Source organism: Myxococcus virescens (assembly GCF_900101905.1).
GTDB classification, from domain to species: domain Bacteria; phylum Myxococcota; class Myxococcia; order Myxococcales; family Myxococcaceae; genus Myxococcus; species Myxococcus virescens.
The window spans coordinates 114692-171402 of the sequence record NZ_FNAJ01000011.1 but is presented as its reverse complement, the minus strand read 5'-3'; the positions used below and the strand labels follow the sequence as shown (position 1 = coordinate 171402).

Here is a 56711-nt window from a genome sequence, read left to right as displayed (position 1 = left end):
AGCTCCTGGCTGGGTCAAGCCAGTAAAAAACAGGGAAGATTTCCCGGGGAACCCAACATGCAAGCAAGCTGCTGATTCCCGCCGCCAGAGGTTGGATTCCGAGGAGAAACCGACCTTGAACCAGGCCCATTGAGGAACAACGTGACGCGGAGGAAAAAGTCGCATTCGCGTCTGGATTTCCCGTCAACGCGACGTGTCATCCGGCTGCGTTCCATGCCTGGGATTCCGCATCCCGCGCCTGGGACGCGGAAGTCCCGACATCAGTCCTTCCGGAGCGCCTGAAGCGGGTCCATCCGGATCGCCCGCCGGGCCGGAATCCAGCAGGCGAGCAACGCCACGGCCGCCAGCAGCGCGACCACGGCCCCGAACGTCCACGGATCCCGCGCGCTGACGCCGTGAAGCTGGCTTGCGAGCACCTGGGACAGGACCCACGCCGCCCCAAGTCCCACCCCGAGGCCCACGGCCGTCATGCCCGCGCCCTGGCCCAGGACGAGCCGAAGCACGTCCGCGGGCCGGGCACCGAGCGCCATCCGGACGCCCAGCTCCCGCGTGCGCTGGACGACCCGGAGCGAGATGACCCCGTAGAGGCCGTAGGCGGCGAGCAGGACGGCAAGGACCGCAAAACCGCCAAGCAGCCCCAGGACGAGCCTGCGCATCGCCAGGGATTGCGAGATGACCTGCTCCAGGGTGAGCGCCCGGTAGACGGGCACGGTGCCATCCACGCGGCGGATGGCCTCCCGGATGGCAGGCAGCAGCGTCTCTGGCTGCACCGAGGTGCGAGTGACCAGGACGAGCCCGTCATCGCCCCAGGGCCTGCCATGAGGGACGTGGAACTCGGCGAGCGGTTCGCGCTCCAGTCCCGCCTGGCGGACATCGCCCACGACGCCGACGATGGTGTACGGCGTCGCCCCGATGCGCAGCCGCTGCCCCAGGGCACCTCCAGCGGGAAAGTGCCGGCGGGCCAGGGTTTCGTTGACGATGACCACGCCGGGCTGGTCCGGCGCGGCGTCCAGGGACGTGAAATCGCGCCCCTGGCGCAGGGGGATGCCCATGGCGGCGAAGTAGCCCGGGCTGGTGGCGCGGCGCTCGGCGCGAGGTTCGTCGCCGGGCTCCGGCAGAGGAGCTCCTTCGACCTGATACCGAGCGTTGTTCCAGGCCCGTTGGATGGGGAGCACGGACGTCATGCCCGCCGCAGTGACGCCCGGGAGCGCGCGAACCGCCTCCAACACCGGCTCCAAGAGCCGTCCCGGCAGCTCAGCATCCAGGCCGCCGTCCTTGAAGAACCGGTCGTCTGGGATGGACAGGTGCAGCGTGAGGACCTGCCCGGGGGCAAATCCGGTGGAAGTCCCCAGCAGGTGCAGGAAGCCGCGCCCGAGCAGGCCCGCGCCGACGAGCAGCACCAGCGATAGGGCGATCTCCACAACCACCAGCGAGGCCCCCAAGCGACGGCCGAAGCCCGGCACCGTGCTGCCATCGCCCGCGGCGGCGAGCCCACCACGGACCTCCAGCCGGGAGACCTGGAGGGCTGGGAGCAGCCCGAAGGCCAGGCCGCTGACGCTGGTGATTCCGAGGAGGAACAGGAAGGCCGTGCCGTCCAACGCGATGTCCTGACGCCGGGGCAGGCTCTCCGGCGCCAGGGCCAGCAGCGCGTCCAGGCCCCAGCGCGCCAGCAAGGCCGCCAGCATGCCGCCCAGGAACGCCAGCAGGAGGCTTTCGACCAGGAGCTGCTGGACGACCCGGGCCCGGCCAGCGCCCAGGGCCAGACGAACGGCCAGTTCGCGCCGCCGGGTGCCCGCGCGGGCCAGCAACAGATTCGCGACGTTCGTACACGCAATGAGGAGCACCAGGGCGACGGCCCCCAGCAGAACCTGGAGCGGCGCCCGCCAGGACTGGGTCTGGCTTTCATCGAGCGGAATGACCCGGGCGCTCCGGTCCCGGTGGGATTCCGCCTGGGCCGCCGCGGAGTTCGCGGCGACTTGCTTCAACTCGGCCTCGGCGGAGGCCAGCGAAACGCCTGGCGCCAACCGAGCCCGGAGGGTCAGCACCGTGGACCGGGTCCGAGCGGCGGCGTCCGGCGGAGCCACCAGGGGCAGCCACACGTCGGTGGACGCATCGAAAGACGCGGGCATCACGCCAATGACGGTGTGGGCCAGGCCATCCAGGCTCACGGAACGGCCGAGGACGGCTGGATCGGCGCCAAAACGGGCGCGCCAGAGGCGCTCGCTGAGGACCGCGACCGGGGCCTGGCCGGGCAGGTCCTCATCGAGCGCGAAAGTCCGGCCCAGCAAGGGCGGCACGCCATGAACCGTGAAGAAGTCAGCCGTTCCGCGAAGGGCCTGGAGGCGTTCAGGCGCATCCTGGGCCTGGAGGGTGACGCCGCCGACTGTGAATGCTGCCATGTGTTCGAAGGCCGGGCTGTGCTGGCGCCAGGCCCAGAACGTGGGCCAGGACACCGGGCCGCCATAGCCCTGGGGGCGCAGCTCGACGAGGCTGACCAGCCGCTCGGGTTCCGCGTACGGCAGCGGCCGGAGGAGGACCCCGTGAACCACGCTGAAGATGACGGCGTTGGCGCCAATGCCCAGCGCCAGGCACAGCACGGCGGCGGCGACGAAGCCGGGTGAGCGGCGGAAGGTGCGGAGCGCGAAGCGAACATCCGCGGCGAGCGAATCGAAGAAGGTCATGGCGGGGCGTCGGGAGTGGAGATCCTGCCGGATTCGACTGCAATCGACGGACCCGAAACCGGCCCGGACGGCCCAGAAACCAGGGCGGGGAACGGCCTGAATCGACCCCCAGGTTTCGCGCCCGCTTAGTTTACATAACGCATGTTATCGGACCTTCTTTCAGAGGGAGAGGTCACGTCCTGGACGGTCATCCGCGAGCCCATTGCCGCCAACCCACGGCCCGGCTGGCTGCCCGGCACTCGGTGCTTTCCGGCGTCCATCCAGGCGCATACCGTGGCCGCCGCATGCGTCTTCTTCGATTCGGACTCGTCGCCGCCACCTGCTGTGGCGCTCTCGTCCTCTCGGGCTGCCCGGACAAGCCGGCCGCCACCCCGGACTCAGGGGTCGCCGAGGTACCCCAGGTCCCCGCGACGCCGCCGCCGACCCGGTTCTCACTCAGCTACCAGGCGCCGCCCAGCGCCCCCGCCGTGGCACCCGCCAATGACGCGGGCGTGGCCGAGGACGCTGGAATCGCCGCCGCGAGCCTCACGGAGATCGCTCCGGCCCCCGACGACGCCGCCATCATCGAGCCCACGTCGCTCCTGGAGCTCCGGACGTCCAGCCCGCTCAAGAACTACCGGGTCCGCCTGTTCGACGAAGCCGACCGGGCCATGGTGTCCGATGACGACGTCGAGGAATCCGAAACCGGCCTCATCTACCGAATCCAGCTGCCGCAGCCGCTCAAGTCCGGCTTCAAGTACACCCTGGTCGTGGATGCCCAGACCGGCACCGCGTTCACCGACGGCCTGGGCCGTGACGTCGACGAGTTCCGCCAGACCCTTCAAATCGCTGGCGAAAAGGAAAAGCCAGCCCCTCCGCCCAAGCCCACCGGCAAGAAGAAACGCCGTTGAGGCTGGGCGACCCGGGACTGGCTTTGAATCAGCGATCCGCGACCGGCGGCAGCCCCAGCGAGCTCTTCAGCTCCCGCAGCTTGGCCTGGATGAGCTGCATGTTCTGGGGCCCCATGCGCAACAGATGCTTCTGCGCGGGGCTCAGGTCCTCGAACTCCGGCGCCGCATAGGCATACAGCGCGCCTTCGGAAACGACTTCCACCGGGCCTTCCTGCACGGGCACCTTGAGCAGATGCTGGATGGCCGCGCTCAAGGCGCTGCTGAAAGTCTGTCCCGGCGGCGCAATCTCCGCGTGGGCCTGGTCAATCAGCGGCTTCAGCTCACGGTACACGCTGGCCGCGGACTGCGTGTCAATGGAGCCAATCACGCGAGCCACGGTGTCGTAGCGTGCGTAGCTGGCCGGATCGATGACCGTGGTGCCGTCCACCTGGGTCACCTGGAACGCCCCCGTGGGCGCCAGGAAACCGAGCACCGTGCGCGGGCTCGAACCCTCCGCGATGTTGTTCACCGCGGCCGTGAAGCGACGAACCAGGTCTTTTTCGCCCATCCACCGCGCGAGCTCGGGGTCAGGCGAAAGCTGGCTCGCCAGGCTGCGGACCTCGGCGTCCCGTTCTGGCAGCGACGTTTCCGGCATCGTCGGGGGCGCCGCGGCCGTCTCGCCAGCGGGCTCCATCGGAATCTCGGGCACCTCCGCGGGCAGTGACTCCTGACGCCGCAGACCGAAATACGACGCCACCAACGCCAGGCCGACCAGGCCCAGGACGACGGCCAACGTCTTGCCCTTGGAGCTCTGAGCGGATTCGGGAACCTCGGCCGGCGTCGGATTCGTCGGGTCGTTCATTCATTCCTCCGTAGGTGGACCCTTCAACCTACAAACGCCTCCCCAGGTCATTCCACCAGACGGCTACACTTCACACGCGCAGGTGTTCACCGTCCGGTACTCGCGAACGCACGGCTGCTGCCAGGACGGTGAACCGGGCACAGTCACCCTGCCCGCTCAGCCGCCCTGCTCCATGGCCCGGACGCGAGCAAGGGTCTGCAGATCGCGCTCGGTCGGCCCCAACTCCAGGATGATGCGGCTCACGTCGTAAAGCACGTCGCCACGCTCGAAGACTGGCAGCCGGGGAACATCCTGGTTCAAGTCGTCGGCGCCGCGGTTGTACGCCACGTCCATCAGCGTCCGGAGCTGGAAGGCGTCGTACAGGTTGTACTCGACGAGGAACCGGAGGGCCTCCACGTCGCCGCGGCGCTGGTACGCGCGCCACAGCAGCACCGCGTCGTAGCCATTCACGCCCTTCATGTGCGGCGGACGCTCGGCGCCAATCTTCCCTTCGATTTCCTTCAGGCCGCCGCCCATGCCCAGGCGCCGTGTCACGAACCGCAAGTCGATGTGCGCATCCGGCACCGGAAATCGCGCGGGGCCGAAGTAGTCACGCAAGACGGGCACGTCGAAGCACGAGCCGTTGAACGTCACCCACAGCCGCCGGGCCGCCATGGCCTCCGGCAGCGCGTCCATGTTCCGGCCCTGGATGAAGACGTGAAGGCCCTTCGAATCGAACAGGCTCACCACCGTGGGCGCCTGGGCCTCCCGGCCGTCCGTCTCGATATCGAAATAGACGGCGTCGTCCTGAAACTCCGGGTACAGCCGCCAGTGCTCCCGGCTCGGCAGCAGCTCCGCGAGCTTGCGCAAGTCCCGGCGGGCCAGCGCATCCTTCGCCTCGGCGATGCGCGCCCGGGCCACGTCGTCGGACTTCCGGTTGAGCGCCACCCCCTGGCCGGCTTCCGGAAAGTCATCCCAGGTGCGAATGCCGCGGGACCACAGGTCCTTCTCCCGCCAGGGACCCACACTGGGGATGTGCTGGAACGTCCGCTGCAGCATCAATCGAGCGCGCCCAACCTTCCCGCCACCAGGTCGTCCAGGAGCGGGATGTCCGCCTCGCAGAACGGCAGTGACTGCATCTGCGCCGGCGTGTGGAACGCCAGCGCGTGGGCGCCCAGGGGCCGGGGCTCGCCCGAGACAATCCGGGCCAGGAACAACACCAACTCCACCGTCAGGTCCGGATAGGAATGCTGGCCCTCCCAGAGCCGCCGCCCCACGGCGAGCTCCACGTCCAGTTCCTCGCGGCACTCACGGGCCAGCGCGGCCTCGTCCGTCTCCCCGGCCTCCACCTTGCCGCCGGGGAACTCCCACAGCAAGGCGCGGCTCCCACCGGGGAGCCGCTGCTGCACCAGGAACTGGCGTCCATCCTCCGGCCGCGGAATCAGCGCCGCCACCACGCGGACCGTCCTGCGAGCCGGAGCCGTCACCCGTCAATCCCGTTCATGTTCAGGGAGTACAGGTAGCCGTTGTTCGACAGCACGAACAGCTGCCTGCCCGCCGCGAAAGGCGGCGCGGTGATGCCGCTCCCGGGGTTCCACGACACGCGCGAGCGCCCCGTATTGGGCTCCAGGAACAGCAGCGAACTGGACGTGGGCACGAGCAGCATTCCCTGGGCGAACACCGGAGCGAAGGCTGCCCGTTCCCCCAGGGGATGCGACCAGAGGAGCCGCCCTGTCTCCGCCAGGTAGGCATCCACGCGGCCGTCACCCGCGGCGAAGAGCACCTGGCCGCTGACCAGCAGCGACGTCATGCCGGCCACGGCGGTGTTCCACACCAGGTCTCCCGACTCCGCCTCGAGCGCGAAGATGCCGCTCTTGTACGAAGCGACGTAGAGCTGCCCGCTGGCGTCCATCACCGGGCTGCTGTCCACGTCCAGGAACTCGGAGCCGGCGCCGGACAGCGAGCGCTCCCAGGTGACGCCGCCGTCGTCGACGCTGAGCGCCACCACGAAGCCGTCAGAGAAGCCGATGTAGGCCACGCCTTCGCGCACCAGGGGCCGCGAAGCGCCGCGAACGGTGAAGCCGGTGGGCGGATCCCGGCGGTACTGCCAGGCCCACTGCCCATCCGCGATCTTCACCGCGAAGAGCGTGTCGCTCTCCGAGGCCACGAGCACCAGGCCGTTCGACACCACGGGCACCGTGGCCAGGGCCTCACCCGCGACGTACTTCCACTTCTCCTCGCCCGAGGCCGCGTCCAGCGCGTACAGCACGCCGTCCCCGCCCGGAACATAGGCCACGCCGTCCACCACCCGGGCCCCGGCGTTGAAGCGGCTGCCCGCCTTGTACTTCCACTTCACCTGGCCGTCGGGACCCACGCCGCGGGCGAACCCGTCCCGCGTGAGCGCGACGGTCGTCCGGCTGACGGCGTCATAGGCAGGCGTCGCCGTCTCACGCGGCCCGTACTCCAGCGTCTGCGGGGGCGCGAGCGCCGCCCACCAGTTGACGGAGAAGTACTCCAGCGGCGTGTTCGACGGCGGCCGGGGCAGCTCCGGATTGCCGTAGTACTGCACGCCACTGCAGCCGCCCAGAAGCCCTGCCGCCACAGCGCCACCCAGCCAACGCTTCCAGCTCACGAGCCGCATCGTCATGGCGAGTGTTTCTACCCCGCGTCCGGAACGGGTGCAGCCGCCGGAGCCTCCGGGGCAGGAACCTTCACACCTTCGGACGCCAGCACCGCCAGGCGCTCACCGGCCTGACGCGCCGCCGCCGTGTTCGGCTGCGCCGTGGTCAGCTTCGACAGCACCTGGGCCGCCTCTTCCTTCTTGCCCAGGAGGATGAGCATCCGGGCCTTGTGGTAGTCGCCCATGCCCACCAGGAACGGGCCACCCGCGGCGCCCATCTGCTCGAAGGCCTTGATGGCGTCCTCGTACTTGCCGTCCGCCTCGAGCGCGTAGCCCTGGCCCTCGAAGGCCTCCGCGCGGAGCGGATCGTTCTGGGCCGCGCCCTTGAGGTACTCGCCGAAGGCCGTCTGCGCCGCGGCGTAGTTGCCCAACCGGAACTGCGCCTTGCCCTCGGCCAGGGCGGCCGTCACCGCGGCCGGGGTGCCGCCGTGCTGCTGGCGGAACTCACCCAGCGACTTCACCACGGCCTCGTCGCGCTCCTTCACCGACTTGAAGGGGGGCTCCGTGTCACCGGGCTGCGCGGGCTCCACGCCCTCCACGGGCCGGTCGAGCACGGTCAGCGCCTGTCCCAGCGCCTGGGAGGCCTTCTCCTCGCCGCGCTTGGACACTTCGCTGGCGATGGCCACGCCCACGCCGCCCAGGATGAGCACGCCCGCGGCGAGTCCGATGATCTTCTGGCGCTGCGCAAGCCAGTCGCTCGCCTCGGTGCCCACCTTCTGGAAGGAGTCCGGCTGGCTGAGCTCTTTCTGGCGAATCTTCTCGGTCTTGGTGGTTCCGGCCACGTCTGGAAACCTCTTTTAAAGAGCGGCGCACTGTATGGAGCGCGCGCCGCGAGTGTCAACGCACTGACGCCTCAGCGCTTCCCCTGGCGTTGAGGCCGCTTGCGGGCCTCGCGCTTGGCCTGCCCGGGCCGGCCCTTGAAGATGAGCCGGATGGGCACGCGCAGGTCGAACGTCTTGCGCAGCTGGTTGGTGATGTACCGCTTGTACATGTCCGGAACGCCGTCCGGATGGTTCACGGTGATGGTGAAGGTCGGCGGCGCCGCGGCCACCTGGGCGATGTAGTACATGCGCAGCGGCTTGCCCCGGACGATGGGCGCCGGGTGGTTGTCCACCATGTGGTCCAGCAGCCGGTTGAGCTGCGGGGTGGGCGCCCGGAAGCGGAACTGGTCGGCGAGCTCCGTCGCCACGTCCACGACCTTCTCCACCTTGGAGCCCGTCAGCGCGGAGGTGAAGAGGATGGGCGCGTAGCCCACGAACTTGAGTGAGTGCTTGAGTGACTCGCGGTAGGTCTCCTGTCGGCGCTGGTCCGCGCCCACCAGGTCCCACTTGTTCACCACGATGACCAGGGCGCGGCCCCGCTCCTCGGCCAGGCCCGCCAGCTTGGCGTCCTGGTCCACCGCCGGCTCCGTGGCGTCCATCAGCAGCACCGCCACGTCGCTGCGCTCCATCACCTTGAGCGCGGCCACGACGGAGAACTGCTCCACGCGCTGGGCAATGGACTTCTTGCGCCGGATGCCCGCCGTGTCGGTGAGCAGCAGCTTGCGGTCCTTGTACGTGAGCTCGGAGTCCACCGGATCCCGCGTGGTCCCCGCCACGTCACTGGCCACCACCCGCTTCTCCTTCAGGATGGCGTTGACCAGGGTGCTCTTGCCCACGTTGGGCCGGCCGATGATGGCCAGGCGGATGATGCCGTCGTCGGGCGGTGCCTCCGCGTCCTCGCCCTCTTCCTTGGGCGGCAGCCTGGCGACGACCGAGTCGAACAGCTCCTGCATGCCCAGGCCGTGCTCGGCGGACAGGGCCTGCACGTCGCCCAGGCCCAGGCGGTAGAACTCACCGGCCAGCGCCTGCATCTGCCCGGACGTGTTGTCCAGCTTGTTGGCGGCCAGCACCACCGGCTTGCCGCTCTTGCGCAGGTAGTTGGCCACGGCCTCGTCCGCGGCGGTGAGGCCCGCCCGGGCGTCGGTGACGAAGACGATGACGTCACACTCGTCCACGGCCAGCTGCGCCTGCTCCCGCACCTGCTGGAGGAGCTGGTCCTCGTCACCGGGCACGAAGCCGCCGGTGTCGATGAAGGTGAACTGGCGGCCTTCCCACTCCGCGTCCGCGTAGTGGCGATCCCGCGTCACGCCGGGCTCGTCCTGCACCAGCGCGATGCGCCGGCCCACGAGCCGATTGAACAGCGTGCTCTTGCCCACGTTGGGGCGTCCGACAATTGCGACCAGGGGCTTCATTTCAGTCGTATCCCAGCTTCTTGAGGCCTTCGGGGCGCTCGCTCCAACGCGGCTCCACGCGGACGCGCAGGTCCAGGTACACATGCGCGCCCAGCAACCGCTGCACGGACTTGCGCGCGTCGGTGCCAATCGTCTTCAGCATCTGCCCCTGCTTGCCGATGATGATGGCCTTCTGGCTGTCGCGCTCCACGAAGATGGACGCGGCGATGCGGATGAGCCCGCCCAGTTGGTTCGGCGGCGTGCCCGGCCGGGGCTCGCGCTCGGATTCGTCGAAGATGTCCACCACCACGGCCGTGGAGTACGGAATCTCCTGGCGGCAGTGCCGCAGCACCTGCTCGCGGATGTACTCGGCCACCAGCGCGCGCTCCTGCTGGTCGGTGAGCATGTCCTCGTCGAAGACGTTCTCGCCTTCCGGCAGGTGCCCCAGGACGGTGTGGAACAGCCGCTCCACGCCGTCCTTCTCCCGGGCGGAGATGGGGACCACCTCCGCGAAGGGGAACTCCTGGCGGTACAGGTCGATGAGCGGCAGGAGCTGCGCCTTGGGGACGCTGTCGATCTTGTTGATGACCAGGAAGGTCGGCTTGCCGATCTTCTGCAGCCGGTCGAGGATGGCGCGGTTGCCCGGGCTCACCTCGGGCTTCTCGCTCGCCGGCGGCTCGATGAGGAAGAGGACCAGGTCCACCTCCTCCGCCGCCTGGAGCGCCACCTCGACCATGTAGCGGTTCAGCTCGCCCTTGGCCTGGTGGATGCCCGGCGTGTCGATGAACGCCACCTGCCCTTCCGGACGGGTGACGACGCCGAGGATGCGGTTGCGCGTCGTCTGGGGCTTGGGGGAGACGATGGCGATTTTTTCGCCCGTCAGTGCATTGAGCAGCGTGCTCTTGCCCACGTTGGGGCGCCCGATGAGGGCGGCGAAGCCGCTGCGGTGTGTCTTGGGGGGGGCCATTGCTTCGGAGGTGATCTGGGACGCCGCGTACCGCGGAGGCCCGAAAAGGGAACGTCTGGACAGCGCCTATCACAACCCACCGCCCGCCCGGCCAGGCCAGGACGGGCGGCGAGCGGACAGGCTACGGCTGGGTCGTCGAAATGGTCAGCTTGTTGATGACCACGGGCTGGCGGGGGCGGTCATCCCCGTCGCGCGGCACGCCGGCGATCTTCTCCACCACGTCGTAGCCGCTGAGCACCTCACCGAAGATGGTGTGCTTGTTGTTGAGGTAGGTCGGCTTGGACGTGGTGATGAAGAACTGGCTGCCGTTGGTGTTGGGACGGCCGATGTTCGCCGTGGCCAGCAGACCCACTTTGTCGAAGGTCCGGCCGCTCTGGTACTCGTCGTCCACGTTGAAGCCCGGGCCGCCGCGGCCGGTGCCCGTGGGGTCACCGCCCTGAATCATGAAGCCCGGAATCACGCGGTGGAAGATGATGCCGTCGTAGTACGGGCGCTGCGTCTTCTCACCCGTCTTCGGGTCCTGGAAGGGCAGCTCGCCCGTCGCCAGGCCCACGAAGCTGCTCACCGTCTTCGGCGCATCCTTCGCGAACAACTTCACCACGATCTGCCCCTGCGTGGTGTCGAAGGTGGCGTAAAGGTCATTGCCCGCGCGGGCCTCGTCCAACATTCCCATGCTACCCTCCCGTGTGGGGGCTCGTCCGAGGACGAACCCGGTCATGTGTCACGGCCTTGGTGAAACCGTCTTCGCGCCCGCGTCCTTCTGGGGCGCCGCTCCCTTGCTCGCCGCGGGGGCCGTCACGCCCGCGGGAGCCTTGTCGCCCAGCACCACGCGGGTGAGCACCACCGCGGTGCGCGGGCGGTCCCGGTTGTCCCGAGGCAGGTTGCTGATCTTCTCCACCACGTCATAGCCGCTGAGCACCTCACCGAAGATGGTGTGCTTGCCGGCGAGGTGCCCGGGCGTGGAGGTGGTGATGAAGAACTGGCTGCCGTTGGTGTTCGGCCCCGCGTTGGCCATGGCCAGCAGGCCCACCTTGTCGAACGTGCGGCCGCTCTGGAACTCGTCCGCGAAGCGGTAGCCCGGATCGCCGAAGCCCGTGCCCGTGGGGTCACCGCCCTGAATCATGAAGCCCGGAATCACGCGGTGGAACACCGTGCCGTCATACAGCGGCTTCTTCGACATCTTCTCCGTCTTCGGGTCCCGCCATGCCTTCTCACCGGCGGCCAGGCCCACGAAGTTGGCCACCGTCTTGGGCGCGTCCTTGGCGAAGAGCCGGACGACGATGGTGCCCTCGCTCGTCTGGAGCGTGGCGTAGAGGTCCTTGCCGGCCGCGGCCTTCCGGGTCCACTTGCCGGAGTCAGCGGCGAGGACGGAGCCCGCCAGCAGGCAGGTCACCAGCGCGAGCGTCTTTCGGAGGGAGGCGGGGGGCATGTCGGCGCGGCACCTTACGCGCCGCCCCCTGCCCCATCCAAGGGGTTTCACGCCGGGGTGTCGTGTCGTGGCGTTCCGGGCGGGGGAGAGGTGGGACACGCGGCGTCTTCCCGCAGCTTCTCCAGCGTCGCCTGCGCGGCGGACTGCTCCGCCTCCTTCTTGCTCCGGCCGGTGGCCCGGGCGAAGGCCGTCTCCCCCAGCATCAGCTCCACCTCGAACACCTTGGAGTGTTCCGGACCGGACTCCGAGACGACGCGGTAGCGAGGCTGGAGCTTGAGCCGCTCGTGGGCCATCTCCTGGAGCAGCGTCTTGTAGTCGAGCCGCCCCTGGCCGCTGGAGACCTCGTCCAGCAGGTCCGCGAAATACCGGTCCACCAGCGCCACCGCGGCGTCCAGGCCGCTGGTGAGGAACACCGCGGCGAAGACGGCCTCCAGCGCGTCCGCCAGGACGGAGTTCTTCTCCCGGCCGCCGGACATGAGCTCGCCCCGCCCCAACAGCAGCAGGTCGCCCAGCGGGATGGTCCGGGCCACGCGGGCCAGACCGTCCTCGTTGACGACGCGGGCGCGCATCTTCGTCAGGTCGCCTTCGGGGAGTCCCGGGCAGCGCGCCATCAACCGGTGGCTGACGGCCAGGTTGACCACCGAGTCACCCAGGAACTCCAGGCGCTGGTTGTCCTTCAGCTCCTTGTCCCGCGTCTCGTTGACGTACGTCTTGTGCGTCAGGGCCTCCAGCGCCGTCTCCATCCGGGAGAAGCTCAACCCCAACCGCGACTCCAACAACTGCACCCGCTCGGACGGGCTCATCTTGTCCGCACCACTCAAACGCATCACTCCTGAGGTGCGTCCGGGCCCACCAGCCTCACGGCCGCGGGAGGGACCTTCAACAGGTCCGCCACCATCCGCACGATGCCTGGGAACTCATCCAGCTCGAACCGTCCCGCCCACTCCTTGCCCTGCGGACCCGCCAGCAGCCCCCGGAAGGTGCGGCCCGCCACCCTGGCGGCGGCGAAGCGGTATGGGCGGCCCTCCACCTGCAACTGCGCCAGCAGCTCCAGGCTGCTGCGGGGAGGCAATAGCGCCTCCGCGCCGAACTTCTCCACGATGTCGGAGAAGCGAACCAGCCCGGCGCCCACCGGCGCGGCCTGCGGACGGGCCGCCGGCTCGCCAAAGAGCGCGACCAGGTAGCCCGTCAGCGCCGCCCGCTCGCGGAACTCCGACAGCTCCAGCGTGTGGCCGCCGCCGGTGGCCAGGTCTTCCTTCCCCCGGGCCACACGGGCCACGCGGAAGTTGCCCAGCCGGTCCGACACCAGCGTGACGGCCAGCTCACCGTCCACCACCTCCGTGGACAGCTCCAGCGTCTCCGGCTCCACGCGCGGCGTCAGCCCCAACACCTGGAGCTCCGCGGAGCGGCGCTGGACGTGGAAGATGTGCTCGTTGAATGCGTCCGCGAGCAGCGCCTCGATGTCGGCGACGTCGCTGAGCGCGCCCACCAGGATGGGGGCCAGCCCCACCACGGCGGGCGGCGCGATGGGGATGAGACGGTCCCCCATCACCTGGAAGGTCACCTCGGGGATGAAGGCCCGGGTGACGGGATTGACCAGCGGGGACGACTCAAGGTCCAGCACCGCCTCGGTGCCGGCCGCGTCCTCCCGCAACTGCAGCCCGAGACCTTCCAGCCGCGCGGTGTCCATCAAGCCCCTTTGAAGGTTTCCCGGGCGATGATTGTACGCTGGATCTCGCTGGTTCCCTCGCCGATCTCACACAGCTTGGCGTCACGCAGGTAGCGCTCGACCGGGAACTCGCGGGTGTAACCGTACCCACCGTGGATCTGCACGGCCTTGTTGCAAGCCCGCATGGCGGCCTCGGAGGCGAACAGCTTCCCCATGGAGGCCTCGCGCGAGTACGGCTTGCCTTCGTCGGCCAGCTTCGCGGCGCGGTGGACCAGGAGCCGGGCGGCGTCCAGCTCCGTCTTCATGTCCGCCATCATCCAGCGCAGTCCCTGGAACTCGCTGATGGGCTGGCCAAACGCGGTGCGCTCGCGCGAGTAGCCAATGGACTCCTCCAGGGCGCCCCGGCCCAGGCCCACCGCCAGCGCGCCGATGGTGATGCGGCCGCGGTCCAGGATCTTCATCGTGTCGATGAAGCCGTGGTCCAGCTCCCCCACGCGCGCCGAGTCCGGCACCTCCACGTTCTCCAGGACGAGCTCGGCCGTGTCCGACGAGCGCATGCCCAGCTTCCCGTGGATGGCGCGCTGGCTGAAGCCCGGCAGGCCCTTCTCCAGCAGGAAGGCGGTGATGCCCTTCTGCCGCTTCTGCGGCGAGGTGACGGCCAGCACCACGAACACGTCACCCACCGTGCCCTGGGTGATGAACATCTTGGCGCCGTTGAGCACCCAGCCGTCGCCCTTGCGCACGGCCGTGGTCTTCATGCTCGACGCGTCCGAGCCGGACCCCGGCTCCGTCAGGCCCCACGCGCCCAGGTACTCACCCGTGGCCAGCTTGGGCAGGTACTTCTGGCGCTGCGCGTCCGAACCGAAGACGCGCAGGTGGCTGGTGCCCAGGCCGTTGTGGCTGGCCACCGTCAGCGCCAGCGAGCCGTCGTAGCGGGCGATCTCCTCCACCGCCACCGCCACGGCGAGCGAGTCCATGGCCGCTCCGCCGAACTCCTCGGCGACGAGCATGCCCATCACCCCGAGCTGCCCCAGCTCCCGGACGACTTCCATGGGGAACTTCTCGTCCTTGTCCCACTCACGGGCATACGGCTTCACCCGCCGTTCGCAGAAGTCACGGATGGAGGACTGGAGGGCGCGATGGCTTTCTGGAAGGTCAAAATCCATGGTGTCAGCAGGATCTATAGCAGACGGCCCAAGCGCAGCCCGGGCCTTGGAGGTGGGGTAACGCTACCTACTCAAACCGGATAGACACCGTGTTTCTTTTCCGCACGGGGCTGATGCCGCTGGGAGTAGACGCCGTAGCGCTGGGTGAGCTCTTGACGCAGCCGGTCACCCGGGACGATGTCGTCGATGACCAGCTCGCTGGCCAGCTTGTAGATGTCCACGTCCTGCTTGTACTCGTCGCGCAGCTTCTGGACGTAGGCGGGCCGCTCGGCCTCCGGCAGCTCCTGGATCTTGTTGTAGTAGACGGCGTTCACCGCCGCCTCCGGGCCCATGACGGCGATCATCGCTCCGGGCAGCGCGATGGTGGCGTCCGGGGCGAAGCCGGGGCCGCTCATGGCGTAGAGGCCGGCGCCGTAGGCCTTGCGGACCACCACGCAGATGCGCGGCACGCTGGCCTCGGACACGGCGGAGATCATCTTCGCGCCGGCGCGGATGATGCCCGCGCGCTCCACCTTGGTGCCGATCATGAAGCCCGGCACGTCCGCCAGATAGAGCAACGGGATGTTGAAGGCATCACACAGCCAGATGAAGCGGGCCGCCTTGTCCGCGCTGTCCACGAACAGCACGCCGCCCTTGTACTTGGGCTGGTTGGCGACGATGCCCACCGGGCGGCCGTCGATGCGGGCCAGGCCCGTGACGAGCTCCTGAGCGAAGAGCTTCTTCACCTCGAACCAGCTCCCCTCGTCGATGAGCTCGTTGATGAGCTCATGCATGTTGAAGGGCTTGTTCTGGTCGACGGGGACGATCTCCTCCACCTTCTTGCCGCCGGCCTTGGGGGCCTTGGGCTCGGCGCGCGGCGGCGCCTGGGAGAAGTTCTCCGGGAAGTAGCCGATGTACTTCTTTGCCGCCTCGATGGCCTCCTGCTCCGTCTTCACCAGCACGTCGCCGACGCCGGAGATGGAGCAGTGCATCTTCGCGCCACCCATCTCCTCCAGGGTGACCTTCTCGCCAATGACCATCTCCGCCATGCGCGGGCTGCCCAGGTACATGGAGGCATTGCCTTCCACCATGATGACCAGGTCGCAGAACGCGGGGATGTACGCGCCACCGGCGGCGGACGGGCCGAAGAGCAGGCACACCTGCGGCACGAAGCCGGACATGTGCACCTCGTTGTAGAAGATGCGGCCGGCGCCGCGGCGCCCGGGGAACATCTCCACCTGGTCGGTGATGCGGGCACCGGCGGAGTCCACCAGGTAGAACAGCGGGCAGCGCAGGTCGCGGGCCGTCTCCTGGATGCGGAGGATCTTCTCCACCGTGCGGGCGCCCCAGCTCCCGGCCTTCACCGTGGAGTCGTTGGCCATGATGGCCACGGTGCGCCCGGCCACCTTGCCCACGCCGATGACGACACCATCCGAGGGCAGGTCCGGGTCCAGGTTGTTGGCGAGCTTCGCGTCCTCCACGAAGGAGCCCTCATCCACCAGCAGGCGGATGCGCTCGCGGGCGAAGAGCTTGCCCGCCTCCGCGTTCTTCGCGTGGTACTTCTGCGCGCCACCCTTCTCCACCTGGGCGATCTTCTCCAGCAGTCTCGAGTCTTGGGACATGGCCCGTGGCACATAGCAGAAAGGGCTACGGCTGGCTGCCTTCTCGCTGGGGAACCGGCGCGGCCTGACAGGCAGACGACGCACCGCGCAGAACGGCCCCCGCAGGGGATGCCGCTCCAGGCTCCCCTGCCTACCTTGGTGCTCAACGGGGGCGTGCTCGCGATGGATGCGCACCCGGCAACCATTGGGCCCAGGAGGGACGCATGTTCGCAGCGAAGAAAGGCAAGTGGATGGCCAAGGGAATCGCCCGGAGCGAGCTGTACCGCAAGTGGCTGGCCCATAAGCTCATCAATGACCTGCCGCGCGTGGCGCGGAACCGCTGGGATGACTTCGAGCCGGATGACGTGCTGCGGCATGTCGGATTGACCACCTACAAGCCGGCGCGCGCGGGCCTGGGCGGCCTGGGCATCTTCCTCCTCGGCGTGGCCGCGGGTGGCGTGGCCGCCCTGCTGCTGGCCCCGAAGACGGGCACCGAGCTGCGGACCACCGTCAAGGACAAGGCCACGGCCTACATGAACAAACAGAACGTCAACATGGGCCAGGAGCGCACCGCGAACGCCTGACCGGCGCGCGCGGCTTTCGCGCCATGTGACGTGACGCACTTCGGGGACGGGGCACCGGTGGGTACCGGGCCTTCCGTCCCCGATTTCGTCCGTGCGGGCTAGCGGCCCTTGTAGACGGGCGCGCGCTTCTCCGCGAAGGCGCGCAGGCCCTCCAGGCGGTCTTCCGTCTTGAGAATCTCCTCGTACTTGCGCAGCTCCAGCGCCAGCGCATCGTCCAGCTCCAGGCCCGTGCCCTCGTCGATGGCGTGCTTGGCCGTGGCCACGGCGATGGGCGCGTTCTCCACCACCGACTCCGCCAGCCCGTACGCCACGGCCAGCAGGTGGCCCTCCGGCGCCAATCGGTTCGCCAGGCCCACGCTGAAGGCCTCGGCGGCGTTGATGCGGCGGGCGGTGAGGATGAGGTCCTTCGCGCGGCCCGGTCCCACCAGGCGCGCCAGGCGCTGTGTGCCTCCGCCGCCGGGAATGATGCCCAGCTTCACCTCGGTGAGCCCCAGCTCCGCGGCCGGGGCGGCCACGCGCAAGTCACACGCGAGCGCCAGCTCCGTGCCACCGCCCAGGGCCGCGCCGTTGATGGCGGCGATGAAGACGCAGTCGCTCTTCTCGATCGCGCGGAAGGTGCGGCGCAGCCCGTCCAGGAAGGCGCGGACCTCGTCCTCGGCCATGGTGGCGCGCTCCTTCAGGTCGGCGCCGGCGCAGAAGGCCTTGTCGCCCGCGCCGGTGATGATGACGGCGCGCACGTCACGGCTGGAAGACACGCGGGTCACCAGCTCGCCCAGCTCCTTCAACATGGCGCGGCTGATGGCATTGCGGCGGCTCTCGCCGTCGATGGTCCAGATTTCGATGGGACCGCGTGCGTCGACCTTGAATTCCGGCATGTTCGCTCCCCTTTTCCCGGCCTGGCAGGCGGGCTGCGCTGGGCGGCGGCAGAGTGCGGCCATAAGCCGGGTCTGGCAAGGCGGAAACGGTTAGCATGGGGGACATGGCCACGCCTCTGCGCTCCATCTCGCACCGACTCTCCCGGTGGGCCCCCTGGCTGCCCGCCATCGCCTACGTGGCGCTCCTGCTTCCGCTCGAAGCCTTGGGACGCGGAGGTGGCGGCGAGCACTACTCCCGCCCCTCGTCCGGCAACGGCGGTGGCCGCGGCGGCGGCGACGGGGACGGCGTCGCGCTCTGGGTCGTCTACCAGCTCTTCAGCCTGGTCTTCCGCTACCCCAAGGTCATGCTGCCGCTGCTCTGCATTGGCGGCATCGTGTACTGGCTGTACCGCCGCAACCTGCACCCGGACGCCACCACCCGGAAGGCCCTGGAGCAGCGCGAGGCGTATCAGCGCACCCAGGTGTCCCAGCGTGACGTGCAGGGCTGGGTGAACGCGCTGAAGCTGAAGGACCCCGCCTTCGAGCTGGAGCCGATGCTCGACAAGACGAAGTGGCTGTTCATGGAGCTGCAGCAGGCGTGGTTCCTCCGGGACATGACGCCGGTGCGGCCCTTCCTGTCGGACGCCACCTTCCAGCGCTTCGGCGTGCAACTGGAGCTCATGCGCGCGCAGGGCGTGCGGGACGCCATCACCGACTTCGAGGTGCTGGACCTCCAGCTCATCGGCCTGGACCAGAGCCAGTGGTTCGACAGCATCCACGTCCGTGTCCATGCGCGGATGCGGGACACCGACGTGCCCGTGTCCTTCAGCGACGCGCAGGCCACCGAGGCCGCGCGCAAGGTCCCCAGCGAGGCCTTCACGGAGGTCTGGACCTTCGTGCGCAAGCCGGGGGCGCAGACGCGCATCGGCGCGGACCTGTTCCAGGGCAAGTGCCCCAACTGCGGCGCGCCGTTCAACGGTGGCGCGGCCAACAGCTGCGAGTTCTGCGGCGCGGTGGTGAACTCGGGTAACTACGACTGGACGCTGTCCGAAATCACCCAGGGCATCGAGCACGCGCCGTACCACAAGACGGTGGACGGACTGATGCAGGCACGCGAGTCGGACCCGGCGCTCAACCTGGAGATGCTGGAGGACCGCGCGTCGCTGCTGTTCTGGAAGTGGATTGACGCGCAGAGCCGCGGCGACACGAAGCCGCTGGCCAAGGTGGCCCGGACGGACACCGTGCAACGGCTGGAGACGGAGCTGGAGGGCCTGCGCCGCCAGGGGGTCCGCCGCGTGTTCCTGGAGTGCGCCGTGGGCTCCGCGGACGTGCGCGCGTTCCAGGTGGACCCGCAGGGCCAGGACGTGGCGCACGTGGAGATTCGCTGGAGCGCGCGCATGGGCGTGGGGCCCGCCAGCGAGCGGCCCCGCTCCCTGCCCACCGTGCCCCAGCGCTACATCTTCACGCTGACGCGCAAGCACGGCGCGCAGACGAACACCGCCAACGGCATGTCCACGAACCGGTGCCCGCAATGCAACGCGCCGCTGACGAACAGCGCCGCCACGGACTGCGACTACTGCGGCACGCCGCTGGCCACCGGTGAGCGGGACTGGGTGCTCGCGGCGGCGCGCACGTTCGAGGCGTGGAACGCGGACGAGGACGCGCGGTTTCGGGCCCTCCCCCCACGCCGGGCCGCGCCGCAACAGCGCATGGGTGACCAGGGCCACACGCCGCGGCCCGAGGACGCGGTGATGGACGTCCAGGAGCGGCAGCGCCTGCTGTACATGATGGCCGCCATCGCCGCCGCCGACGGCGAGGTGACGTCCGCGGAGCGCAAGCTGCTGAAGCTGTGCTCGGAGCGCTGGGGCGTGGTGTGGGACAACGTGGAGCTGGCGCTGAGCATGGGGCCACAGCTCTTCGACCGCCTCGTGGAGAAGGGCAGCCCCGAAGCGGAGGTGTTCCTGCGCAACATCGTGGAGATGGCGCTGGTGGACGGCCGCATCGACCGCAAGGAGCGGCGGATGCTGGTGAGCGCAGCCGCCCACCTCGGGCTTCAGGACCGGCTGGAGTCCATGCTCGACGGACGCTGAGGCGAAGGGACGGGCTCCGGGGCGCGGCGACACCGCGCGCCCCGGCCGGCAACCTCACACGCGGCGGGCGCCCGCTTACGCGTCCCGTCTGAGCGCAATCACCCGGCCCGCCTCGTTCGCTGGCGGCGCCTCATCCGTCCTGGCGCCTTGATAGGTGTCGATGACACCGTGGACACGGCCCGTCACCACGCGAAGCGTCTGGGCGGCGGTGGTCGTCTGTTCGACACGCCCCAGCGTCTGCTTCATCATCGCGGACAGCTCATCCACCGCGCTGGAGATCCGCGCCACGCCCGCGGCCTGGCTCGCCACCGCCACTGAAATCTGCTGCACGCCCTCCGTGCTGGTGCGCAGCATGGTGGACAGGCCCCGCAGGCGCTCTCCCGACGCGCGCACCACCTCGAGGTCCCGCGCCATCCGATCCGCCCCCTTCAGGGAGAGCTCCACGACGTGCTGGAGCGACTGGTGCACGGCGTCCAGGATGCCGCTCACCTGCCCCGCCGCCCGGACGGACTGCTGCGCGAGCCGCCGCATCTCCGTGGCCACCACCGCGAAGCCCTTGCCGTGCGCCCCCGCGCGCGCCGCCTCGATGGCCGCGTTCACCGCCACCATGTGGGACTGGTCCGCCAGGTCCTTCACCGCCAGGGTGACGCTCGAGAGCTGCCGCGCCTGGCCGTCCAATCCACGCAGGAGCCCGGCCATCTCCATCACCTGTGCGCGGATGGCCTCCAGGCCCTCCATGCTCTGGCCCAGCATGGCCTCGGCGTCAGCCCCCACGTCCCCCGCCTGGAGCGTGGAGGCGAGGATGGCATCCGCCTGACGAGAGGCCGTGGAAGACGCCCGCTGCATCTCGTTCGTCGCCACCTGCGTATCCGAGAGCGCCGCGGACTGGCGCGACAGCATCGCGCGCTGGTCATCCGTGCTCGACACGAGCGAATGGGTCGCCTCCGTCAGCGCCCGCGCCGAGTCCACCAGCGGTTCCACCACGCGCGTGCGAACCTCTCCTTGAGACAACTCCAACCAGGCCTGTCGCGCCGCCAGCGCCCGGGCATCCTTCACCGCGCCTCGCCCGCCAATCAGGAGGAACACGTTCTCGAACACCACCCAGCCGATGTGCTCCCATGCGCGCCAGGCACTGGCGGACTCCACGCCGAAGATGGACAGGGGCCAGTACTGGCCGCGAAGCAGGTGGTCCGCCGCCACCAGCGCCGAGTAGAGGAACAGCACCCGCGCATCCCGGTACATGGCCAGCAGCGCCAGGGACCCGAAGATGTGGAAGTGCGTCTCGATGCGCCCGTCCGTCAGGTGGATGAGCAGCCCGGACACCAACGCCTGCGCCGTGGCGATGACGAACCGCGTGGCCTCCCGGCCCGGCAACGCCCACGCCATGGCCACCGGCAGGCTCGCCAGGAGGCCCCCCAGCCCGGCCGCCGCCCAGACGTGCGGATGGACCTGACTGGACGTCCCACTCCACGTGCGGGGGGACAGCGCCAGGGCCACCACCAGCCCGCCAACCCACTGGAGCCCCATCAGCACGGCGAACATCCGGTCCGTGCGGCGGCTCAGCGCCACCTGGTGGGCGTCGAACAGAGATTGCGAACGTCTCGCGAGGACGTCGGCATCGAGCGAGACGTTCATCCGGCACTTCCCGTTGAGGCAGCAGATGGGGTCAAAGCGACCCTGACCCTACCCGCTCACCACCTCGAAACGTAAGTCCGAACAGAATTTTTCAATGATGCCCGGATTTTAGGACTGCCGGGTACTTCCTGACCTCCACACTGAGGAGGACCCGCTCACGTCTGAGCCCGGCGGGCGGCCTTCTTCTCACGCTCGCCCAGCGCGGCCTGGAGATACTTGCCCGCCAGCTTCCGGCCGATCAGCTCCTGGGCAATCTCCCCGGCCTCCACCAGCCGGTCCAGGTTGATGCCGGTGTCCACGCCCATGCCGTGGAGCATGAAGACGGCGTCCTCGGTGGCCAGGTTCCCCGCCGCCCCCGGGGCGTAGGGGCACCCGCCCAGGCCGCCAATGCTGGCGTCGAAGGTCGTCACGCCCGCGGACAGGCCCACCAGCGCGTTCGCCAGCGCGGTGCCGCGCGTGTCGTGCAGGTGCAGCGCCAGCTTCTCCACGGGGATGTGCTTCAGCAGCGCCTCCAGCAGGACCTCCGTCTGGCGCGGCGTGCCGATGCCAATCGTGTCGCCCAGGCTGAGCTGGTAGATGCCCGCGTCCACGAGCTGCCGGCAGATGTCCACCACGCGCTCCACCGGAACGTCGCCCTCGTAGGGGCAGCCCCACACGGTGGACAGGTAGCCGCGCACGCGCATGCCCGCCTGGAGCGCGGAGGACGTCACCTCGCGCGCGCCCACCACGGCCTCGGCGATGCTCTTGTTGATGTTCTTCTTCGAGTGCGCCTCGGAGGCGGAGATGAAGACGGCGGCCTCCTCCAGGCCCGCATCCTTCGCGCGCTCCAGGCCCTTGAGGTTGGGCACCAGCGCGGAGAACACGACGCCGTCGCGACGGCCCACCAGCCGCAGCAGCTCCTCGGCGTCCGCGAGCTGGGGAATCCACTTGGGTGACACGAACGACGTCACCTCGATGCGCTTCTCCCCCGCGGCCACCAGGGCGTTGATGAGGCGCGCCTTGTCCCGCGTGGGCAGCGTGCGCAGCTCGTTCTGCAAGCCGTCCCGGGGACCGACTTCGTAGACGTCGACCTGCTTGGGCAACTGGCCCAGCCAGCCCAACCTCGCCCTGGAGTGTTCCTGCATCTCAGCCATGGCGCCGCTCCGCTCCCACGATCAGGTCGGTTGACTGCGCGTCCAGCGGCCCACCCGCCAGGCCACCGTGCACCCAGACGACGGAAAATCCCGTGCTTTCCAACAGCCGCACCCAATCCGCAAGGGGATAGTAACGAAGGGAATAGGATGCGCGCAGGCATCGCCCCTCCGGGGAGGTCAGCGTCCGACGTCCCTCGTCCCGCCCCGTCGAGGCGTCGAAGCAGCTCTCCTCCTCCAGGACGCTTCCATCCGGCAGCGTCTCGCGGAAGGCCGCCCGGGGGGACGCGGCCAGTCGCTCGAACGGCACCGTCTGGAACACCCACCGTCCTCCTGGCCGCAGCACGCGCGCGACCTCGCGGAGGATGTGCATGTGCTCGCCATCCGTGAAGGCAGCCAGCGTCGAGTACCACGCGTAGGCCCCCGCCAGGGACGCCTCGCGAAATGGCAGGGCCCGCAGGTCCCCTTGGATCGCCGGGAAGCCCGGGCGCCGCATGGCCAACGACAGTGCGTCCAACTCCAGCCCGATGACGCGCCCCGCCAGAGGCCCCACCGCGTTCAGCCGCGCCGCGTGGCGGCCGTGGCCGCACCCCAGGTCCACCACGGGCGCCGGCCCCGCCACGTCCGCGAAGGCTCGGGCCAGGTAGTCCACCTCACGCGTGGTGACGGCCTCCGACAGGAACGGCAGCGTGCTGCGAAGGTAGAGCTCTCCGAAGAAGCTCATCGCGACGACAGGCCCGCGCGCAGGCGGCGCACGGCTTCGTCCAGCACCGCCTCCGTCTTGCAGAAGGCGAAGCGGGCCAGTCCCTGCCCCAGGTGCCGGTGCGCCGGGCCATAGAAGACGCTGGGCGGAATGGCCGCCACACCCACCTCGGACACCAGGTGGCGGCAGAAGGCCACGTCATCGGCGAAGCCCTGGCGCCTGATGTCCGCGAGGATGAAGTAGCTGCCCTCCGGGGCGAACGCCGTCAGCCCGGCCTCGCGCAGCCCGGTGAGCAGCCGCTCCCGCTTCGCCGCATAGGACGCCGTCAGCTCCGTGAAGTACACGTCCGGCAACCGCAGCGCCTCCGCCATCGCGGCCTGTAGCGGCGCGGCGGTTGCGAAGGTTACGAACTGGTGGGCCCGCTGCACCGCGTCCCGCAGCGGCGGCGGCGCGATGACCCAGCCCACCTTCCAGCCGGTGAGGCTGAATGTCTTCCCGCCGCTGCTCACCGTCACGGTGCGCTCGGCCAGCCCGGGCAGCGTGGCCGGACGCAGGTGGCGGGCGGGCGCGAAGACGAGGTGCTCGTACACCTCGTCGGAGAGGACCTTCACGTCGAACTCGGCGCACAGTTCGGCCAGGAACGTCAGCTCGTCGCGGGTGAACACCTTCCCCGTCGGGTTGTGGGGCGTGTTGAGGATGAGCAACCGGGTGCGCGGGTTGAAGGCGGCGCGGACCTCGTCCCGGTCGAACCACCACTGCGCGTGGTCCGCGTCCGGCGGGCGCAGCGGCACGAAGCGCGCGGTGGCCCCCACGAAGGTGATGTTGGCGTCGTAGGAGTCGTAGAAGGGCTCGAAGGCCACCACCTCGTCGCCCGGGTCCACCAGCCCCAGCAGCGTGTCGAGGATGGCCTCGGTGGCGCCGCTCGTCACCGTCACCATGGTGTCCGGGTCCACTGTCTGGCCGTAGAAGCGCGCCGAGTGCTCGGCGATGGCCACGCGCAACTCCCGAGCGCCCGCGCCCATGGCGTACTGGTTGCCCCCGTCGCGGATGGCGCGCTGCGCCGCTTCCTTGATGGCGGCCGGGCCGTCGAAGTCAGGGAACCCCTGCCCCAGGTTCACCGCGCCGTGGCGGGCGGCCAGGGCGCTGAACTCGGAGAAGACGGTGGTGGCGAACCGGGTGACTCGCTGCGCGGCTACGGGCCTGGACATGGGCGTCGGCTCCTCGCGCCGCCAACGTCCGGGCGCTCAGGGCCTGACGATAGCGTCCACCGGCACGGAACGCGCGTCCTTCGCCACTTCACGCTGTCGGGCCGCCCGGGAAACGCCCAGCGCCAGCCCCGTCACCAGCATGACCATGGGCACCGCGCAGAGCAGGTCCGTGGCGTAGTGGAAACGGCCCACCAGCGTGGCCGCGATGAGCCCCAGGCCCGGCAGCAACATCACCCAGAAGACGCGGCGGGAGAACCGCCAAGCGTAGTACAGCACCAACAGCGTGGCGCCGGTGTGTCCTGACGGGAAGCAATCCCGCGCGAACAGCGGCTTGCGCATGAGTGAATCCAGCAACGGCGTCAGCGTGCCCCGCAGTGGCCCATCGAACGCATCGACCAGGAAGTAGCGAGGCCCCACCGCGGGCACCAGCGCATACGCCGCGTAGTTGAGGAAGAAGAGGAGCCCCAACGCGGTGAGGTACTCGTCGTACTCCGCGCCGCCCGGGCGCCGGTAGAGCACCAGTCCCATCACCAGCGCCCAGACGAAGTGGCCGTAGTAACAGACCATCAGGATGTCGTTGAGCCAGGCCGGGACGACGCGCGACAGCACCACCGCCGCCTGCATGCCGAAGAGCCGCTGGTCGGCCGCCACCAACTGCGCGTCCTTGAGGAAGGGGTTCACCGTGTCCACCACGGGAGCCAGCCAGCCGTGCGTCATCACCGCGGTGGGCAGCAGCCACCAGTCCGCGAGGACATGAATCCACCGGTGCCCCGGGAACGACGCGGCCAGCGTCCGGAAGACGAGCGGCCCCAGGCCCACCACCGCGAACAATCCCGCGCAGCGCAGCGCATCTGGCGCCCACCGGCCCGGCCCCAGCAGGAGCAGCGAAGCCAACGCGCAGGACACGACGATGATGAGGTCCACGGTGGTGAGCTGGACGCGCACCGTCTCACCGCGAACGCTTTGGGAAACCCAGGAACTCACGCCGACTTACGCTCCCCCGGCGGCGCGGCTTGCGCACCAGAATCGCCGAGTTCGAGGCTCTGAACGACCGCTCCCTTCCCCGCCACCACATTCTCGCGCCCCTTCCACCGCTCCAACAAGGCGAGCAGCGCGGGGAAGAAGACCGTGGTCCCCAAGAAGGTGCACATGACCCCCAGCAGCGCAATCTGACCGATACTCCGCAGGCCCTGGTGGTTGGCGACCAGTAGCGCGCCATACCCGGCCGCGTTGGACAGCGTGGCCACCACGGCCGCCAGCCCTGTGTGGCGCACCACCTTGCCGAGCGAGCCGGGCCCCTCTTCCTCGTACCGGTGGAAGAGATGCACCGAGTTGTCCACGGCGATGGCCAGCAGGTTCGGCAGGACCACCGCGTTGATGAAGTTGAGCTGGACGTCGAAGAGGTACATGCCACCCGCCAGGCACGTCATGCCCAGGAACAGCGGCCCGGTGACGAGCAACGCGCGCTTGAAGCTGCGCAGGCTCACCAGGATGACGACGAACACCACCGCGGCGGCGGACCACAGGATGAGCGGCCCGTCCGCGCTCACCAGCGCGAAGATGCGCGCGGCGATGCGGTTGCTGTCCAGCACGGCCAGGTCGATGCCGCGCGCCTTCACGCCCTCCACCACCTGGTCGATCTGCGTGGCCCAGCGCCGCAGCTCCTCGGTGTCGGAGTTGGAGACGGAGGGGAACAGGAGCAGGAAGGTGCCCTTCCCGTCCGTGGCCTCGAAGCGCCGGCGCACCTCCACCGGCAACGCCTCCAGGCCGTAGGGCTTCGCCTCCAGCATCCGCTGGAACTCCTGGAGCCGCGCGTCCTCGCGAAGCTCCGCGGGCAGATCCTCCAGGCCCTGGAAGGCCTCGCGCAGGGCCGCCAGCTCCACCTCCCGGCGCTCGACATCGGTAGGCAACAAGTCGTTGAGGGACGCGGAGTCGAGGATGGCGGAGTCCGCGCCGTTGCGCTGCTTCACCTCCGCGATGACGGCCTCCACCTGCGCCGCCTGCGCCACGTCATCCACCAGGAAGATGGCCGGGTTGAGGGGCTGGCCCAGCTGTTCGGTGACGCGGTCATCCAGGCGCGATGCCGGAGACTCCCCCTTGAGCTTGCGCATGTCCGTCTCAAAGCCCAGTTGGGGCGCCACGGAGACGGAGAACGCGGCGAAGCCCACCACCGACAGCGCCAGCGCGGCGATGGCGCCCGTGGGCCAGCGCCGCCACGCCCGCTCCGGCTGGGACACGTGGGACGCGGTCGCTTCAGCCGCCACGTCCACGCGGGCCGGACGCAGCCGCTCCGCGATGGCCAGCAGCGAGGGCACCATCGCATACGTCGCCAGCACGGCCAGCAGCACGCCCAGGCCCGCCAGCAGGCCGAACTGGTTGAAGGCCTGGAACTGGGCCAGCAGCAGCACGAAGAACGCCGCCGCGTTCGTCACCGCGGACGTCACCGCGCCGCTGAAGGTGCCGCGCACCGCCGTGACAATGGCCTCGCGGGCCGGACGCGCGCGCCGCTCCTCCCAGTACCGCATGCACAGGTGGACGCCGTACTCGATCCCCAGGCCAATCAAGATGGCGACGAGGAACCCCGTCACGATGTTGAGGTGGCCAATGGCGAGCTGCGCCGCCGCGAACGTCAACACCACGCCCACCATGACGGGGATGCCGACCACGGCCAGCGCCGCGACACGCCGCGTGGCGAGCAGGATGAGCCCCACCGCGATGAGCGCGGACAGCGTGCCGGCGCGCGACAGGTCGCCGCGCATCACCGCGTCCTCTTCGATGCGCCCCTGGAAGTTGCCCGTGGCCTGCAACGTCACGCCCGGATAGCGCTGCGCCGCGAGCGTGCGTCCGGTGCCCATGGCCTGGTCCACGAAGCGCCGCGCGAACCCCAAATCCCCGGCCGTCCCGGACGGCTTGATCATCAAATAGACTTCAGTGCCGTCCGCGCTGGCCAACGTCGCGCGCATGGGCGCGTCCGGCGCGTACTTCTTCGCGATGGCCTCGAAGTCCGGCGGCTCCGGCGTGCCCCCCAAATCGAAGAAGAACGGGTTGGCGCGTTGCCGCTCGTAACGCACACGCGCCGTCAGGTCCTGGCGCAGCGCGGCGAGCTTCTCGATGGGCAATAACAGCAGCGCATTTCGACGGAAGAAGTCCACGTCATAGCGGTGCTCGACGTAGCGGACCTCGGGCATCGCTTCCAATTGCGTCTGCAATTCGGCCGCGTATGCCTCCAGGCGCTCCGGAGTGTCTCCCTTTGCCACGAGGACCAGGTAGCCGTCCCCGCCTGCCTTCTCTGACACGCGTGTCAGATCCCGCACTTCTTGGGATCCCTGAGGGAGCAACTCCACGAACGACCCGCGGAATTCCAAGCGCGACGCCAGCGCCATACCGCCCAGCGCGAGCAGTGAAAACACCAGCAACACCTGCCAGGGGCGCGAAACCGCGGCCTGGATGAAGCCTTCGAACCACCGGTGTGACCTGGCCAACGTCGACTCCTCGGGGACCGGCGACCGAGCAAATTCCCGGCCAGTCAGCGGCGTCCTTGAACAGCGGGTGAAGCGGAGGGCTTCCAGGCGCGTCACGCCCACGGCAGGTGTGCAGCCCGATGCACACCTTGCACTCCAGTATCGACTGGAGAACACCGTGTGTCAGACGGCGGGGTGCCATCAAAGTCTCAGTGCTGTCAAGGCGAGCACGGATACGGGTGGCGACAGCGGGAAGGATGGCGCGGCGCTTGCCTTGACACTGCCGCGCTCCCTCTTTATTCACGGCCCCGCGTCCCCCGTGGGAGGCCGCCGGACGCACAAATCCCCGAAGCGGAACGTTCCTTCAATCGGGGGAGTCGCGACTGGAGAGCCCCAGGCTCCCGGGCCGGTCCATGCCTCCCGACGCAGCCTGAGAGAAAGACCGATCACCCATGAGCGACGTCTTCGACAAGTGCCGTAACTGGAAGGACTACCGTATCGCGAAGGCTACGGGTCTCTATCCGTACTTCCGTGCCATCGAAGCGTCGCACGGCGCCACCGAGGTGGAGATCGAAGGCAAGCGCGTCATCATGGTCGGGTCCAACAACTACCTGGGCCTGTCCGCCGATCCGCGCGTGAAGGAAGCGGCCATCAAGGCGACGGAGAAGTTCGGTACCACCAGCTCCGGCTCGCGACTGCTCAACGGCACACTGGCGCTGCATGAGGAGCTGGAAGCGCGGTTGGCGAAGTTCCTCAACCGCGAGTCCGCCATCGTCATCTCCACGGGCTTCCAGACGAACCTGGCGCTGGCGTCCATCCTGGGCCGGCACGACATCGTCTTCAGCGACCGGCAGAACCACGCGTCGCTGGTGGACGGCATCCGCCTGTCCTTCGCCACCGAGCGCAAGTTCCGCCACAACGACATGGACCACCTGGAGCAGCTGCTGTCCCAGGCGGATCCGGACGCGGGCAAGATCATCGTCACCGACGGCGTCTTCTCCATGGAGGGCGACATCTGCAACCTGCCCCGCATCGTGGAGCTGGCGAAGCACTACAACGCGCGGGTGATGACGGATGACGCGCACGCCATGGGCGTGCTGGGCACACTGGGCCGGGGCACCTCCGAGTACTTCGACCTGGAGCAGGAGACGGACCTCGTCATGGGGACCTTCTCCAAGAGCTTCGCGTCGCTGGGCGGCGTGCTGGCCGGTCCCTTCGAGGTCATCAACTACATCCGCCACAAGGCGCGCTCGGTCATCTTCTCCGCGTCCATGACGCCGGCCTCCATCGCCGCGGCGCTCAAGGCGCTGGAGATCATCGAAGCGGAGCCGGAGCGCCGCGCCCGCCTGCTGGACATCGCGGAGAAGATGCACAACGGCTTCCGCGCCATGGGCTTCGACACGGGGGTGTCGGTGACGCCGGTGGTGCCGGTGCACATCGGCGACCAGGTGAAGTGCTTCCGGTTCTGGCGCGCGCTGCATGAGGCCGGCGTCTTCGCCAACCCGGTGATTCCGCCGGCGGTGGAGCCGGGCCACGCGCTCATCCGCACCTCGTACATGGCCACGCACACGGACGCGCAGCTGGACCGCGTGCTCGACACCTTCGAGACCATTGGCCGGAAGCTGGGCGTGATTCCGGAGACGCGCCCCTCCGTCTACGAGCCGGTGCAGATTGCCCGCCCGGGCACCCGCATCCTGTCCAACCGCGCGAGCGAGAAGTGGGCTGCGGGCTCGAACGGCTTGCTGGCGGACAAGGGCGGCATCACCCTGGACCAGCTGTCGCGCATGTCGTCGCGCGAGGTGGCCGGACGCCTGTTCGACGCGGTGGAGCAGCTCACGTGGCGCGCGGCCAACCTCCAGCCGGAGGACCTGCGGAAGCTGGGCAACGCGCCGATGAAGCTGTGGGAGAAGCGCGGCGAGCTGCCGGGCTTGTTGCTGGAGAAGGGCGCTCACTTCTTCATGCGCAACGGCGCCCACTCCGACCGGAACTGAACCGCCCATGGCCCTCCACGCCGAGCCGACCCACGCATCTTCGTCCATGCCCTCGGACGTGCAGGTGACCCCTGTCCGCGGCGAGGCGGAGCGGATGCAGTTCATCCGCCTCCCCTACGCCCTCTACAAGAGCGACCCGCACTGGGTTCCTCCGCTGGAGATGGAGCGCCGGGACTTCCTGGACCCGAAGAAGAACCCCTTCTTCGAGTACGGCGAGCTGGAGCTGTTCCTCGCCCGGCGCGGTCCGGACGTCGTGGGCCGCATCGCCGCCATCCGCAATCCGCGGCACATGGAGATTCACGGCACGAAGGAGGGCTTCTTCGGTCTCTTCGAGTGCGTGAATGACGCGGGCGTCGCCCGGACCCTGCTGGAGTCCGCCGCGACCTGGCTGCGCCTGCGGGGCATGGACGCCATGCTGGGGCCGGCCAACCTGTCCTCCAACCAGGACTGGGGCCTGCTCATCGACGGCTTCGATACGCCGCCCGCGGTGATGATGCCGCACAACCCGCCCTACTACGCGGCGCTGCTGGAGGCCTGCGGCCTGACGAAGGCCAAGGACCTGTACGCCTACGAGCTGTCATCGTCCGCGCAGCCGCCGGAGAAGGTGGTGCGCATCGCGGAGAAGATTCGCGTGCGCGACGGCGTCGTCGTGCGTCCGGTCAACATGAAGGACCTGGACGCCGAGGTGAAGCGCATCCGCGACATCTACAACTCGGCGTGGGAGAAGAACTGGGGCTTCGTGCCCTTCACCGACGCGGAGTTCGACCACCTGGCCAAGGAGCTCAAGACGGTCGTCCGGCCGGAGCTCGCGCTCATGGCGGAGGTCCAGGGCGAGCCGGTGGCCTTCTCCCTGACGGTGCCGGATGCCAACCAGGCCATCCGCGCGGCCAACGGGCGGCTCACCACGTTCGGCCTGCCCATCGGCCTGGTGAAGCTGGCGCTGGCCTCGCGCCGCATCAACCGGCTGCGCCTCATCATCCTCGGCATCAAGGAGGGCTACCGGCGCCGCGGCCTGGACGCCATCCTGTACCTGGACACCCTGCGCACGGCGAAGCGGCTGGGCTACGTGGGCGGGGAGATCTCCTGGACGCTCGAGGACAACCACCTGGTCAACCGCGCCATCGAGTCCATGGGCGCCCAGCGCTCCAAGACGTACCGCGTCTACACGCGCGCGCTCTGACCACAGCCCGACCCCGAGGAGTCTTCCTTGCGATTCCTGCTCACTGGCGGCACCGGGTTCATTGGCCAGCGGCTCGCGCGCCGCATCGTGGAGCGTGGCGACACGCTGACCCTCATGGTGCGCGCCAGTTCGCGCCGTGGGCCCCTGGAGGGGCTGGGCGCCCGCTTCGTGGTGGCGGACCTGACAACGGGCGCGGGACTGGCCGAAGCCGTGCGCGACGTGGACTGCGTGCTGCACCTGGCGGGTGTCACCAAGTCCCGCGAGCCCGAGGGCTACATCGAGGGCAACGCGAAGGGGACCCGCCGCCTGGTGGAGGCCATGGCCGCCCTGCCCCACCCTCCCCGGCTGGTGTACTGCTCGTCGCTGGCCGCCGCCGGCCCGTCCACGCCGGAGCGCCCGCGCCGCGAGGAGGACCCGCCCGCGCCCGTGTCCATCTACGGCCGCAGCAAGCTGGGCGGCGAGGAGGCGGTACGGGCGTTCGCGGACCGGGTTCCGTCCGTCATCGTCCGGCCGCCCATCGTCTACGGGCCCGGTGACGTGGAGTTCCTCCCGTCGCTGCTGCCCATGGCGAAGCTGGGGCTGGCGCTGAAGAGCGGCTTCGGGCCCAAGCGCTACTCACTCATCCACGTGGATGACCTCTGCACCGCCCTGCTCGCGGCCGCGGATCGCGGCCCCACGGTGTCGAAGGAAGACCCGGCGCGCGGCGTGTACGCCGTGTCCGACGGCGTGGAGCACTCCTGGGAGGACGTCTGCACGGCCATGGCCGGGGCGCTCGGCAAGGGCCGGCCCGCCGTGCTGCCCGTGCCGCAGACGGTCAGCTACGTGGTGGGGCTGGGCTCGGAAGCCGTGGCCCGCCTGCGCGGCACGGTGCCCATCCTCAACCGGGACAAGGTGCGGGAGATGCGGTGCCCCGCGTGGACATGCTCCACCGAGCGCGCGAGTCGGGAGCTGGGCTTCCTGCCCACCATCCCCCTGGCCCAGGGCCTGGCCGGCACCCTGGCCGCATACCGCGAGGCGGGCGGGCGCTGAAAAGACGAAGGCCGAGGCACCCTGGAGGGCACCTCGGCCTGGACACGTGAAGCGGACCGCGCTGGGCGTCAGGGGACCGCGGTCTGCTCCGCGCTCTTCTGCGCCGACGCCGCGTTCTCCTTCTCCAACTGCGTCCGCTTGCTCTTCAGCGTGGACAGCAGGCCGTCGAAGCCCTTGTCGGCGAGCAGCTTGCGGAACTGCCCCTTGTACGTGTCCACCAGGGACACTTCGTCGGTGATGACGTCGTAGATGCGCCACGCCCCGGTCGCCGACGTGCGGTACAGGCGGTACTCGACGGGGATGGCGTCCTTCTTCACCGTCACCGTGGTGCCCACCGAGGCCTCGTTCCCGTCGATGCCCTCCTCGCCGTACTTCACCTGGGCTTGCGCCTGCCCCAGGGCCTTCTGGGCATAGGACGCGCGCAGCAGGCCCGTCATCGTCTCGGTGAACTCCTTGCGCTGGGCGGGCTGGAGGCCGGCCCAGGTCTTGTCACCCAGCGCACGCTTCGCCAGCTCCTCGAAGTCGACGAACTTCTCCACGACGGCGGCCAGCGACTGCGCGGTGGCACCGGGCGCGTTGGCGGCCTTCTGCACGTCCGCATTCCCGGATTGGACGACCGTCAGTGGGCCGGGCGCGGCGGCAAGCAGGGTGGCGGCAAGCAGGGACGCAATCATTCAATGGGCTCCGAGTGATGAAAGGACGACAGGGAAGACTGTGGTGAGCGCATGGTTATTCACCCGGAGCCAGCGGCGCCCCGGTTACCCGCGCGAGGGCGGCCATACCTACCCGAACGTCGTGCCAGCTCTTGCCTTTGTCACCTGAAGCCTGGGCATAGGCCGTGAAAGCGTCCACCAGGTCACGTGTGTCACCGGTCCCCAGGTCGAACGCGGTGAAGGCGGCCGTCACCCACCGGCGGGCGCTCCGCTCCGCCTCGCCAAAGGCCCGGGCGCGACTCCAGGCGGCCACCAGCTCGCCGTGCACCTTGGAGACCTCCAGGCGGATGCCCGCGCGAATCTGCTTCTCCTGCGCGCGCAGCTTGTCCAGCTCCGCGCGGGCCTGCTCGAGCTGGGCATCCTTGATGGGAATGTCGAACGTCCCCCGCATCACCAGGCCCACGCCCCCGGTGCGGTCGTTGTACGGATCAAACGCGAAGGGCGTGCGCTGCCGCGTGGCGCTGGTGGTGAAGCGCACATCATAGAAGCCGGCCAGCCCCAGGTCCGGGTAGTAGCTGCGCTCGCGGATGAAGACCTCCTGCTCGCGAGCGGCGATGCCGGCGGCGACGGCCGTCAATTCCGGACGGGACTGCTCCGCGCGCACCAGCGCCTGCTCCAGGCTGGGCACCGGCACGTCCTCTTCGAGCTCCAGGTCTTCTTCCACCACCGTCACGGCGTCTTCGGGCCCCACGTTCGCCAGCAGGCCGATGGCGGCGAGCGCGAACTGGCGCCCCTGCAGGGCCTCCGCCCTGCGCGCTTCGACAATCTGCCGGAAGAAGCGGACCTTGTACGAGTCCACCGCGGACACCTGGGCCGAGTCCTCCTTGAGCAGCCGCTCGATGCGCTGGCCAGCGTCCTCCAACCGCTTCGAGACCTCTTCAATCTGCTGAAGCCCGTTCCGCGCCAGCTGGTAGCCGAAGTACGCCTGAGCGGCCTGGAAGCCGACCTCGTTGCGCGTGCGCTCGCGAAGCGCGGCCCCCAGCACGGGCCCCTGCGCACCCGCCTTCTCCAGCGCCGTCAGCTTGCCGAAGGTGTAGAGCGGCAGCACCGCGTTGCCGGTGGAGAACATCGTCACGCCGACGCGGCCGAAGTTCAGGTCTCCCTTGTAGGTGGCCTCCGTGGTGGGCGGTCCACCCAGGCCGTCGTTGCGGGCCTCGGGCGTGGGGCCCCCCGCGCCCACGGTGATTTCGATCTTGGGGAACCAGGCCCACCGCGCCTGTTGGTAGAGCGCCTGGAACTTGCGCAGCTCCGCCGTCGCCTCCTCCACCCGGGAGTCCGCTTCGCGAGCCCGCGCCACCAGCTGCGCCAGCGTCAGCGGCGCCCGCCGCGCGGGTTTCTCCTCCGAGTCCGGCGCACCCGTCACGCCCTCCTTCACCTGCTCCGCCTCATTGGAGGGTTCCAGGGCTGGCGCGGGCGAAATGGCCTGCCCCCGCTGGGAGGAACCCGGCGTCTCCTCAATCGAGCCGGGCGCAATGCCCGGTGGACTCGGCGGCAGCTCCCGCCCCCCGGTCCCCACGCGCGGCGTGGGCCGCGTCCCTCCCTGCGCCCCAGTGCCAGGCACCGTCGTCGGCGCATCGGAGCCCGGCGTCCCCACGTCCGGCGCCTCTGGCGCTGGCGTAGCGCCGGGCGTGGAGGGGGCCGGCGTGCTTCCGGTGCCGGTTGAAGGGCTGCTCCCCGACCCGACCGAGCCGGGGGTGAGCTGCGCTCCGGCAACGCCCGCCGCGAGCATCAGCGCCACTGTCACGCCATGATCCAGGTGTCTGCGCATCAACCCGCCTTGTGTAGCTCCCCAGAGCCGAGAACCTCACGGCGGCGCAGCATGTCCGTTCGGCAGCGGGCCGTCACCGGTGTTGTTCGTCCCACGGCACCGGCCCGAGCTTGTGGACGGCCGCGCCGGAAGGCACGGGGGATGTGCACTGTCGTGGAACCCATGACACTCGTGCGCGAAAAGGAGTTGGTAGGACGTGGCGCATGCAGCAGATTGCGCCTGTTCCCGAGACAGAGGATCCCCACACATGCCCCATACCGATCGCGTCAAGCAGATCCTGTCGTGGTACCCGTCTGACAACCCCGGCACGCTGACCAACCTGGCCCGGCTGCTGAACACCGGCACGCTGGCCGGCACGGGCAAGCTCGTCATCCTCCCGGTGGATCAGGGCTTCGAGCACGGCCCAGCCCGCTCCTTCGGTCCGAACCCCGCCGGCTATGACCCGGACTACCACATCAACCTGGCCATCGAGTCGGGCTGCAACGCCTACGCAGCGCCGCTGGGCTTCCTGGAGGCGGTGGCCGGCAGGTACGCGGGTGAGATTCCCCTCATCCTCAAGGTCAACAACTCCGACACCCTGGCCAAGGTGGCCAACCCCATGTCCGCGGTGACGAGCTCCGTGAAGGACGCCGTCCGCCTGGGCTGCACCGCCGTCGGCTACACCATCTACCCGGGCTCCGGCGCGCGCAACGAGCAGTACGAGGACCTCCGCGACATCATCGCCGAGGCCAAGTCCTACGGCCTGCCCACCGTTCTCTGGGCCTACCCCCGCGGCAACCTGTCCAAGGAGGGTGAGACGGGCATCGACGTGGTGGCGTACGCGGCGCAGATCAGCGCCCAGCTCGGCGCCCACGTCATCAAGGTGAAGCCGCCGCAGGACCACATCGAGCAGGCCGAGGCGAAGAAGGCCTTCGAGAAGGCCGGCATCCCCACCAAGACGCTGGCGGACCGCGTCCGCGAGGTCGTCCGCTCCGCCTTCAACGGCAAGCGCATCGTCATCTTCTCCGGCGGCGAGGCCAAGGGCACCGACGCCCTGCTGGAGGAGATCAAGCAGATCAACGCCGGCGGCGGCTTCGGCTCCATCATGGGCCGCAACGCCTTCCAGCGTCCGCACGGCGAGTCCATCAAGCTCCTCAAGGACGTGATGGCCATCTTCGCCGGCAAGGCGTAGTCGGCTCGGCGGAAAACAAAGAAGCCCGCCAGGTTTCCCTGGCGGGCCTCTTCATTTCAGAGTGGAGCTAATCGGGATCGAACCGATGACCTCTTGAATGCCATTCAAGCGCTCTCCCAGCTGAGCTATAGCCCCGTCGTCTTTTGCTGCGGGTGTCACCTACCGCTTCAAAACAAAAGGCCCGCCAGGTTTCCCTGGCGGGCCTCTTCATTTCAGAGTGGAGCTAATCGGGATCGAACCGATGACCTCTTGAATGCCATTCAAGCGCTCTCCCAGCTGAGCTATAGCCCCGTCTTTTGCTGCTGAGCCGCTTTGGGGAGCGGCCCGACCGGCGAAGTGGGTGCCTTCTACCGTTTCTTCGCTCCAGGCACCAGAACTCTTTGAGGCCGCGGTGCGTTTTTTTGTTCGTTCAACCGCTGCGCCACTTCTTCCCCTTCCCGAAGGAGGTCGGTGAGCTCACGGGCGTGGGCTTCGACCGCCTGCTCTGCTGCTTCCACCGCCTTGAGCGCGACGCCGAAACCCGCCGGAAGGTCCAGCCGCCCCTTCTGGACCTGACGCCAGACGGCTTCGCCCAGTTCCTTGAGCGCCTTCTCCTTCTGATCCTTCAACACGGTGGTGCGAGCATTCGCCCGGGCCAGGTCCGTGTTGCGCTCCACGGCCTCGCGAAGCTGGGCCAACCGGTCCTGCGCCGCCTGGAAGGCCTCGTTGATCTGCTTCACCACCTCGGACTGCTTCGAGTCGGCCGCCAAGTCAGTCACACTCCTTGAGAAATCAACGATTGCGTAGCGTGCGCTCTCGGAGCCTGTCAACCCGGCCCCGCCCCTGTCCTCCGCAGCCGGGCCGCGAAGAATCCTCCCCCGGGAACCTTGGGAGGCAACGCCTTCAGATAGGGCCCCTGCGCGGCGAGCGCCGCCCGTTCCGCGCCGAGTACGTCCTCGACCGGCTCCAGCGTGAAGTCCGGATGCTTCGCGAGGAAGGCCTCCACCACCGCCTCGTCCTCCTCCGGCATCACCGAGCAGGTCGCATAGACGATGAGTGCCCCCGGCTTCGCCTGGCGTGACACCTCATCCAGCAACTCTGACTGCGTGGCCTGGTACTTGGCGATTTCCTGAGCGGTGAGCTTCCACTTCTGATCCGGCTCGCGCGCCAGGGAGCCCGTGCCGCTGCACGGCGCATCGATCAGAAGGACGTCCGCGTCGGACAGCGGAAGCGGATGCGGAAAAGCGACCTGCCGAAGCGAGAAGTGGCGCACGCGCTCACGCGCCTCGGCCAGCCGACGCCGCGAGCGGTCCCCGGCCAGCACCTTGCCCCGGGGCCCGACGAAGTCCGCCAACGCCAGCGTCTTGCCGCCCGCGCCGGCGCACACGTCCGCCACGGTGAAGCCCTCCAGCGAGCCCTCCCGGGGACGGCACAGCTCGGAGATGAGCTGGCTGCCCACGTCCTGCACCTGGAGCCGGCCGGACTTCATCATCCGAGTCTCGAAGACGCGGTGGCTGGAGTCCGTCACCCGCACAGCATCCGGCGCCGCCGCCACGGGCTCGGCGTTGACGCCCTCTTCCTTCAGCGCCGCCAGCACCGCGTCCCGGGTCCCCGGGGGCCGCGCGCGGAAGTGCAGCGACGGCTCCTCATCGAGCGACGCCAGCAGCCCTTCCAGCACATCCTCCGGGTACACCTGGGCCAGGCGCTGCACCAACCAGTTGGGGAACGAGTAGCGAATGGCCAGCCGCTCCGTCTGGGACTCCGGGAGCGGCGCCTCCGGCAGCGGCTGTTCCACCACGCGCTGGAGCAGGTCGTCCTTGATGGTGCGCGGACGCACGGGCCCCGGCAGCCGGACCTCGGGACCGATGCGGGCCCAGCCCTCACCACAGAAGATGCGGCGCCAGAGGGCGTAGCGCACCAGCGCCTGGTCCTCCGTCAGCCCCACCTTGCCCATGGTGTGGCCCAGCAACCGGGCCGCCAGATCCAGCAAGCGCTGGTGCCGGGACAGCTCGCGCACGGCCATGGCGGCGAAGCGCCGCTCCTGGCCGCCCAGGCCATTGGCCTCTCGCAAGGCGTTGGCGAGCGCGGCCTTCAAAGGCTCGCCGCGAAGCACCGCGATGTGCGCTTCGAGTGCCGCCGTCGCGCCACGACGGGAAGGACGACCCAGGCGCTCCGGGTCTACGGGCGTTGCCGGCCAGACGGAATCCACGTGCCTCAGCCCTGCCCTTTCAGTCCCACGGCCACGACCAGACAGCCTTCCGGGCTGCGCATCCGAGGCGCCTGCCCGGCCCCCAGGAAGAAATACCCGGGCGCCGAGTACGACACGTCATCCACTTCAAGTACACCTTCGACCACCTGAACCCCCACGCCCGAAGGGGTCGGGTGGAACGTCCAGCCGAAGTCGCCGCCGGCCGTTACGGACACCCACATTGCCCTCAGCGCGTCCTCCCGCGCGATCTGAACGTGGGCGCCCCGCGGCGACCAGGCGCTCGCGGCTGGCCGCGGCCCCTGGGTGGCCAACTGCTCCACGTCCTGACGCAGCGCGATGAAGCGCTCCACCAGGGCGTAGATGTCGTCGATCTGAAACGGCTTGAGGAGCATGGCGTCCGCCACCTGGGGCTGGACGGCCTGGATCACCTCGTCCGGCGTCGCGGCGCTGACAATGGCCACCGCCTGATGACGCTTCCGGGCAGCCTCGACGACCGTCCGGCCGCCCAGCTCGCCTCCGGAGATGCGCAGATCACTGATGACCAGGACGAAGCGCTCGGCCTCGATGGCCGCGACCGCTTCCTCCCCGGTGCTGACCGCGTGGACCTGCGCGAGCTCCGAGATGAGCTCGCCCATGCCTTCCCGCAGGCTCGCGTCATCCTCGACCAGCAACACCCTCATTAACGGGGGACCTCCGCCGCCCCTACCTGCTGGAGCCTGTCCTTTACCAGGACCGGGCGCTTCCAGCGGAAGACCACCTCGCCGGTCCTGCCCTTCGGATGATGGCCCTCCCCGGACTCGAACCGGGACGCGGGGTCAGCCGCAGCGGATTTTGAGTCCGCCTCGTCTACCAATTTCGACAGAGGGCCCCCTGCTGTCGCGACGAGCAGACGTATACCGCGACTTGAAACCAAGTGCATCCGAAGATTGCGGTGCTCCACGCACATCGCTAAGAGGGGCCCCCCATGTACAACCTTCTCATCTCCCTCGGTGTGGGAATCGCCGTCGCGCTCCTGGTGAAGGTGGCCGGCTTCTCCATCTGGGCGGGGCTCGTCCCCGGAATCCTGGCCCTCGTCGGCACCTACATCGTGCTCGCTCGCCGGGTGGCCAGCCGCGTCCAGTCGCTGATGACGGTGGTCCAGAAGGACCTCCAGTCCCAGCCCACCAGCCAGAAGGACGCCCAGTCGCGGGTGGACCGGGCGGTGAAGACGCTGGAACAGGGGCTCGTCTACGACAAGTGGCAGTTCCTGGTCGGTCCGGAGCTTCACTCCCAGATTGGCATGCTGAAGTACATGGTGAAGGACCATGAGGGCGCCAAGGCCGCCTTCGCCAAGGGCAGCGGCCGCAACTACATGGCCAAGGCCATGGAAGGCGCCCTGTACTTCCAGCGCAAGGACTTCGACGCCATGAAGAAGGCGTTCGAGTCCGCCACGAAGAGCGGCAAGAAGGAGTCCATTGTCTGGGCGGCCTATGCCTGGTGCCTGATGCAGAACAAGGACAAGGACGGCGCGCTGCGCGTGCTCGCCCGGGGCGTCGAGCAGAACCCCAAGGACGAGAAGCTCAAGGGCAGCCTCGCCCAGCTCCAGAACGACAAGCGCCTGAAGATGAAGCCGTACGAGCCCACGTGGTGGCAGTTCGGGCTCGAGGCTCCGCCGCCGGTCATGCCCCCCATGGGCGGCCGCCGCATGCAGTTCAGCACCCGACGCTAGCGCCCCGTCGCGCGGCCATCGAGCGTCCGCCCGCGCACGGGAATATCTACCGGTTTGCCCCTCAGCGCGCTGCAACGTCTTCCGACCCTGTACAACAGGGCGACGCAGAGGGTGCGCAACCGCCCGGAAACACTCTGACTGCCCTCCCCCACCGCAGGGCATGGTGCTTGCTCCCGCACCGTGCTCACGGATGACGGGGAAAGGCCTCGTCTCGCGGAGCCTGACAGGCTTGGCAGCCGGAGGTCTCGGGTGAAGGTTGTGGGCGTTGGGGTGTGCTTGCAGGACCGGGCGGCGGCGGGTGCGCGTGGGGCGCAGGGGCGTTGGGAGCACACGGCAGGGCGTGGCACCCGAGACTTTCGGCCTGCCATTTCGCAGCAGCCGAGTGAAGCGGAGTGGTGCATGGAACGGCGCGGCCGGACCTCCGAGCGGTCCCTTCTGCTCATCATCGAAGATGACGCACAGGTCCGCGAGAGCCTCGTAGACCTGCTCGCCGTACGCTTCGATGTGCTCGCCGCTCCGGATTCGGATGAGGGGCTGGAGCTGGCGCGGGAGCACCGCCCGGACCTCATCCTCCTGGACAGGTTCCTTCCCAGCGGAGACGGGCTCGCGGTGCTCGAGATGCTCCAGCGCGAGTCGCGCACGGAAGCCGTGCCCGTCATCTTCCTGACGGGCGACGCGGACGAGGCCACGCTGGAGCGCTGCCTGGAGATGGGCGCCGTGGACTTCATCCACAAGCCGGCCAGCGCGCGGGAGCTGCTGGCCCGAATCGACCGGGCGCTGCGCCAGAGCGAGCAGCAGCGCCGGCTGCAGATCCTGGCGCAGACGGACGGCCTCACGGGACTGGCCAACTTCCGGGCGCTGAGCATCCGGATGGAAGAAGAGTTCCGCCGGGCCCAGCGCTACCAGTACCCGCTGAGCGTCGTCATCATCGACCTGGACCACCTCAAGGCCATCAACGACGGCATGGGCCATGACGTGGGCAACCGGGCGATTCTCGCGCTGGCCACCCAGTTGAAGCACGAGCTGCGTGAGTCGGACTTCGCGGCCCGCTTCGGTGGAGACGAGTTCGTCGCGCTGCTGCCGCACCAGACGGCGTTGGAAGCAGCCGTCTTCGCCGAGCGCATCCGCACCGGGCTGCGCGCCGTCGGCGTCCAGAAGAGCGACGGCCGCCCTGCCCCCTTCGGACTGAGCGTGAGCGTGGGCATCGCCGACCATACCTTCGAAGGGCCCCGCGAGGACACCGAGTCGCTGATGAAGGCGGCGGACGCGGCCCTCTACGAGGCAAAGCGCGAGGGGCGGGATCGGGTCGTCGTGTTCGGCCGGCCCGCGAATTCGCCTCCGGCGCAGCGGCACTGAACGGGGCGAGGTGAGGCAGGCAACGGCGGGGCAGCAGCGAGGGCGCGGATGATGCTGGGGAACAGACTGGCGACAGGTTCGAGGGTGGCGGTGGTGGGAGGCGGCATTGCCGGAGCGGGGCTTGCCGCCTCACTCCTTTTCAACGGGAGGGCTCGCGGGCTGGCGCTGGACGTCCGCGTCTACTCCGGAGGAACACAGGAGCGCACCGCCCCGCCGGCGGTGCTGACGCCGGAATGCCGCTCACGCCTAGCCGCGCTGGGCTGCCGCATCCCCTCCGAATGGCGTACCCATGAGCTGCGCGGCGTTGAAATCATCGCCGAGGGCCGGCGCGAGCTGCTGTCCTCCACGCCCGGTGGCCTCTGGGTGGTGGACGGCTGGCCCCAGGGGCTGGGCGGCCTGGAGCAGGTGCGGGATGTGCTCGCCACCGCGGCCAGCGCCCAGGGCGCCCGCTTCCTTCCCCGCAACGTCGAGCGCGTGGAGCGGCAGGCCCCCGCGCCGGATGCGCCCGCCTCCGTGCGCGGCGCGGGCTCGCTGGTGGTGCGCGCCCAGGGCAGTGGCGATCGCTTCCATGCGGTGGCGCTGGCCTCGGGCGCCGGGCCGCTGATGGGTGACGCCTTCTTCAAGGGCTTCCGCCCTGCCCCCACCATCCCCGCGGTGCAGGCCCGCCTGCGCCACGCTTCGCCTCGGCTGGAGCTGGCTCCGGTGGGCCGGCTGTGGATTGCGCCCCTGCCAACGGTCGATGGCCTGTTCCTGCTGCCTGGCGCCAACTCGGTGTACGCGCTGGCCTTCGGGCCGGCGGTGACGCCCGCGGACCTGTGCCAGGTGCTGATGATGGCCGCGCGTGACGGACTGGTGGAGGAAGGCTTCGAGCTGGCGGCCCTGGAGACCACCCGCCTGCCCTACGGACCGGGCCGGACGCTGGTGGCGCCGGGGCAGCTCGCGGTAGGGCCCGCGGCCTTCGGCCACCCGCTCCAGGTGGGACTGTCAGAGACACTGGCTTCGTGCAGCCGCGCGGCGGTGGCGCTGCTCGACGGCGGGCTGGACACCAGCCTCCTGGAGCGCCGCTACGTGCGCGAAGGCCTGGGCGAGATGCTGGAGGACGCCGCCGCGGGAGCCCGGACGATGACCTGGCTTCGCCGAGCGGGGCCTCGAGCGCCGGAGGCCTTCGTCAGGGCGAAGGGGCGACGGACGCTGGGTGGCACCTTCGGCGGCGGAGTGCTGGGCCTGAGCGGCCCCGCGCCCATCGCGCTCCTGGGAGCCGCGCGCTGGGAAGGGCTCAAGGAACTGGTGGGATCCTGGCTGCGCACCACGGTGGAGCCGGTGCCCTCGGTGGTGCCGGAGTTGGAGCCGGACCTCTACTACGTCGTGGATGACGACCCGGACGCACGCGAGGCGCTTACGGCGCTGCTGGAGAGCACCGGAGCCACGGTGGTGTCCTTCGCCGACGAGCTGGCCCTCTTCTGCGCGGTGGCCCGGCGGCCGCCCACGGCCATCCTCCTGGACGTGGTGCTGCATTGGGTGGACGGCCTGCGGCTGGCCGAGGGCCTGAAGCAGCATCCCCTCACCCGAAACACCCGCGTGCTGGTGATGAGTGGCCTCAACCGGCCGCATGTCCGGCAGCGGGCCCTGGACGCGGGGGCGGAGGCCTTCCTGCCCAAGCCCGTGGACCCAGACCGGCTGCTGCGCATCCTCACCGGCCGAGTTCCCGTCATGGAGCCCGCGCCCGCGCCGCACGCCGCGGACGACACGCGCGAGCTGGCCGCGGACCGCTACGCGTCCTGACCACCGCCGGGAATGGCGACCACGGAGACCGGGGCGTGAATGGCCTCGGCGCTCCCGGGCATGAGCGCCTTGAGGTTGCCGCGGACCGTCTCGCAGATGCGCTCCAGCGGCAGGTCGTTGTCGTCGTGGCCGAACGGGTCCTCGATCTCCACGCCAATCTCCTCGATGCCGAAGAAGACGTAGGCGACGACGAACGTGGCCGGCACCGTTATCCAGCCGAACGAATCCACCAGCGCGAACGGCAGCGTGTAGCAGTAGACGATCAGCGCTCGCCGCAGGTGCATCATGTAGGCGAACGGGATGGGCGTCTTGTGGATGCGCTCGCAGCCGCCGATGTAGTCGATGAGCAGTTGGACGTTCTGGTCGAGCTGCATCTGGACGTATTCGGGGTAGTAGCCCCGCAGCCGGCCCTCATCGAGCACGGCGGACATCTTCTGCGATACCGCGAGCGGGACGTGCTGGCTGCCCAGCACGGCGTCCGCTTCATCGCGCGGCAGCTCGGAGGCGACGGGGCCCAGGTCGCGCTCCCCCCGCAGTGACGCGGCGGCGGCATAGGGGAAAGCGCTGATCCACCGCAGCAGCGTGCCGTAGAGCCCTGCGTCCCGACGCATGAAGACGCTGGATGCACGGGCCAGGTTGCGCGTCTCGTTGACGATACCGCCCCACAGCTTCCGGCCTTCCCAGAAGCGGTCATAGGAGGCGTTGGTCCGGAAGACGAGCAACAAGCTGAGCGAGATGCCCGCCAGCGTGTGCACCGTGGCCGGGATGTCCAAGGGCCTGGTGTGATGATGGACCGCAGTGACCCCCACGGCCCACAACACACAGACGAGGACCCGGGCCACAATCTCGCGGACCATGGAACCGCGGAGGTAATGGAAGTAGCTCCACCAACGGTGCGGGTCGTAGTCGATCATATTGTCGCAGGGCGCATACGCTGCCGCGCCTGCGCGGGGCATGGCAAGCGCCAATCCAGGGGGACACGTGGGATGTGTCCGCCCTGGACGGGAGCCAGTGCCCTTGGCCGCCTGCCCGTCAGTGGGAGATGGAGGCAGGCGTCGTCGGACCGCCCGATCGGAGCACCTTGCGCACGGTGAGGGCGCCCGCCATCAGCGCCACGCCCCGGAAGAAGATGCCGATTCCCACCAGCGTGCCCACCAGCCAGACGGCGGAGATGGGCCACTGCCGCATCACGATGATGCCCAGGAAGATGGACACGGCGCCGTAGAGGAAGTCCCAGCCCCACCGGGGATAGCGGTCCATCACCGACGTGACGGCGTGAAAGAGCCCGCTGGCGAAGAAGTAGCCCGCCAGCAGCAGGGTCATGGCGCCCAGTCCCGCCGCCGGGTAGACGAGGACGAACAGACCCACGACGACGGAGAGGATGCCGCTGAGCAGGTACAGCCAGAACGGCCCACCCTCCTTGCGCGTCCGGAAGGCGGAGATGACTTCCATGACGCCTGCCGCGGCCAGCATCGCGCCGAAGAGGATGGCCGACACCAGGCTGGTGAAGAAGGCGGCCCCCAGCGCGACAATCCCCAGCAGCGTCATCAGAATCCCCATGATGAAGGGGCCACCCCAGGCCGCCGAGTTCCCCCTCGTCCTCGTGTCAGGGGTCAGGATTTCCGGTTTGCGTTCATCGGTGAAGGCCATGGTGACTGCTCCCGAAGCGAGTGCACTTCGGAGGCCGAGCCGCCTCGCGTGTCAGCCGCCTGTCGGCAGGCGGCAAAGGAACCCGGCACATCCATCGCCGAACATGGGCCCCCGCGTTGGGGCCGACAACGCTCGCTGACGCCGCTCCGTCCCCCGCCCGCCCCGGCCTCTGGGCCGTCAGGGTGAGCTACAGCCGCCGAGCGGAAGCGCCGCCTCGTACGGGGGCGCCAGGAAGACAGCACCGGGCTCCTTCCGGAACCACGTCAACTGCCGCTTGGCGTAGCGGCGCGTCTCCTGCGCGGTGTCGTGAATGGCCTCTTCGCGCGTCATCCGCCCCTCAACGACGGCGCGCGCCTGCACATAGCCCACGCTGCGCATGGGCGCCGCATCGGCGTAGCCCCGCGCCAGCAGCTCGCGGGTCTCCTCGACGAGTCCGCGCTCGAACAACATCCGGGTGCGCGTGTTGATGAGCCCGTACAGCACGTCGCGCGGTGGCGCCAGAACGTACAGTTGGAAGGGATAACGGTCCGGCGCGAAGGCATGGGCCTTCCGGAACGCCGAAGCGGGCACGCCCGTCTGCGCATGAATCTCCAGCGCCCGGATGACGCGGACCAGGTCCTGCGGAGGAAGCTTCGCCGCCGTCTCCGGGTCCACCTCCGCCAGCCTCCGATGCACCGCCTCGCGCCCCTCACCGGCCGCCAGCGCCTCCAGCTCCGCCCTCAACTCCGGCAAGGCCCCGGGCGCCTCGAGCACACCGTGAAGCAACACGCGCAAATACAGCCCGGTGCCGCCCACGACGAAGACAGGCCGGCCGCGTGCGGCAATCTCCGCGATGACGGCGTCCGCACGGCGCTGGTACTCGACAGCGGAGAACGCCTCCATCGGGTCCACGGCGGACACCAGGTGATGAGGCACCGCGGCCAGCTCCTCCGAGGAGGGCTTCGCCGTGCCGATATCGAAGTGCCGGTACACCTGCTGCGAGTCCGCGCTGACAATCTCGCCTCCAGCACGCTGAGCCAGCGCAATCGCCAGCGCCGTCTTCCCCGACGCCGTCGGCCCTGCAATCACCGTCAACAGTGGCCGCTGCGCTCCACCCTCACCCATTCGCCAACGCTCCCTGAATCACCGCCACCGCGGACGCATCACGCGCGAACACCAACCGCACGGGCGAAACCTCCGACAGCAACCGTCCCGCCGCGCCAAGCAGCCCACCTCGCCCCTCGGGCGTCGCCTCGGGCAGCAGGGCATTGACGAGCAGCATCCGTCCGACATCGCCAGCGGCCTGCAACTCCCACCGCGACACGCTGTCCCACGCCAGCGTCCCCACCGCGCTCAGCGCCGCCTCGGCGGATTGCCCCACGTTCCACGGAGTCCCCGCCGCCCGCCAGCCCTGGCCGGGCTCCGGCCACACAGCCACCAACTCATCGGACAACACCTGCCCGCCCGCCTGCGCCCACAAGGCCCCCAGCGTGCTCTTCCCCGCCCCCGAGTGCCCCGTGAAGAGCGCGGCCCGGCCCTGGTGCGCTACCGCCACGCCATGCACCAGCAGCCCGCCACGCCGGGCCAGCGCCCGGGCAAGCATCACCTTCAGCACCGTCTCCACGGGAAACCGCCCCTGCCCCTCCACGTGGGCCTGGAGGCCGTCAGCGGAAAGCGCCGCGTCGTAGTCCTCGCCGGCCAGGCGCAGCGCGCCGTCCTCCGCGCGGAGGACCCGTGGCAGCTCGCGAATGACGGGAGCAGGACGCGCCTGGGCGGGGGCCACGGCCACGAGCCGAGCCACCTCACTGCCCTGTCGCCTTGGGGACACCACGAACCGGGAGAACATGCGCCGGAGCGAGTCTCGCAGGCCCGCATCGCCGACTTCCACAACTCCCGTCCAACCGGCGATTCGCAGACAGAGGGCCGCGTCCGCCGAGGGGCCTTCCGGCGGAAGGCTCAGGGAATGCACTCCGACTCACCGGGGATGTTGCACTGGGAAATCTGCGCCAGTGCCACGAAGGGCTGCTCCCAGAGAATGGCCGGCGCCTCATAGACAGGGCCGGCGTCAGGAGGGGGCGTCGTCTGGAAGGCGTCCGAAGTCATGAGGAGTGCGAGCGAGGAAGAAGGGACGTTCTTCATTCAAGGGAAAGGGACGGGGAACGCGCAGATGCGGCCATCTTCGGAGCCCACGTGGAGGCGGCTCACCGTGTGGTCGATGGTGGGAGTTCCGATGCGCTGCGCACCCCCAATCGAGACCTGACCGGAGTCGGAGCCATCCAGCAGCTCCAGTTGGTGGACCTGTCCGTCGGAGCTGCCAACGTAGAGGCGCACGACGCCATTCCGATTGAAGGAGAAGGAGCCAGAGGGAGACGCGATCGGCGTGCTCCACCGGAGCACCGGCGGCGACTGGGCGGGCCCCGAGACGTCGTACAGCGCCACCCGGCCGGCCGCGAGACTGGCCACGAAGCCCGAGCCCTGGGGCCGCACGAAGCTGGTGAAGGCAGGCGTGTTCGGCGCCGGGCGCGTGGTGACTGGCAGACTCCACACGAGCTGCGCCGAGGCGGCGTCCACGCCGTGCACGAAGCCATCGCTGTCCGTCACGAGAATCAGGTTGCTGTACGCGTTGCGAACCAGGCTCAGCTCCACGTCGCCCACCGGGAGCTGGGCCAGCACCTGACCCGTCAGCGTGTTCAGCACGCGAAGCGTGTTCGGCGAGCCCGCGTGCGCGCGCGTCGCCACGAAGAGCCGGTTGGTGGTGTAGTCCACCACCATGCCGCCCGCCACCATGCCCAGATTCCCAGGCTGGTAGCTCCAGACCAGCGCGCCGGTGGCGGCATTCAGGGCCACCACCCGGTTGCGCGAAGCGTCCGCCAGCCGCGTGGCGAAGAAGACGAGGTCGCGGTTGGGGTGCGCGGCCCGGTATGCGGCATTCGCGTAGTCGAAGAGCTGGGTGACGGGGAACGACTGGATGGTGCCAATGGGCTGGCCACCATTGTCCCAGCGCCACAACAACTGGCCGGTGGCGGCGTTGAGCGCGCTGGCCACCCCACCCTGGTCACCCACGAGGATGTACTGCCCGGACAGGCCATGCAGCGGCACCACCGGGAAGCGGCTGCCAATGAGGCCCGCCAGCGGGCGAGGCCGCCACCGCTCCGCGCCATCCGCCGACGGGTTGGTGACCTGCGTGAGGTTGGCGACGACGGAGTCGTTGAAGGCGCTGAAGATGCCCGTGCCCAGCTCGGTGATGGGCTGCTGCGAGGCATTCAGGCCCACCGAGTAGCACCACAGCGGCGCCGCGCCCACGCGAGCCCGAGGCGTGGCCACCAGGGCCTGCGACGTCGGCTGGTTGCCCGGCGAGTACCACCGCAGCTCATCCGAGTTGAAGACGCGGTAGTAGTACGTGGTGCCGTTGGTGACGGACGTATCGGTGAACGTCGTGGTAGCGCCCACGTCGTCCGCGTACACCACCTGGGCGTTGCCCAGATTGGCCCCCACCGCGTAGGTCAGCCCCTGCGTCGGAGAGAGGTTCGGCGGCGCGCCCTCCGCGCGAAGAATCAGCACGCCCCCGTGCACCGCCGGATTGTCCCAGGTGAGCGTCACGCTGCCATCGCGCGCCACGCCCGTGAGGCGGTTGACGTCGGGAACGGTGCCCTGCACCAGCGTCATCGGGGTGTCGATGCGAATCTGCGGCCCGCCGTAGTCATCGATGAGGTGGAAGCGATGACGGAACGTGGTGGGCCCGGACAGAGACGCGCCCGCCCCGAAGTTGGAATACACCACCGTGAAGGAGCGCTCGCCGTTGACCGGGATGCCCGTGGCGTCCGTCGACTCCCAGGTGATGCCCGTGGTGGCGCTGTTGGACGCCATGCGCCACCCGGAGGGCGTCTGCAGCACGCCGCCGACGGTGAAGTAGTTGAGCGCGGGCCGCAGCAGCCGGACCTCATGCAGCGGCATGGGGCCCCGGTTCTGGATGGTGTAGATGACGGACCGGTTCGTGGAGTTGGCGGCCACCGCGCTGATGTTCGTCCGCACGCGGTGCTGCACGATGCGCCCCTGGTTCGAGTCCACCAGGTTCGACGTCACGGAGGCGCCGTTGCGCGTGGCATCCACCTGCCCCCGGAACCGGTAGTTCGCGAACGGGGCTCCCGTGAGCTGGTACGTCCAGACGAAGTGCGCGGAGGCGCCCGGGTCCAGCCGGGGAACGCTCGCGGTCCCAGGCCCCGACACGAGCGACGCGGCCGCCGTTCCCTGGAACACGGGCGCGCGCGGCGTCACGTTCAGGAACGTGTCCGTCGAGGACGGGTTGGTCACCGTGAGCCGCACGCGCACAGTCTCGTTGTTGAACGCGTCGTCGGTGTCCACGTCCATGGCCACCGGGAGCGCCCCCACGTTGACCATCCGCGCGTCCATCGCGGGCGACACGGTGTTGCCGTTCCCGCTGACGCCCCGCACCCGCGCCACCAGCGTTCCGGCCGAGCCCGTCCGCACTCGCGCGGAATAGACGCCCGCGTTCCGGCTGGCGATGTTCATGCGGAACGGCGTCGGCTCGGTGTCCACCACCTGGAAGGTGACGGCGCCCGCGCCCGTGGAGGGTCCCTCAACCGTGGTGTTGTTGTGGTTCGTCCCCGTCCGGTTCTCCACCACCATCCGCGCGTCGATGTCGCCGCCAACCCCCATCACCCGAGGACGCACGTCCACCGTGGTGTACAGGCCGGAGCGACTCCAGCTCGCAGCCGAGGTCGTCACCGACGTGGTGAAGTCGCCCCCCGCGCACGTGTCCCGGGCGAACGTCTGACCCGCGACGAAGCGCTCATTGTTCTGATCGTTGTTCGACGTCGGCGGAACCACGCGAAGGACGAACCGGGCCGACTCGTTCTGGCCCAGACCGTAGTCGCCGCTGCCGTTGCAGGAGTCCTGATTGTAGAAGATGACCCACCGCTCATTGGCGATGTAGTCCACCGTCCATCCCGGGGGCGGGATGGACGCGAGCGGGATGTAGCCGCTGGGCAGCGCGAACCACACCTCGTTGATGCGCCGGAAGAGCGGCGATCCACTGGAGGTGTTGTTGCGGACATCGACCGTCAGCTCGGAGGCCTCGTCCATCACCACCCGCGCGCGGGTGTCCCCACCCTGCGGCTGCGTGGTCAAGACGGCGGTCGGGGTCATCGCCTGCGCCCACCCCAGCGAAGGCGCCAGGAGCGCGGCGGCGGCGACGAGGGAGGCGGAGAATGGACGCATGATGAAAGGAGCCCTCACGGATCCAGGGTGAAGGAAGCCGCCGTCAGCGGCGCCCCATCGAGGAAGAACCGGGCCTGCCACGTCCCGCTCATGCCGGACGTCGCCACGGCGGTGCCTGCCACGGGCAGGGAGAAGCGCACCGTGCGCGACTCGTCCACGCGTGAATCCACTTCCGCCGACCGCCGCTCATACGGCAGCCCGGAAGGCGGCACGAACTCCACTGACACCGTGTGCCGGCCACGCACGCCGCTCACCGTCAGGTCCACGTCCACCTGCGCCACGGACAGCAAGCCGCGGCGCCCCTCTCCCAGGTCAACCACGGTGGCCGAGCCCCGCGGAACCACGGGCGGCGGAGGCACTTCCGGCTCCTCCACCGGCGCGGGCGGCGGCCGGGCCTCCGAACCCTCGCGCGGGGGCAACACGTCCGTCGGCGCCACCGGCCCCTGCGCCGGGGGCGCATGAACCGGGGCATAGGGCGCCACGCCTTCCGTGCACGAGGCCAGCATCACCGCACCCGCCAGGAGCGCCAAACGCGTCCGCATCACCGCGCCTCCTCGAGCTCGTCGATGAGCCCCAGCCGGGTCAGCTCCGAGAAGAACTTGAGCGTGTCGGTCAGCACCTGCTCCACGTCCCATCCGTGACGCTGAGCCACCTGCTCCACCAGGGCCCGCGCCGTGCGCGTCCCGTCGCACAGCTCCCAGATTTCAATGGCCGTTCCGTTGAGCCCACGCAGGGTGTTGCCCTCGGCATCCAGGACGATGAAGTCCGAGCCGAAGCGCTGGCCGGAGACGCCCTCGCGCCAGCGCGGCGCATGGTCCGCCGCGAAGTCCGTGCTCATCGCGCACCTCCCCGGCCCAGCAACGCAGCCAGGCGCCACTTCACGGCCACCCGCAGCCGCCCCAGCCACCGGGGCCCCCGGTCCCACCCCGCCTCCAGGACGACACCGCCCCGGCGGACGCGCCGCACCCGCCCCAGCACCCGTGACGGCTCCAGCGGTGCATCGTCCTGGGGTGAGTTGTCGCCTCGCAGCGCCACCGCCCCGGCCTCCCACCGCCGCAGCCGGTGCAGCACCAGGGCATGGTCGAAGCGCGCCAGCAGGACGTCACCCGGTCGCGGAGCCCCCTCCAGCGGCTCCACGCCGGCATGGTCGCCCGAGCGCAGCGACGGCCACATGCTGTCCCCGTGGACGGGGACCCAGCTCAGGGCCGGAGGCACAACGGGAGTGGAAGTGTCGCGTGGCATCGCAGGTCAGTCTAGCCGACCCGACCTGCGTCCGCGAGTTCCCACCGGCCCAATAGCCCAACGTTTATCAGGGGTTACGCGCCTACCTCAGTTTCTCAAACCTGGCAAGATTCGCCAGGAATGCCGCTCTCAACCCCACAGAACGCTATGCCGGAACAGCCTGACGCTCCCGCACCACCTTGGCGACCTCGTCGAGCGCGACGGGGATGGGCTCGCCTCCGGCCATGGGCTTCAGCTTCGCCTGACCGCTCGTGCGCTCGGCCTCGCCCAGCACCAGGGTGAATTCCGCGCTGCTCTTGTCCGCGCGCTTCATCTGGCTCTTGAGGCTGCCTCCGCGGGTATCGAACTCCACGCGCAGTCCCTCGCGGCGCAGGCGGCTGGCCAGCACCAGGGCGGCATCGTGCGAGCCCGCGTCCGCCACCGCGACGAAGACGTCCGGCCGCACGGTGAACTGCTGGCCGCTCTCCTTGAGCAGCAGCACCAGCCGGTCCAGGCCACAGGCGAAGCCCACCGCGGGCGCGTCCGGCCCGCCCAGGCTCTTCACCAGCTTGTCGTAGCGGCCACCGGCGCCCACGGTGCTGGCGGTGCCCAGCGCGGGGTGAGAGGCGATGAACTCGAAGACGGTGCGCGTGTAGTAGTCCAACCCCCGCACCATGCGCGGATTCACGACGTGCCGGATGCCCAGCGCCGTCAGCTTCCGCTGCACGTCGTCGAAGTGCGCGCGACAGGGCTCGCACAGGGACTCCAGCACGTTGGGGCCGGCCGCGGCGATGGCCTGGCACTTCTCGTTCTTGCAGTCCAGGACGCGCAGGGGGTTCTTCTCCATGCGCTTCTGGCAGTCCCCGCAGAGCTCCTCGCGGTGGGCCTGGAGGTACTCCACCAACTTCCCGTGGTACGTGGGCCGGCAGGCCTCGTCCCCCAGCGAGTTGATGTTCAGGGTGATGTCCTTGAGCCCCAGCCGCTCCAGGAACTGCACCACCATGTCCATCATCTCGACGTCCTGGGCGCCTTCCTTCGCGCCGTAGGCCTCCGCGCCGATTTGATAGAACTGGCGGTAGCGGCCCGTCTTCATCCGCTCGTAGCGGAACATGGGCCCCGCGTAGAACCAGCGCGTGAGCGGCTCCTGATTGGCGATGGAGTGCTCGATGTACGCGCGCGCCGCGGGCGCGGTGCCTTCCGGGCGCAGGGACAGGCTGCGGTCCGCCTTGTCGTTGAAGGTGTACATCTCCTTCCCGACGATGTCGGTCTCCTCGCCCACGCTGCGCACGAACAGCGCGGTGTCCTCCACCATGGGCGTGCGGATCTCACCGTAGCCGAAGCGGCCGAACAGCTCGCGGGCCTGCGCCTCCACGTGCTGCCAGATTTCGATCTCCCCAGGGAGGAGATCGTTCATGCCCTTGACGCCCGCGACCTTCTGACTCACGTGATGACTCCGATTCGCTTGCCCAGCCGAACCACCGCTTCCTCCTGGAGGCTGTCGTCCCAGGTGACGCGCTTGGGCTCGAACAGGAGGATGACGGTGGAGCCCATCTCGAAGCGGCCCAGCTCCCCACCCTTCTCCACCGGCATGGCCGCGCCGTAGCGGTGCACCTTGCCGGGCTGCCCGGTGTGCGTCGTCACCTCGTCGTAGGCCGCCTTGATGCGCGACACGCAGGTGGCGCCCACCTTCACCACCGCGCACTTGCCCGCCACGGTGTCCAGGTACGTCACCAGCCGCTCGTTGACGCAGAACAGGGACTGCTTGTTCTTCACCGACGCGGGGTTCACCGGCCAGAACTCACCGGGGATGTACGCGTACCCGGTGATGGTGCCGCCCAGCGGCGCGTGGATGCGGTGGTAGTCGCGCGGCGACAGGTAGATGGTCGTCCAGGCACCGCCGTGGAAGGGCTTGGCGGCCTCGGAATCCCCCAGCAGCTCGTCCACCGTGTACTCGATGCCCTTGGCCTGCAGGCAGCGCCCGTAGTCCGAATAGCCCACCTGGGACACGCGGCCATCCACCGGGGACACCACCACCTTCTCCCCCGCGTCCACCGGACGCAGGCCGGGCTTCAGGCCCCGGGTGAAGAACTGGGCGAAGGTCGGGTAGTGCTCGAAGGAGTGCTCGGCCTCCTCCATGTCCACGTTGTAGGCCTTGGCGAAGGCGCGCATGGCGGCCTGATGCACCGGTGCGGGCACGGGCAGTCGCGTGGCCATCCCCACCACGGTGGAGAGCGCGGACTTGGGCAACACCTGCATCAACTTCATGAAAGTCTGGTCGTTCATATCGGCGAATCGGTTCTAGCGACCGGCGTCGGTCGCGGGTGCCGGACCGCCGTCGGGAGTGACGGGGACGGTCTGCACGGCACTCTTGGGTAACAGCGTGAGGACCTTCCCCTCTTCAATCAGGAGGAATGAATCCTGATGCTGGGGGTATTCCAGGCGGCAGGCGGTGCGGTCGGCGAGCTGCCAGGTCTCCCGCATGCCCCGTCCCTGCACATCGATGGGGGTGCCCCGCTGGAAGCACCCCCGGAAGCCCGCCACCAGCTCGGACGCGGCCGTGCCAGCCTGGGGGCCACCGCCGGCACCGGCGTCCGGAGACCCGGCATCCGGCGCTTCCACCGGAGCCGCGGGAGGCGCCTGCTCCTCGATGGACGGCGCGGTGTAGGAGCCCGGCGGCAGTTCCCGCGCGCTGGCCACGGCCTCGTCCCGCTCGTTGGCGGCCGCCGCCATCCGCTGCCGTCCGTCCTTGATGCGCTGGAGCAACTCGCGCGCGCCCTCGGCGTCCAGGCTGTCCGCGGGGACGCGCTGGAGCTGCGCCTCGATTTCTCCCACCTGTGGATCCAGGAAGGCCTCATCCAGCTTCTGCGCATACAGCTCGCGGAAGCGGCGGGCGGCCTCTTCGTACTCAGCGGAAGGGGCGGGAGGCTCGCGGCGGCAGGCGGTGGGCGCCAGCGTGAGCAGCACTGCGGAGACGACGCCCACGAGGGGCCTGAGGGACGCTCGGAGGACCAGGGTGCGCACGGACACGGGTTTATGTCATTTCCCCGCGCCTGTCCCCCTTTTGTGCCCCGGAAGCGCGCCTCAGACGCCCAGGAACAGGCGCTTGCCGAAGTTCAGCGCCAGGTCCGCATCGAAGATCTTCTGCGCCGACGTCTCGATGTCGTACTCGACGCGGACGTATTCCACCGTGCGCGCGTCCGTGTCGCAGATGACGAAGCACGCCCGGTTGTCATAGTCGCGCGGCTGGCCCACGCTGCCCACGGAGATGATGTACTTGTAGCCCCGGCGGATGCCGAACTTCTGGGCCACCACGTCGTTCACCTCGCCATTGCCAATGGCGAAGGCGCGGCACAGGTGGCTGTGGCCGATGAACGTCACCTCCGGCAGCTCCGCCACATAGGGCGTCAGCTCCCGGGCCTGCTCCAGCGCGAAGATGTACTCGTATGCCTTCGGGTCGATGGGCGAACCATGGCAGAAGCCCACGTCGCCAATCCGGTACGTGTACGGGAGGCTGCGCAGCCAGGCCATGTTCTCGTCCGTGAGGACGTTGGCGGACCAGTCCAGCGCGTGCCGGGCGGCGTCGTAGTAGTACGAGTAGTCCATCCGCCCCGCCACCGCCGCGTCGTGGTTGCCCAGGAGCGTCACCTCCGCCACCGAGCGCACCAGCTCACAACACGGGTTGGGCGACGCCCCGTAACCGACGATGTCCCCCAGCGAGACGAACCGGTCCACCTTCTGGTGCTCGGCGACGCGGAGCACCTCGGTGAGCGCCTCGATGTTGGAGTGGATGTCGGAGATGACGGCGATACGCATGCGGGGCCTCGGTCCGGTGGCGTGGGCTCAACCCGCCCAGCCGGCCTTCACCTGGTTCTGCTGCTGCTGCGAAATCATCTGGCGAAGCCGTCCCAGGGTATCGCTGTCCAGGGACTCGAAACGCAACCCCATGCCCGCCGGAAGCGCTCGCTCCTCCGCCTCCCGAAGCCACACCACCGTGGCCTGGGCCTGGATGTCCTGGTGGCCCGCGGGAGACAGCTTCACCACCGTACGCGCCCCTCGTGCCAGGGGCGTGCTCGTGCGGAGGAACAGTCCTCCTTCGCTCAAATTCGAGATTCGCGCGTAGAGCGTGACGTTGTCACCCTCGCACCAGCACCGAAGCTGGGTGGGAATCCGCGTGGACTTTCGGTTTTCGCTCAACCCGGAACCTTCTTCCGTCACCCGAATCCACAGCCTAGGGACGGCCTGATTCCACAGTCAAGCTCAAGGGTGGTGGGGCGTCCCACCCCGGCCCGCGCCCTCATCGCTCCAGGGAGCCCAGGTCGTCGAAGTGGGTCAGCTTCCGGAACTCGGCGAAGCGGGCGTGGATCTCCGGCCGCGTCACCTCGCGCAGGCGCTCCAGGCTGAACTTCTCCACCGTGAAGGAGGCCATGACGCTGCCCATCACCATGGCGCGGCGCAGCAGCGCCTGGTCCAACACGCCACTGGAGGTGGCCAGGGCGCCCATGAAGCCGCCGGCGAAGGTGTCCCCCGCGCCGGTGGGGTCGAAGACCTCGGCCAGGGGGAAGGCGGGGCACGCGAAGATGTGCTCGGCCTCGAAGAGGAGCGCGCCGTACTCACCGCGCTTGATGACCACGCGCTGCGGGCCCATGGCCATGATGGCGCGAGCGGCCTTCACCACGTTGTGCTCGCCGGCCAGCTGACGGGCCTCCGCGTCATTGACGAACAGGAGGTTGACGCGGGAGAGCGTCTTGAGCAGCGCGGCCCGGCTGCCCTTGATCCAGAAGTTCATGGTGTCGGCGGCCACCAACTTCGGCGCCTTCACCTGGTCCAGCACCTGCGCCTGGAGCTCCGGGTGGATGTTGCCCAGGAAGACGTAGGGCGTGTCCCGGTAGGACTCCGGCAGCTTCGGGGAGAAGGCCTGGAAGACGTTGAGCTGGGTGTCCAGCGTCTGCGCCTCGTTCAGCTCGTAGCTGTAGCGGCCCTTCCAGCGGAAGGTGCGGCCCGTCTCCCGGGTGAGGCCCTCCAGGTCGATTCCCCGCCCGCGAAGGAAGTTGAGGTGCCCTTCGGGGAAGTCCTCGCCCACCACCGCCACGACACGCGCGGGGCTGAAGAACGAGGCCGACGTAGAGAAGTAGGTGGCCGAGCCCCCGAGGATGTCCTCCTTCTGGCCGAAGGGGGTTTCCACTGAGTCCAGGGCAACGGAGCCGACGACGAGCAGGGACATGCGAGCTTCCTGGGGGGAGATGCCGTGAAATCAGGCACGGCGCTCCCCTGGGCCCCGTGCCCATGCCGGGTACGTCGTTTCCCGTTTTCCGTCAAGCACCGAGCGGTGGGTTCAGGGCGTCGGAATGCCTGTCAAGGTGAGGATGGCCTTCAGATCATCGTCCGTGAAGAAGAGGCCGCCGCCCACAAAGAAGTCGCGGCCCGCCACCAGGCGCCGCGTCGCCAGGTCCCGCTGCTGGGCGTTGAGCATGTCGTCCATGCCGGCGATCAAATAGAGGTGATCGAGGGGCTGGGCGCGCAGGCTGGCGCGCAGGCGGGGGTAGCGCAGCTCGTCGTCCGCGAAGTTGAAGGCGTCCACCTGGAACCGGAGCGCGTCGTTGAAGAAGTGGAGGTCGGCGCCCACGCCGCCGGTGGACTCGATGAGGCCCACGCGCAGGGTGGTGAAGTACCAGCGCTTGGCGAACTGCGCGCTGACCTTGAGGCTCTCCTTGGTCACCTTCCGCGTCTGAACGACGGGGTCGCCCTCGGATGGCGGGTTCGTCTGCAACACCTCCGTCGTCACGCTGCCGCGGGGGTCGTCCACCAGCTCCAGCAGGTAGTACTTGTCCGGCTTGGGGATGAGCCGCACGGAGAAGACGTTCTTCGAATTTCCCTGCGCGGCCAGGTAGGTGCTCTGGATGCCAATCTCCGCCTGGAGGTCGGTCAGGCGGGACGTGAAGCGCGACACGTCCTGCACCGTCTCGCGGAGCTCGCGGCCC

At 69.3% G+C, this 56711-nt stretch carries 52 protein-coding genes and 3 tRNA genes (1 of these 55 cut by a window edge); 10 read left to right on the top strand and 45 right to left on the bottom strand.

The features are described 5' to 3' along the window. Window positions 1-260: 260 nt before the first annotated feature. Window positions 261-2681, bottom strand: coding sequence for an ABC transporter permease (locus BLU09_RS27370; RefSeq protein WP_090492624.1), 2421 nt, complete (start codon window positions 2679-2681; stop codon window positions 261-263). Between the two features lie 284 nt (window positions 2682-2965). Here BLU09_RS27370 and BLU09_RS27365 point away from each other — a divergent pair, with 284 nt between their 5' ends. Continuing rightward, window positions 2966-3571 carry a PHP domain-containing protein gene (locus tag BLU09_RS27365; RefSeq protein WP_186817820.1) on the top strand — a complete coding sequence of 202 codons (606 nt, stop codon included), beginning with the start codon at window positions 2966-2968 and terminating at the stop codon, window positions 3569-3571. Window positions 3572-3599: 28 nt separating this feature from the next. Here BLU09_RS27365 and BLU09_RS27360 read toward each other — a convergent pair whose 3' ends face one another. The 13 genes from BLU09_RS27360 to BLU09_RS27300 form a co-directional block, all read right to left on the bottom strand. Continuing rightward, window positions 3600-4412 (bottom strand): DUF3014 domain-containing protein, encoded by an 813-nt coding sequence (locus BLU09_RS27360; RefSeq protein WP_090492620.1) that lies wholly within the window; start codon window positions 4410-4412, stop codon window positions 3600-3602. Between the two features lie 156 nt (window positions 4413-4568). After that, window positions 4569-5450 carry a ribonuclease H-like domain-containing protein gene (locus tag BLU09_RS27355; RefSeq protein ID WP_090492618.1) on the bottom strand — a complete coding sequence of 294 codons (882 nt, stop codon included), beginning with the start codon at window positions 5448-5450 and terminating at the stop codon, window positions 4569-4571. Continuing rightward, a complete protein-coding gene (locus BLU09_RS27350; protein ID WP_090492616.1) occupies window positions 5450-5878 on the bottom strand; it encodes a (deoxy)nucleoside triphosphate pyrophosphohydrolase in 429 nt (142 codons plus the stop codon). Before BLU09_RS27350 ends, BLU09_RS27355 begins: the two co-directional genes overlap by 1 nt. After that, window positions 5875-7038 (bottom strand): outer membrane protein assembly factor BamB family protein, encoded by a 1164-nt coding sequence (locus BLU09_RS27345; protein ID WP_090492614.1) that lies wholly within the window; start codon window positions 7036-7038, stop codon window positions 5875-5877. The genes BLU09_RS27350 and BLU09_RS27345 overlap by 4 nt, the downstream gene beginning before the upstream one ends. 11 nt (window positions 7039-7049) lie before the next feature. After that, window positions 7050-7853, bottom strand: a complete 804-nt coding sequence (locus BLU09_RS27340) for a tetratricopeptide repeat protein (RefSeq protein ID WP_090492612.1) — start codon at window positions 7851-7853, stop codon at window positions 7050-7052. Between the two features lie 71 nt (window positions 7854-7924). Beyond that, on the bottom strand, window positions 7925-9304 hold the full coding sequence (der, locus tag BLU09_RS27335; protein ID WP_011553779.1) for a ribosome biogenesis GTPase Der: 1380 nt from the start codon (window positions 9302-9304) through the stop codon (window positions 7925-7927). Window position 9305: 1 nt separating this feature from the next. Next, complete coding sequence (gene era / locus BLU09_RS27330; protein ID WP_090492610.1) at window positions 9306-10250, bottom strand: GTPase Era; 945 nt, start codon at window positions 10248-10250, stop codon at window positions 9306-9308. A gap of 121 nt (window positions 10251-10371) precedes the next feature. Beyond that, window positions 10372-10968 carry a peptidylprolyl isomerase gene (locus BLU09_RS27325; protein ID WP_090492608.1) on the bottom strand — a complete coding sequence of 199 codons (597 nt, stop codon included), beginning with the start codon at window positions 10966-10968 and terminating at the stop codon, window positions 10372-10374. A gap of 3 nt (window positions 10969-10971) precedes the next feature. Next, on the bottom strand, window positions 10972-11679 hold the full coding sequence (locus BLU09_RS27320; protein WP_090492606.1) for a peptidylprolyl isomerase: 708 nt from the start codon (window positions 11677-11679) through the stop codon (window positions 10972-10974). Between the two features lie 47 nt (window positions 11680-11726). Continuing rightward, window positions 11727-12509 (bottom strand): ribonuclease III, encoded by a 783-nt coding sequence (gene rnc / locus BLU09_RS27315; protein WP_090492604.1) that lies wholly within the window; start codon window positions 12507-12509, stop codon window positions 11727-11729. After that, window positions 12506-13369: a hypothetical protein gene (locus tag BLU09_RS27310; RefSeq protein ID WP_171452231.1), complete on the bottom strand. Its 864-nt coding sequence runs from the start codon at window positions 13367-13369 to the stop codon at window positions 12506-12508. The genes rnc and BLU09_RS27310 overlap by 4 nt, the downstream gene beginning before the upstream one ends. Then, a complete protein-coding gene (locus BLU09_RS27305; RefSeq protein WP_090492602.1) occupies window positions 13369-14514 on the bottom strand; it encodes an acyl-CoA dehydrogenase family protein in 1146 nt (381 codons plus the stop codon). The genes BLU09_RS27310 and BLU09_RS27305 overlap by 1 nt, the downstream gene beginning before the upstream one ends. A gap of 71 nt (window positions 14515-14585) precedes the next feature. Next, window positions 14586-16115 (bottom strand): acyl-CoA carboxylase subunit beta, encoded by a 1530-nt coding sequence (locus BLU09_RS27300; RefSeq protein ID WP_090492600.1) that lies wholly within the window; start codon window positions 16113-16115, stop codon window positions 14586-14588. A gap of 203 nt (window positions 16116-16318) precedes the next feature. On the opposite strand from BLU09_RS27300, the gene BLU09_RS27295 reads away from it, so the two are divergent. After that, window positions 16319-16678: a YtxH domain-containing protein gene (locus BLU09_RS27295; protein ID WP_011553771.1), complete on the top strand. Its 360-nt coding sequence runs from the start codon at window positions 16319-16321 to the stop codon at window positions 16676-16678. Window positions 16679-16776: 98 nt separating this feature from the next. Here BLU09_RS27295 and BLU09_RS27290 read toward each other — a convergent pair whose 3' ends face one another. Continuing rightward, window positions 16777-17553: an enoyl-CoA hydratase-related protein gene (locus BLU09_RS27290; protein WP_090492598.1), complete on the bottom strand. Its 777-nt coding sequence runs from the start codon at window positions 17551-17553 to the stop codon at window positions 16777-16779. Between the two features lie 104 nt (window positions 17554-17657). On the opposite strand from BLU09_RS27290, the gene BLU09_RS27285 reads away from it, so the two are divergent. Next, complete coding sequence (locus tag BLU09_RS27285; RefSeq protein ID WP_090492680.1) at window positions 17658-19622, top strand: TIM44-like domain-containing protein; 1965 nt, start codon at window positions 17658-17660, stop codon at window positions 19620-19622. Between the two features lie 75 nt (window positions 19623-19697). Here BLU09_RS27285 and BLU09_RS27280 read toward each other — a convergent pair whose 3' ends face one another. The 6 genes from BLU09_RS27280 to BLU09_RS27255 form a co-directional block, all read right to left on the bottom strand. Further along, a complete protein-coding gene (locus BLU09_RS27280; RefSeq protein WP_090492596.1) occupies window positions 19698-21257 on the bottom strand; it encodes a methyl-accepting chemotaxis protein in 1560 nt (519 codons plus the stop codon). Between the two features lie 155 nt (window positions 21258-21412). Continuing rightward, window positions 21413-22390 (bottom strand): hydroxymethylglutaryl-CoA lyase, encoded by a 978-nt coding sequence (locus BLU09_RS27275; protein ID WP_090492594.1) that lies wholly within the window; start codon window positions 22388-22390, stop codon window positions 21413-21415. Beyond that, the gene (locus BLU09_RS27270) at window positions 22383-23111 is read right to left on the bottom strand and encodes a class I SAM-dependent methyltransferase (RefSeq protein WP_090492592.1); all 729 of its coding nucleotides are present in this window, start codon (window positions 23109-23111) and stop codon (window positions 22383-22385) included. The genes BLU09_RS27275 and BLU09_RS27270 overlap by 8 nt, the downstream gene beginning before the upstream one ends. After that, complete coding sequence (locus BLU09_RS27265) at window positions 23108-24298, bottom strand: aminotransferase class I/II-fold pyridoxal phosphate-dependent enzyme (RefSeq protein WP_090492590.1); 1191 nt, start codon at window positions 24296-24298, stop codon at window positions 23108-23110. The genes BLU09_RS27270 and BLU09_RS27265 overlap by 4 nt, the downstream gene beginning before the upstream one ends. A 36-nt stretch (window positions 24299-24334) precedes the next feature. Then, complete coding sequence (locus tag BLU09_RS27260) at window positions 24335-25243, bottom strand: phosphatase PAP2 family protein (protein WP_090492588.1); 909 nt, start codon at window positions 25241-25243, stop codon at window positions 24335-24337. 35 nt (window positions 25244-25278) lie between these two features. Next, window positions 25279-27936: an efflux RND transporter permease subunit gene (locus BLU09_RS27255; RefSeq protein WP_090492586.1), complete on the bottom strand. Its 2658-nt coding sequence runs from the start codon at window positions 27934-27936 to the stop codon at window positions 25279-25281. A gap of 275 nt (window positions 27937-28211) precedes the next feature. Between BLU09_RS27255 and BLU09_RS27250 the strand changes: the two genes are divergently transcribed. The 3 genes from BLU09_RS27250 to BLU09_RS27240 are packed head-to-tail and all read left to right on the top strand — an operon-like array spanning window position 28212 to window position 31959. Then, a complete protein-coding gene (locus BLU09_RS27250) occupies window positions 28212-29750 on the top strand; it encodes an aminotransferase class I/II-fold pyridoxal phosphate-dependent enzyme (protein WP_090492584.1) in 1539 nt (512 codons plus the stop codon). 7 nt (window positions 29751-29757) lie between these two features. Beyond that, window positions 29758-30930 carry an N-acetyltransferase gene (locus BLU09_RS27245; RefSeq protein ID WP_090492582.1) on the top strand — a complete coding sequence of 391 codons (1173 nt, stop codon included), beginning with the start codon at window positions 29758-29760 and terminating at the stop codon, window positions 30928-30930. Between the two features lie 27 nt (window positions 30931-30957). Further along, complete coding sequence (locus BLU09_RS27240) at window positions 30958-31959, top strand: NAD-dependent epimerase/dehydratase family protein (protein ID WP_090492580.1); 1002 nt, start codon at window positions 30958-30960, stop codon at window positions 31957-31959. A gap of 68 nt (window positions 31960-32027) precedes the next feature. Here the strand turns inward: BLU09_RS27240 and BLU09_RS27235 are convergent, their stop codons facing one another. Together BLU09_RS27235 and BLU09_RS27230 are read right to left on the bottom strand one after the other, a co-directional pair. Then, the gene (locus BLU09_RS27235) at window positions 32028-32633 is read right to left on the bottom strand and encodes an MlaC/ttg2D family ABC transporter substrate-binding protein (protein ID WP_090492577.1); all 606 of its coding nucleotides are present in this window, start codon (window positions 32631-32633) and stop codon (window positions 32028-32030) included. 55 nt (window positions 32634-32688) lie between these two features. After that, a complete protein-coding gene (locus BLU09_RS27230; protein WP_186817821.1) occupies window positions 32689-34440 on the bottom strand; it encodes a TolC family protein in 1752 nt (583 codons plus the stop codon). Between the two features lie 247 nt (window positions 34441-34687). On the opposite strand from BLU09_RS27230, the gene BLU09_RS27225 reads away from it, so the two are divergent. Next, entirely contained in the window at window positions 34688-35611 is a 924-nt protein-coding gene (locus BLU09_RS27225; protein ID WP_090492573.1) for a class I fructose-bisphosphate aldolase, read from the top strand. A 62-nt stretch (window positions 35612-35673) separates the two neighbouring features. On the opposite strand, the gene BLU09_RS27220 is transcribed toward BLU09_RS27225, so the two are convergent. The 6 genes from BLU09_RS27220 to BLU09_RS27195 form a co-directional block, all read right to left on the bottom strand. Continuing rightward, a tRNA-Ala gene (locus BLU09_RS27220) sits at window positions 35674-35746 on the bottom strand. Window positions 35747-35829: 83 nt separating this feature from the next. Continuing rightward, window positions 35830-35902, bottom strand: a tRNA-Ala gene (locus tag BLU09_RS27215). 56 nt (window positions 35903-35958) lie between these two features. Beyond that, window positions 35959-36360 carry a hypothetical protein gene (locus BLU09_RS27210; protein WP_026114128.1) on the bottom strand — a complete coding sequence of 134 codons (402 nt, stop codon included), beginning with the start codon at window positions 36358-36360 and terminating at the stop codon, window positions 35959-35961. Window positions 36361-36416: 56 nt separating this feature from the next. Continuing rightward, window positions 36417-37703 (bottom strand): RsmB/NOP family class I SAM-dependent RNA methyltransferase, encoded by a 1287-nt coding sequence (locus BLU09_RS27205; protein WP_090492569.1) that lies wholly within the window; start codon window positions 37701-37703, stop codon window positions 36417-36419. Window positions 37704-37804: 101 nt separating this feature from the next. Then, the gene (locus BLU09_RS27200; protein WP_090492566.1) at window positions 37805-38479 is read right to left on the bottom strand and encodes a response regulator; all 675 of its coding nucleotides are present in this window, start codon (window positions 38477-38479) and stop codon (window positions 37805-37807) included. A gap of 102 nt (window positions 38480-38581) precedes the next feature. Continuing rightward, window positions 38582-38667: transfer RNA gene (locus BLU09_RS27195), tRNA-Leu, on the bottom strand. 96 nt (window positions 38668-38763) lie between these two features. Here BLU09_RS27195 and BLU09_RS27190 point away from each other — a divergent pair. The 3 genes from BLU09_RS27190 (at window position 38764) to BLU09_RS27180 (ending at window position 42645) form a co-directional block, all read left to right on the top strand. Beyond that, the gene (locus BLU09_RS27190; RefSeq protein ID WP_090492564.1) at window positions 38764-39507 is read left to right on the top strand and encodes a tetratricopeptide repeat protein; all 744 of its coding nucleotides are present in this window, start codon (window positions 38764-38766) and stop codon (window positions 39505-39507) included. Between the two features lie 399 nt (window positions 39508-39906). Continuing rightward, window positions 39907-40863, top strand: a complete 957-nt coding sequence (locus BLU09_RS27185; protein WP_090492562.1) for a diguanylate cyclase — start codon at window positions 39907-39909, stop codon at window positions 40861-40863. A gap of 48 nt (window positions 40864-40911) precedes the next feature. Continuing rightward, window positions 40912-42645 carry a response regulator gene (locus BLU09_RS27180; protein WP_090492560.1) on the top strand — a complete coding sequence of 578 codons (1734 nt, stop codon included), beginning with the start codon at window positions 40912-40914 and terminating at the stop codon, window positions 42643-42645. Here BLU09_RS27180 and BLU09_RS27175 read toward each other — a convergent pair. The 16 genes from BLU09_RS27175 to BLU09_RS27105 all read right to left on the bottom strand — a co-directional run. Then, entirely contained in the window at window positions 42633-43601 is a 969-nt protein-coding gene (locus BLU09_RS27175; protein WP_279627372.1) for a bestrophin family protein, read from the bottom strand. The genes BLU09_RS27180 and BLU09_RS27175 overlap by 13 nt on opposite strands. A 76-nt stretch (window positions 43602-43677) precedes the next feature. Then, window positions 43678-44295 (bottom strand): HdeD family acid-resistance protein, encoded by a 618-nt coding sequence (locus BLU09_RS27170; protein ID WP_090492555.1) that lies wholly within the window; start codon window positions 44293-44295, stop codon window positions 43678-43680. 177 nt (window positions 44296-44472) lie between these two features. Beyond that, the gene (gene miaA / locus BLU09_RS27165) at window positions 44473-45399 is read right to left on the bottom strand and encodes a tRNA (adenosine(37)-N6)-dimethylallyltransferase MiaA (protein ID WP_090492553.1); all 927 of its coding nucleotides are present in this window, start codon (window positions 45397-45399) and stop codon (window positions 44473-44475) included. Continuing rightward, window positions 45392-46243, bottom strand: coding sequence for a hypothetical protein (locus tag BLU09_RS27160; RefSeq protein WP_090492551.1), 852 nt, complete (start codon window positions 46241-46243; stop codon window positions 45392-45394). The genes miaA and BLU09_RS27160 overlap by 8 nt, the downstream gene beginning before the upstream one ends. Further along, window positions 46231-46377, bottom strand: coding sequence for a hypothetical protein (locus tag BLU09_RS38915; RefSeq protein ID WP_167371169.1), 147 nt, complete (start codon window positions 46375-46377; stop codon window positions 46231-46233). The genes BLU09_RS27160 and BLU09_RS38915 overlap by 13 nt, the downstream gene beginning before the upstream one ends. 36 nt (window positions 46378-46413) lie before the next feature. Then, window positions 46414-49512 carry an outer membrane protein assembly factor BamB family protein gene (locus BLU09_RS27155; RefSeq protein WP_090492549.1) on the bottom strand — a complete coding sequence of 1033 codons (3099 nt, stop codon included), beginning with the start codon at window positions 49510-49512 and terminating at the stop codon, window positions 46414-46416. Between the two features lie 14 nt (window positions 49513-49526). Then, the gene (locus tag BLU09_RS27150) at window positions 49527-50054 is read right to left on the bottom strand and encodes a hypothetical protein (protein ID WP_186817822.1); all 528 of its coding nucleotides are present in this window, start codon (window positions 50052-50054) and stop codon (window positions 49527-49529) included. After that, window positions 50054-50350: a PqqD family protein gene (locus tag BLU09_RS27145; RefSeq protein WP_011553743.1), complete on the bottom strand. Its 297-nt coding sequence runs from the start codon at window positions 50348-50350 to the stop codon at window positions 50054-50056. The genes BLU09_RS27150 and BLU09_RS27145 overlap by 1 nt, the downstream gene beginning before the upstream one ends. Beyond that, the gene (locus tag BLU09_RS27140; RefSeq protein ID WP_090492545.1) at window positions 50347-50754 is read right to left on the bottom strand and encodes a S24 family peptidase; all 408 of its coding nucleotides are present in this window, start codon (window positions 50752-50754) and stop codon (window positions 50347-50349) included. The genes BLU09_RS27145 and BLU09_RS27140 overlap by 4 nt, the downstream gene beginning before the upstream one ends. Window positions 50755-50899: 145 nt before the next feature. After that, window positions 50900-52177 carry a histidine--tRNA ligase gene (hisS, locus tag BLU09_RS27135; RefSeq protein ID WP_090492543.1) on the bottom strand — a complete coding sequence of 426 codons (1278 nt, stop codon included), beginning with the start codon at window positions 52175-52177 and terminating at the stop codon, window positions 50900-50902. Further along, a complete protein-coding gene (asd, locus tag BLU09_RS27130) occupies window positions 52174-53016 on the bottom strand; it encodes an archaetidylserine decarboxylase (RefSeq protein ID WP_090492541.1) in 843 nt (280 codons plus the stop codon). Before asd ends, hisS begins: the two co-directional genes overlap by 4 nt. Window positions 53017-53031: 15 nt before the next feature. Continuing rightward, the gene (locus tag BLU09_RS27125; RefSeq protein WP_090492539.1) at window positions 53032-53760 is read right to left on the bottom strand and encodes a hypothetical protein; all 729 of its coding nucleotides are present in this window, start codon (window positions 53758-53760) and stop codon (window positions 53032-53034) included. Window positions 53761-53814: 54 nt separating this feature from the next. Further along, entirely contained in the window at window positions 53815-54546 is a 732-nt protein-coding gene (locus BLU09_RS27120) for a metallophosphoesterase family protein (RefSeq protein ID WP_090492537.1), read from the bottom strand. 27 nt (window positions 54547-54573) lie between these two features. Further along, window positions 54574-54927, bottom strand: a complete 354-nt coding sequence (locus BLU09_RS27115) for a TIGR02266 family protein (RefSeq protein WP_217917601.1) — start codon at window positions 54925-54927, stop codon at window positions 54574-54576. Window positions 54928-55027: 100 nt separating this feature from the next. Then, window positions 55028-55954, bottom strand: a complete 927-nt coding sequence (locus BLU09_RS27110) for a PfkB family carbohydrate kinase (protein WP_011553737.1) — start codon at window positions 55952-55954, stop codon at window positions 55028-55030. A 111-nt stretch (window positions 55955-56065) separates the two neighbouring features. Continuing rightward, window positions 56066-56711 carry the 3' end of an MlaD family protein gene (locus tag BLU09_RS27105; protein WP_090492533.1) on the bottom strand. Its footprint extends 884 nt past the window's final position, so the window shows 646 of its 1530 coding nt (coding positions 885-1530); its start codon lies beyond the right edge, outside the window; the stop codon is at window positions 56066-56068.

Coding starts and splice junctions, on each gene's coding strand:
- BLU09_RS27370 (WP_090492624.1), bottom strand. CDS start 2,681: ATGACCTTCTTCGATTCGCTCGCCGCGGATGTTCGCTTCGCGCTCCGC.
- BLU09_RS27365 (WP_186817820.1), top strand. CDS start 2,966: ATGCGTCTTCTTCGATTCGGACTCGTCGCCGCCACCTGCTGTGGCGCT.
- BLU09_RS27360 (WP_090492620.1), bottom strand. CDS start 4,412: ATGAACGACCCGACGAATCCGACGCCGGCCGAGGTTCCCGAATCCGCT.
- BLU09_RS27355 (WP_090492618.1), bottom strand. CDS start 5,450: ATGCTGCAGCGGACGTTCCAGCACATCCCCAGTGTGGGTCCCTGGCGG.
- BLU09_RS27345 (WP_090492614.1), bottom strand. CDS start 7,038: ATGACGATGCGGCTCGTGAGCTGGAAGCGTTGGCTGGGTGGCGCTGTG.
- der (WP_011553779.1), bottom strand. CDS start 9,304: ATGAAGCCCCTGGTCGCAATTGTCGGACGCCCCAACGTGGGCAAGAGC.
- era (WP_090492610.1), bottom strand. CDS start 10,250: ATGGCCCCCCCCAAGACACACCGCAGCGGCTTCGCCGCCCTCATCGGG.
- BLU09_RS27325 (WP_090492608.1), bottom strand. CDS start 10,968: ATGACCGGGTTCGTCCTCGGACGAGCCCCCACACGGGAGGGTAGCATG.
- BLU09_RS27320 (WP_090492606.1), bottom strand. CDS start 11,679: ATGCCCCCCGCCTCCCTCCGAAAGACGCTCGCGCTGGTGACCTGCCTG.
- BLU09_RS27310 (WP_171452231.1), bottom strand. CDS start 13,369: ATGGACACCGCGCGGCTGGAAGGTCTCGGGCTGCAGTTGCGGGAGGAC.
- BLU09_RS27305 (WP_090492602.1), bottom strand. CDS start 14,514: ATGGATTTTGACCTTCCAGAAAGCCATCGCGCCCTCCAGTCCTCCATC.
- BLU09_RS27300 (WP_090492600.1), bottom strand. CDS start 16,115: ATGTCCCAAGACTCGAGACTGCTGGAGAAGATCGCCCAGGTGGAGAAG.
- BLU09_RS27295 (WP_011553771.1), top strand. CDS start 16,319: ATGTTCGCAGCGAAGAAAGGCAAGTGGATGGCCAAGGGAATCGCCCGG.
- BLU09_RS27290 (WP_090492598.1), bottom strand. CDS start 17,553: ATGCCGGAATTCAAGGTCGACGCACGCGGTCCCATCGAAATCTGGACC.
- BLU09_RS27285 (WP_090492680.1), top strand. CDS start 17,658: ATGGCCACGCCTCTGCGCTCCATCTCGCACCGACTCTCCCGGTGGGCC.
- BLU09_RS27280 (WP_090492596.1), bottom strand. CDS start 21,257: ATGAACGTCTCGCTCGATGCCGACGTCCTCGCGAGACGTTCGCAATCT.
- BLU09_RS27275 (WP_090492594.1), bottom strand. CDS start 22,390: ATGGCTGAGATGCAGGAACACTCCAGGGCGAGGTTGGGCTGGCTGGGC.
- BLU09_RS27270 (WP_090492592.1), bottom strand. CDS start 23,111: ATGAGCTTCTTCGGAGAGCTCTACCTTCGCAGCACGCTGCCGTTCCTG.
- BLU09_RS27265 (WP_090492590.1), bottom strand. CDS start 24,298: ATGTCCAGGCCCGTAGCCGCGCAGCGAGTCACCCGGTTCGCCACCACC.
- BLU09_RS27250 (WP_090492584.1), top strand. CDS start 28,212: ATGAGCGACGTCTTCGACAAGTGCCGTAACTGGAAGGACTACCGTATC.
- BLU09_RS27245 (WP_090492582.1), top strand. CDS start 29,758: ATGGCCCTCCACGCCGAGCCGACCCACGCATCTTCGTCCATGCCCTCG.
- BLU09_RS27235 (WP_090492577.1), bottom strand. CDS start 32,633: ATGATTGCGTCCCTGCTTGCCGCCACCCTGCTTGCCGCCGCGCCCGGC.
- BLU09_RS27230 (WP_186817821.1), bottom strand. CDS start 34,440: ATGCGCAGACACCTGGATCATGGCGTGACAGTGGCGCTGATGCTCGCG.
- BLU09_RS27225 (WP_090492573.1), top strand. CDS start 34,688: ATGCCCCATACCGATCGCGTCAAGCAGATCCTGTCGTGGTACCCGTCT.
- BLU09_RS27200 (WP_090492566.1), bottom strand. CDS start 38,479: ATGAGGGTGTTGCTGGTCGAGGATGACGCGAGCCTGCGGGAAGGCATG.
- BLU09_RS27190 (WP_090492564.1), top strand. CDS start 38,764: ATGTACAACCTTCTCATCTCCCTCGGTGTGGGAATCGCCGTCGCGCTC.
- BLU09_RS27185 (WP_090492562.1), top strand. CDS start 39,907: ATGGAACGGCGCGGCCGGACCTCCGAGCGGTCCCTTCTGCTCATCATC.
- BLU09_RS27180 (WP_090492560.1), top strand. CDS start 40,912: ATGATGCTGGGGAACAGACTGGCGACAGGTTCGAGGGTGGCGGTGGTG.
- BLU09_RS27175 (WP_279627372.1), bottom strand. CDS start 43,601: ATGCCCCGCGCAGGCGCGGCAGCGTATGCGCCCTGCGACAATATGATC.
- BLU09_RS27170 (WP_090492555.1), bottom strand. CDS start 44,295: ATGGCCTTCACCGATGAACGCAAACCGGAAATCCTGACCCCTGACACG.
- miaA (WP_090492553.1), bottom strand. CDS start 45,399: ATGGGTGAGGGTGGAGCGCAGCGGCCACTGTTGACGGTGATTGCAGGG.
- BLU09_RS38915 (WP_167371169.1), bottom strand. CDS start 46,377: ATGACTTCGGACGCCTTCCAGACGACGCCCCCTCCTGACGCCGGCCCT.
- BLU09_RS27155 (WP_090492549.1), bottom strand. CDS start 49,512: ATGCGTCCATTCTCCGCCTCCCTCGTCGCCGCCGCCGCGCTCCTGGCG.
- BLU09_RS27150 (WP_186817822.1), bottom strand. CDS start 50,054: ATGCGGACGCGTTTGGCGCTCCTGGCGGGTGCGGTGATGCTGGCCTCG.
- BLU09_RS27145 (WP_011553743.1), bottom strand. CDS start 50,350: ATGAGCACGGACTTCGCGGCGGACCATGCGCCGCGCTGGCGCGAGGGC.
- BLU09_RS27140 (WP_090492545.1), bottom strand. CDS start 50,754: ATGCCACGCGACACTTCCACTCCCGTTGTGCCTCCGGCCCTGAGCTGG.
- asd (WP_090492541.1), bottom strand. CDS start 53,016: ATGAACGACCAGACTTTCATGAAGTTGATGCAGGTGTTGCCCAAGTCC.
- BLU09_RS27120 (WP_090492537.1), bottom strand. CDS start 54,546: ATGCGTATCGCCGTCATCTCCGACATCCACTCCAACATCGAGGCGCTC.
- BLU09_RS27110 (WP_011553737.1), bottom strand. CDS start 55,954: ATGTCCCTGCTCGTCGTCGGCTCCGTTGCCCTGGACTCAGTGGAAACC.